The organism is Pseudescherichia sp. (genome assembly GCF_031979925.1).
Lineage (GTDB): Bacteria > Pseudomonadota > Gammaproteobacteria > Enterobacterales > Enterobacteriaceae > Pseudescherichia.
The window spans coordinates 1-56,321 of the sequence record NZ_DALZFB010000002.1 but is presented as its reverse complement, the minus strand read 5'-3'; the positions used below and the strand labels follow the sequence as shown (position 1 = coordinate 56,321).

Here is a 56,321-nt window from a genome sequence, read left to right as displayed (position 1 = left end):
CGCTCAGGACGCGCGCGCCCTGCGCATCAATCAACGTTAGCTGTGGACAGCGTTGAGGGTTGGCATACACCTCCCCTTCCGTGCCGTGCATCAGCAGCCCACGTCCGCCGATATCGCCGAAGAACTTCGCCACCCGGGTGACGTACTCGGGGTGAGAGACGCTGGAGAGACGCAGGGCGGCATCTTCCGCAAAAGGAGTCGCCAGTTTGGCCAGGGTGTGGGCGCTGTTACGCACCCCCATGCGCCAGCGCATATCCAGCTGCTTCTCCAGCGGCGGACAGAGCGCGCTAACGGGTACGTATACCGGATTGCGCCCCTCCAGCTTCGCCTGCGCCTGACCGGCGGTCAGTGTCGGCTCAATGCCCAGCAGGGTAAAAATGGTTTCCGAGATGACACGATCGCGATCTTCGCTCACGCCGTGCACCAGTACCGGAAAACCCAGCCGCTGGAGCAGCATCGCCAGCAGCGGAGTTAGGTTCGCCTGCCTGCGCGCACCGTTATAGGTGGGAATAACGATAGGCATCGGCTTCGCCACCGGCGGGGTCAGCCGCATGGTCTGGGCCTGCATCGCCTCGTAGAAGCCCAGCATCTCCGCTTCGCCTTCGCCTTTGATACGCAGGGCGATCAGGATCCCGCCCATCTCCAGATCGTCCACCTCGCCGTTGAGCATGTGGGTGTACAGCGCCCGTGCGGTATCAAAATCCAGATCGCGGGCATGATTTTTACCGCGCCCAACCTCTTTAATGATTTTGCGGAAATCCATAGCTAACTCCTTGCGTCATAGGTGAGGATCAGCGTCGCCGACGACGATTCTGTTTTGGTTTACTTTTTACTATAACGTCAGGCACGTCCGGTTGGGAAATAGGAAAAACAGGCAGCGCATCGAGCAGCCGTTTCCCATAGCCTTTGGAGAGCAGCCGTCGGTCGTAGATCACCACTTCGCCCCGGCAGCTGTGGCTACGGATCAGCCGCCCCACCTGCTGGATAAGGTTGAAGGAGGCGCTCGGCAGGCTCTGGACTTCAAAGGGGTAGCGGTTAAGGCTCTTCAGCCACTCGCCCTCGGTGATCACCACCGGGCTGTCGATGGGCGGAAAGGCAATTTTATGGATATGTACCTGGGTCAGATAGTCCCCTTTGAGATCCAACCCCTCGGCAAAGGACTGCAACCCCACCAGCACGCTGCACCCCCCCTCGTCGATGCGTTTGCGGTGCAGCTCCACCAGCCGGTAACGAGGTTGATCCCCCTGCACCAGCAGCATCAGGCGCAGATCGGTCACGTAGGTCAGGAACAGCTGCATTGCGCGGTTGCTGGCAAACAGCACCAGCATGCCGGGGTGCGCTTTTTTCTCGACCTGCTCGCGGAAGTAGGCCGCCATCTCGGCGATATGCTTCTCTTCGTGCTCCATCAGCGGCTCGTAGCGCATCTGCGGGATTACCAGCTGGCCCTGCTCAATGTGGTTAAAGGGCGAGTCGAGCGTCACAAAACGATCCCCGGCTTTCTCCTTCAGGCCGCTCATCTCCTGTAACCGGGAGAAGCTGTTGAGGGAGCGTAAGGTGGCCGAGGTAACGACGATATGCGGCACGCTGCGCCACAGCAGCTTCTCAAGCTGGTCGCTGACACGGATGCCGACGCAGTGGAAGAAGAGGTGCATCTGCCCCTCAACCAGCTCCCGGGTGGCCCACTTGGTCACCGGCGCGCCCGATGCCTGAGCCATCGAGGCCAGCCGCCACAGCTTACTCTGGCTCTCAAACATGCCCAGGGCGCGGTTCATCTGCAAAATAACCCGGTGCAGGCGGACAATATCGTGCTGGCCGGTCTTTTCACTAAGATCGTTTAAGAACAGCTCCGCCAGCCCGCGCAGCATCTCGGTCAGCTTCGCCAGCCGCAGGCAGATCTCCATCACCTCGTCAGGCAACTCGCCCATGGCAAAGCGATGCTCCGCTTCCGTACCTGCGGGCATGTAAAGCCCGAGGATAGCGTTCAGCGAGGCGATAAGCTCATACAGCTCTTCACAGTGGGCGTTGAGCCGCTCCGGCAGCGCCAGCGGCGGCGTGGTCTTCGGGCGAAACTGCTCCATGCAGGTCGCCACCAGCTTAGTGAAGAGATCGAGCTGGAGCCGATACCAGGGGGCGGTGATCTCGGCGCTCATCTCCAGCGCGTCGCGGGCGACGTCCGGCAGATGGTGGCCCTCGTCGAGCACCAGCAGCAGGTTTTTCGGCTCCGGCAGCACCGCCTCGGACTCCATTGCCGCCATGACTAAGGCGTGGTTTGCCACCACCACCTCGACCTCCTGCACCTCCCGGCGGGCGACAAAAAACGGGCACTCGCGGTAGTAGTGACAGTTGCGGTTCAGGCAGCTGGCCTTGTCGGTGCTGAGCCGCCGCCAGAGGCCATCTTCAATGTTCTGATCGGTGTGATCGCGCAGGCCGTCCCAGCGGTAGCTGTCGAGATCGGCCTTGAGTTTGGCGCAGCGCTGCTGCTCCTCTTTGCTGTTGGGTGTCAGCTCGTCGTCGAGAAAGGCCAACAGATCCTGCTGAGTCGCCTCGCTGCTGGCCAGCGCGGTTAAGTTTCGCGGGCAGACGTAGCGTCCGCGGCCAAAGGCAGCGGTAAAGCGCAGGTCGGGGATGATCTTCTTCAGCAGCGGGAGATCCTTGCTGAAGATCTGATCCTGCAACGCCACGTTGGCGGTGCTGATCACCAGCGTCTTCTGCTCTTCGCGCGCGATGGCGATGCCGGGAATGAGATAGGAGAGGGTTTTACCAACGCCGGTGGGTGCCTCAATGGCCAGATGCCGTCCCTCTTCCCCGGCCAGGGTTTTGGCGACGTCAGCGATCATCTGCCGCTGCGGTGCGCGCGGGACAAAGTCGGGGATCTGTTGCTGTAGCGCCTTATACCAGGCGGCAATCTGCGCTTTCAGCGCGGCGGAAAGAGCCATCGGGAGACCTGAAATACTGTATAAACAGCCACTATTGTCTCACGATCGTTGGCAGGCCGCAAAAGAAAAGCCCGGCTTTGCGGCCGGGCTTCAGGATTATTACTGCGATGCCGCTGGCTTACGCGGACGGCGATGACGCGCCTGCTCCCCGGCGGGTTTCGCATCGCCGCTGCGGCGCGGCTGACTTGATTTCGGCGCGCCGCCTTCGCTGCGACCTTCGCTACGGCGCGGCTGCTGCTGACCACGGCCACCGCCCTGCCCGCGTCCACCGCCGCCGCCACGCTGCTGGCGACCGTTCTGGATCGGCTCGGCTTTGATCGACGGGTCCGGCTCGTAGCCCGCCAGCGCAATGCGCGGGATCTCTTTTTTCAGCAGGCGCTCAATGTCCCGCAGTAGCTTGTGCTCGTCGACGCAGACCAGCGACAGCGCCTCGCCGGTGGCCGCTGCTCGGCCGGTACGACCAATGCGGTGCACATAGTCTTCCGGCACGTTCGGCAGCTCGTAGTTAACCACGTGCGGCAGCTCTTCAATATCCAGGCCTCGGGCAGCAATGTCGGTTGCTACCAGCACGCGGATGTCGCCAGATTTAAAATCGGCCAGCGCCCGGGTACGTGCCCCCTGGCTCTTGTTACCATGGATGGCGGCGCTGCGGATGCCGTCTTTATTCAGCTGCTCGGCCAGGTGGTTTGCGCCGTGCTTGGTGCGGGTAAAGACCAGCACCTGCTGCCAGTTGCCTTCGCCAATCATCTGCGACAGCAGCTCGCGCTTGCGTTTTTTATCAACAAAGTGAACATGCTGGGTCACCTGCTCGGAGGCGGTGTTGCGGCGCGCCACTTCGATCTCCAGCGGGTTGTGCAGCAGCTTCTCCGCCAGGGTTTTGATCTCATCCGAGAAGGTGGCGGAGAAGAGCAGGTTCTGACGCTTAGCCGGCAGCTTAGCCAGCACGCGGCGAATGTCATGGATAAAGCCCATGTCCAGCATGCGGTCAGCTTCGTCCAGCACCAGGATCTCAATGCCGTCCAGCTTCACGGCGTTCTGGTGCTCCAGATCCAGCAGACGGCCTGGAGTAGCCACCAACACGTCAACGCCGCCGCGCAGCTTCATCATCTGTGGGTTAATGCTCACGCCGCCGAAAACCACCAGCGAGCGCACGTTAAGGTACTGGCTGTACTCCCGCACGTTCTCGCCTACCTGAGCCGCCAGCTCGCGGGTCGGGGTGAGGATCAGCGCACGTACCGGGCGACGCCCCTTCGCATGGGGTTCGCTGGTAATCAGGCGCTGCAACAGCGGCAGGGTAAAGCCCGCGGTTTTACCGGTACCGGTCTGGGCGCTGGCCATCAGGTCGCGCCCCTGCAGTACGGCGGGGATCGCCTGCTGCTGAATAGGGGTAGGTTCGCGGTAGCCCTGCTCGGCAACGGCGCGCAGGATCTCAGGGTGTAAACCCAGTGCTTCAAAAGACATAACAACTCCGAACCGCCCCGACCGTTGCAGGTGTAGTTTTCAGGGAGATAGGTAACGAAACAGATGACAAAAACCACAATGTCATGAAGGGGCGGAGTGTAACAGCTTTTGTGATGCGGCGCATAAAATATCCCGCGTCCATGCATTAACAAAATAATTCTCCGGCTGCGTAGACATGCTCAAAAAACCAGCATAGTATTAATCAATCGATTGATTAATTTTTTGCGACGCTATGAATACGATCCCGACCACAACGAAAGGTGAAAACGCGAAGCGTCAGCTGATTGCCGCCGCACTGGCTCAGTTTGGTGAATACGGCTTGCATGCCACCACCCGCGATATTGCCGCGCAGGCCGGGCAGAATATTGCCGCAATCCCCTACTACTTCGGCTCAAAGGAGGATCTCTATCTCGCCTGCGCTGACTGGATCGCCGACTTTATTGGCAGTGAGTTTCAGCCGATGGTAGAGGCCGCCGCCGCGCTGCTTAGTGCGCCCGTGCCGGATCGGGACGCGATTCGCCAGCTGATCCTTACCGCCTGCGGCAATATGATCCAGCTCCTGACCCAGGACGATACGCTGAGCCTGAGCAAATTTATCTCCCGGGAACAGCTCTCCCCCACCGCGGCCTATCAGCGGGTTCACGATCGCGTCATCGCACCCATGCACACCCACCTGACCGAGCTTATTGCCGCCTATACCGGACGCGATCCCGCTGATACAGAAACTATTTTGCATACCCATGCCCTGCTGGGCGAAGTGCTCGCCTTCCGTTTGGGCCGGGAGACCATTTTGCTGCGCACCGGCTGGACACAGTTTGATGAGCACAGCGTCGCGCAGATTAATGAAGTTATCGCCTGTCATCTTGATCTGATCCTGCATGGACTAACGCAAAGGAGCCTGAAGCCATGAAAAAACCCGTCGTCGCCCTGCTGGCGGTGGTTGTTGTGCTCGCTGCCGCCGTCGGCGGCTGGCTGTGGTATCAAAGCCAGCAGGATCGCGCTCTGACCCTCTACGGCAACGTCGATATTCGTACGGTTAATATGAGCTTTCGCGTGGGTGGTCGCCTGGTATCTCTTGCCGTTGATGAAGGGGACGCGATAAAAGCCGGGCAAATATTAGGGACGCTGGACAAAGCACCCTATGAAAACGCGCTGATGCAGGCCAACGCCAGCGTCGCCGTTGCCCAGGCGCAGTACGACTTGATGCAGGCGGGCTATCGCGACGAGGAGATCGCCCAGACCGAGGCGGCGGTACGGCAGGCCAAAGCGGCGTATGACTACGCGCAAAACTTCTACGCCCGTCAGCAGGGACTGTGGAAAAGCCGCACCATTTCCGCCAACGATCTGGAGAATGCCCGCTCGTCCCGGGATCAGGCTCGGGCGACGCTAAAATCCGCCGAGGATAAGCTGAGCCAATACCGCACCGGCAACCGCCCGCAGGATATCGCCCAGGCGAAGGCCAGCCTCGAACAGGCTCAGGCCCAGCTGGCGCAGGCCCAACTGGATCTGCATGATACCACCCTGGTGGCCCCCGCCGACGGCACGCTGATGACCCGCGCCGTCGAGCCGGGCAGCATGCTCAGCGCGGGCAGCACCGTGATGACCCTGTCGCTCACCCGCCCGGTATGGGTGCGCGCCTATATTGATGAACCTAACCTGGGCCAGGCGAAACCCGGCAGCGAACTGCTGCTCTATACCGACGGCCGCCCGGACAGGCCGTATCACGGCAAAATAGGCTTCGTCTCGCCCACCGCCGAATTCACGCCAAAAACCGTCGAAACGCCGGATCTGCGTACCGATCTGGTCTACCGCCTGCGCATCATTGTGACTGACGCCGACGACGCCCTGCGCCAGGGAATGCCGGTCACCGTCCAGTTTAACGATGGACAGGACAATGCGCGATAACGCGATCAGGCTTGATGGCCTGGTAAAGCGCTTTGCCGGCATGGAGAAGCCCGCCGTCGCGCCGCTGAGCTGCACCATCCAGAGCGGATATGTGACCGGGCTGGTCGGCCCCGACGGGGCGGGTAAAACCACGCTGATGCGCATGCTTGCCGGGCTGCTGAAGCCCGACGCGGGCGCTGCTCGCGTGCTGGGTCTCGATCCCATTCACGACGACCGCGCCCTGCATGCCTCGCTGGGCTATATGCCGCAGAAGTTCGGCCTGTACGAGGATCTCACGGTGATGGAGAACCTGAACCTGTATGCCGATCTGCGCAGCGTCGTGGGTGAAACACGGCAGAAAACATTTGCCCGGCTGCTGGAATTTACCGCCCTGGGTCCCTTTACCGATCGGCTGGCGGGCAAGCTCTCCGGCGGGATGAAGCAGAAGCTGGGCCTGGCCTGTACCCTGGTGGGCGAACCGAAAGTGCTGCTGCTGGATGAGCCCGGCGTCGGCGTGGATCCGATCTCCCGTCGTGAGCTGTGGCAGATGGTGCACGAGCTGGCGGGCGAAGGGATGCTGATCCTCTGGAGCACCTCCTATCTTGATGAAGCCGAGCAGTGCCGCGACGTGCTGCTGCTCAACGAGGGGGAGTTGCTGTATCAGGGTCAGCCTACAACGTTAACCCAGAGCATGGTTGGGCGCAGCTTTCTGCTGCACAGCACCCAGGAGTCTAATCGTCGGCTGCTGCGGCGCGTGTTGAGGCTGCCGCAGGTGAGCGACGGGATGATCCAGGGCCGCTCGGTGCGTCTGATCCTTAAAAAGGGGGCCAGCGCAGAGGATATCCGCAGCGCTGAAGGGATACCGGAGATTGAGATAGTCGAAACCACGCCGCGCTTTGAAGATGCGTTTATCGATCTGCTCGGCGGGGCGGGAACCCAGGAGTCACCTCTCGGGGCGATCCTGCATACCGTGGAAGGCTCATCGGAGGAGACGGTGATTGAGGCAAAATCGCTGACCAAAAAATTCGGCGACTTTGCGGCGACGGACAACGTTGATTTTACCGTCAAGCGCGGGGAGATCTTCGGCCTGCTGGGGCCAAACGGCGCGGGGAAATCCACTACGTTTAAAATGATGTGCGGCCTGCTGGTGCCTACCTCTGGTAAAGCGCTGGTGCTGGGCATGGATCTGAAGGTCAGCTCCGGCAAGGCGCGCCAGCGTTTAGGCTATATGGCGCAGAAATTCTCTCTCTACGGCAATCTCACCGTGGAGCAGAACCTGCGCTTTTTCTCCGGGGTCTACGGTCTGCGCGGCCGGGCGCAGAACGAGAAGATTGCTCGCATGAGCGAGGCGTTCAGCCTGACCAGCATCGCCTCGCACGCCACCGATGCCCTGCCGCTGGGCTTCAAGCAGCGACTGGCGCTGGCCTGCTCGCTGATGCACGAGCCAGATATCCTGTTTCTCGACGAGCCGACCTCCGGCGTCGATCCCCTTACCCGTCGCGAGTTCTGGCTGCATATCAACAGCATGGTTGAGAAAGGCGTTACCGTGATGGTTACTACCCACTTTATGGATGAGGCGGAATATTGCGACCGTATCGGGCTGGTCTATCGCGGGAAGCTGATCGCCCACGGTACGCCGGACGATCTGAAAGCCCAGGCCGCGGACGCGGAACAGGCGGACCCGACGATGGAGCAGGCGTTTATTCGGCTGATCAACGACTGGGATAAGGAGCATGCCGATGAGCCATAGCGCAGTGTCATGGCGGCGGGTGCGCGCCCTCTGCGTCAAAGAGACGCGGCAGATTGTGCGCGATCCCAGCAGCTGGCTGATTGCGGTGCTGATCCCTCTCCTGCTGCTATTTATCTTCGGCTACGGGATCAACCTCGACTCCAGCCGCCTGCGGGTGGGGATTTTGCTGGAGCAGCGCAGCGAAGAGGCGCTGGATTTCGCCCACGCCATGACCGGCTCGCCCTATATCGATGCCACCATCAGCGATAGTCGTCAGGAGCTTATCCAGAAGATGCAGGCCGGGCGCATTCGCGGCCTGGTGGTGATCCCGGTGGATTTCGCCGCCAATATGGCACGTCCGGGGGTCGATGCCCCTATTCAGGTCATTACCGACGGCAGCGAGCCAAACACCGCCAACTTTGTGCAGGGCTACGCGGAGGGGATCTGGCAGCTGTGGCAGATGCAGCGGGCGGAAGATCGGGGCGAAAAGTTTGAGCCGCTGATCGATGTCCAGACCCGCTACTGGTTTAACCCTGCCGCTATCAGCCAGCACTTTATTATCCCCGGCGCTGTGACCATCATCATGACGGTGATCGGGGCCATCCTCACCTCGCTGGTGATCGCCCGTGAGTGGGAGCGCGGCACCATGGAGGCCCTGCTCTCGACGGAGGTGACCCGCGTTGAGCTGCTGCTCTGCAAGCTGATCCCCTACTACTTCCTCGGCATGCTGGCGATGCTGCTCTGCATGCTGGTCTCGGTGTTTATTCTCGGCGTGCCCTACCGCGGCTCGCTGATCCTGCTGTTTCTTATTAGCAGCCTGTTTTTGCTCAGCACCCTCGGGATGGGGCTGCTTATCTCTACCGTGACCCGCAACCAGTTTAACGCCGCCCAAGTGGCGCTCAACGCCGCGTTTCTGCCGTCGATTATGCTGTCGGGCTTTATCTTTCAGATCGACAGCATGCCCGCGGTGATCCGCGCGGTGACCTGGATCATTCCGGCACGCTATTTTGTCAGCACGCTGCAAAGCCTGTTTCTGGCGGGAAATATTCCGGTGGTGCTGATTGTGAATACGCTGTTTTTGCTGGCGTCGGCGGTGATGTTTATCGGCTTAACGTGGCTGAAAACCAAACGGCGACTGGATTGATGCTTATGCCGATGTGGTTACCTTGTAGGCCCGGTAAGCGTAGCGCCACCGGGCGTTTATCTGTTGACTTCGTCATGCCGGGCGGCACTGCGTTTGCCCGGCCTACAGGATGCATCGGCGGGAAAAGAGGATAACAATATGTTTCACCGCTTATGGACGCTGATCCGCAAAGAGCTGCAATCCCTGCTGCGGGAGCCGCAGACCCGCGCGATCCTGATTGTGCCGGTACTGATCCAGGTGCTGCTGTTCCCTTTTGCCGCCACCCTTGAAGTGACCAACGCCACTATCGCTATCTATAACGAAGACAACGGCAGACATGCGGTAGAGCTGACCCAGCGCTTTGCCCGCGCCAAAGCCTTTACCCACGTTCTGCTGCTGAGAAGCCCGCAAGAGATTCAGCCCACCCTCGATACGCAAAAGGCGCTGCTGCTGGTCCGTTTCCCGGCGGATTTCTCGCGCAACCTCGATACTTTCCAGACCGCGCCGATGCAGCTGATCCTCGACGGTCGTAACTCTAACAGCGCGCAGATTGCCGCCAACTATCTTCAGCAGGTGGTAAAGGAGTATCAGCAGGAGCTGATGGTGGGAAAAGCGAAGCCTAACAACAGCGAGCTGGTGGTGCGGAACTGGTATAACCCCAATCTCGACTACAAATGGTTCGTGGTGCCGTCACTGATCGCCATGATCACCACCATCGGCGTGATGATTGTCACCTCGCTGTCGGTGGCCCGCGAACGGGAACAGGGCACCCTCGATCAGCTGCTGGTGTCGCCCCTCGCCACCTGGCAGATTTTCATCGGCAAAGCGGTTCCGGCCCTGATCGTCGCCACCTTCCAGGCCAGCATCGTGCTGGGGATCGGCATCTGGGCCTACCAGATCCCCTTCGCCGGTTCGCTGCTGCTATTCTACTTCACGATGCTGATCTACGGCCTGTCGCTGGTGGGCTTTGGCCTGCTGATCTCCGCGCTCTGTGCCACGCAGCAGCAGGCGTTTATCGGCGTGTTTGTCTTTATGATGCCGGCGATCCTGCTCTCCGGCTACGTGTCGCCGGTGGAGAACATGCCGGTCTGGCTACAACATTTGACGTGGGTGAACCCGATTCGGCATTTCACCGATATCACCAAGCAGATCTATCTGAAGGACGCGAGTCTGGATATTGTCTGGGGAAGCCTGTGGCCGCTGCTGGTTATCGCGGCCACGACCGGATCAGTGGCCTACGCGATGTTCCGGCGGAACGTTGCGTAGCTTATTATCTTTTGCCAGCAGCGACACAATCGCCGGGCCAGCAAGGATCGCCAGACCTACCGGGGCCAGCAGCAGGTCGTTATGCACCACACGGGAGAGCAGCCATAGGGCAATGATAGAGGTGCCGAAGTACCAGGAGGTAGTCAGCTCCTCGAGAAAATCCCCTACTTCACGCCAGAGTCCGTCATGATGACGCTGCAGGACCAGCATCAGCAATACCGTAACGCCATAAACCACGCACAGGCTTAAGCCGACGCGCACCAGCGCCCCGCTCATCCAGCCCATTACCAGCGCCGCTACGACAATAAAATGCGACATAATCTGCCAGCAACCGAGGCCGGTTGCCACGCGAATACGCTGTTGCCACTTCATGGATTCTCTCCTGAAGAATTTTATCTGTTGTTGAGATTACCGGACTTTACGGAAAAATCCGTAAGGCCGCATCTTTTTGTGACAGATACTACACTTTATTTCCAACAGGACAGCGTCACTGGCGGGATACAAGATGACAGAACAGAATCGGCCATTCTCTTTAAAAGTACTTACGATCAACACACACAAGGGTTTCACCGCGTTTAACAAACGCTTTATTTTACCGGAGTTACGCGACGCGGTTCGTACCGTCGGCGCGGATATCGTCTGTCTGCAAGAGGTGATGGGCGCGCACGAGGTGCATCCGTTGCATGTGGAAAATTGGCCCGATACCACCCACTATGAATTTCTGGCCGATACGATGTGGAGCGATTTCGCTTACGGTCGTAACGCCGTCTATCCTGAAGGTCATCATGGCAACGCGGTGCTCTCCCGCTATCCGATAGTGCACTATGAGAACCGTGACGTCTCCGTTGACGGCAGCGAGAAACGCGGCCTGCTCTACTGCCGCATTGTACCGCCGCAGACTAACCGCCCGATCCACGTTATCTGCGTCCATCTCGGGTTACGCGAGTCGCACCGTCAGGCCCAGCTCACTATGCTGGCCGAGTGGGTTAACTCCTTCCCGGAAGGGGAGCCAGTACTGGTGGCGGGCGACTTTAACGACTGGCGGGTCAAAGCGAACTACCCGCTGAAAAAGCAGGCGGGACTGGAGGAGATCTTTACCCGCGCGAAGGGCCGCCCGGCGCGTACGTTTCCGGTCAGCCTGCCGCTGCTGCGTCTTGACCGTATCTATGTTAAGAATGCCAATGCCAGCGCCCCTACGGCGTTGCCGCTGCGTAACTGGCGTCATTTGTCTGACCATGCCCCACTAAGCGCGGAGATTCATCTATGAAATGCGGATGGCGAGAAGGAAACCGCATCCAGCTGCTGGAGAACGGTGACGAATACTACCCGGCTGTGTTCAAAGCCATTGAGCAGGCACAGCGTAAAGTGATCCTGGAAACCTTTATCTGGTTTGACGACGACGTGGGCCGCCAGCTCCATGCTGTGCTGCTGCGTACCGCCCAGCGCGGAGTGAATATCGAAGTGCTGCTGGACGGCTACGGCTCCCCCGATCTCAGCGATGAGTTCGTCGGCCAGCTTACCGCCGCCGGGGTAGTGTTCCGCTACTACGATCCGCGCCCGCCGCTGTTTGGCATGCGCACCAACGTTTTCCGCCGGATGCACCGTAAGATTGTAGTGATCGATAGCACCGTGGCGTTTGTCGGCGGCATTAACTACTCCGCCGAGCATATGAGCGACTACGGCCCGGAAGCCAAGCAGGACTACGCCGTGCGCGTAGAAGGTCCGGTGGTAGAGGATATCCTCCAGTTCGAACTCGAGAACCTGCCGGAGCACGCCCAGACCCGCCGCTGGTGGCAGCAACGTCGTCGTCATCAGGCACCGGATAATCGGCAGCCCGGCGAGGCGCAGGCGCTGTTTGTCTGGCGAGATAATGACGATCACCGGGACGACATTGAGCGTCACTATCTGAAGATGCTGGCGAACGCCAAACGTGAAGTCATTATCGCCAACGCCTACTTCTTCCCTGGCTATCGCCTGCTGCATGCGATGCGCAATGCCGCCCGCCGTGGCGTAACGGTAAAGCTGATTGTTCAGGGCGAGCCGGATATGCCCATCGTGAAGGTGGGTGCGCGTCTGCTCTATAACTATTTAGTGAAGGGCGGCGTGCAGGTGTATGAGTACCGCCGCCGCCCGCTGCACGGCAAGGTAGCGGTAATGGACGATCACTGGGCCACCGTCGGCTCCAGTAACCTCGATCCTCTCAGCCTGTCGCTTAACCTGGAAGCTAACCTGATTATCCACGATCGCAGCTTTAACCAGACCCTGCGCGACAACCTGAACGGCATCCTGCAGCATGACTGCGTGCGGGTGGATGAGACCATGGTGCCAAGACGCACATGGTGGAACCTGGCAAAAAGCGTAGTGGTGTTCCACTTCCTGCGTAAATTCCCGGCCATGGTGGGCTGGCTGCCAGCTCATACGCCTAAGCTTTCGCTCGTAAAGCCTCCGGTACAGCCGGAGATGGAGACTCAGGATCGCGTCGATACGGAAAGCAGAGAGGTTAATCCCTGATGAGCAAATCACATCCGCGCTGGCGGCTGGCGAAAAAGATCCTGACCTGGGTCTTCTTTATTGCCGTAACGGTGCTGCTGGTGGTCTATGCCCGTACGGTGGACTGGGGCGACGTCTGGAACGTTATCCGTAACTATAACCGCACACCGCTGCTGATCTCCGCTGCGCTGGTGGTGGTGAGCTACCTGCTTTATGGCTGCTATGATCTGCTGGCCCGCGCCTATTGCGGGCATAAACTGGCGGCACGCCAGGTGATGCTGGTGTCGTTTGTCTGCTACGCCTTTAACCTGACCCTCAGTACGTGGGTGGGCGGGATTGGCATGCGCTATCGCCTCTACTCCCGCCTCGGCCTGCCCAGCAGCACCATCACCCGCATCTTCTCGTTAAGCATTACCACCAACTGGCTGGGCTACATCCTGCTGGGCGGGATCATCTTTACCTTCGGCATCGTTCAGCTGCCCTCGCACTGGTATATCGACGAAGGTACGCTGCGCATCGTTGGTGTAGTGCTGCTGCTGATGATCGCCGCCTACCTCTGGTTCTGCGCCTTTGCAAAACGCCGCCATATGACGGTGAAGGGCCAGAAGCTGGTGCTGCCCTCGTTTAAGTTTGCGCTGGCACAGATGGTGATCTCCAGCGCTAACTGGATGGCGATGGGGGCGATTATCTGGCTGCTGCTGGGCCAGGAGGTGAACTACTTCTTCGTGCTGGGCGTGCTGCTGGTGAGCAGTATCGCCGGGGTGATCGTCCATATCCCGGCGGGGATCGGCGTGCTGGAGGCGGTGTTTATCGCTCTGCTGGCGGGTGAGCACGTCTCGCACGGCAAGATCATCGCCGCCCTGCTCGCCTATCGCGTGCTCTACTACTTCCTGCCGCTGATGCTGGCGCTGGTCTGTTATCTGGTGCTGGAAAGCCGGGCGAAAAAGCTGCGGGCGAAGAACGAGAGAGCAATGCAGAAATAGAGGAACATTATCCCCGGTGGCGCTGACGCTTACCGGGGCTACAGTTTTGTAGGCCGGGCAAACATCGTGCCGCCCGGCGTTTACCTTATCTGCGGTTGCCAAAAATCCGCAGCAGCATCAGGAACAGGTTGATAAAGTCCAGATAGAGCGTCAGCGCCCCGAGGATAGCGTATTTACGCAGGTTGCCGGTGTCGCTGACGTCAATCTGCTCGCCGATATTTTTCAGCTTCTGCGTGTCATAGGCCGTCAGGCCAACGAAAACAATCACCCCGATATAGGTTACTATCCACATCAGCGTCTCGCTCTTCAGCCAGAAGTTGACCAGCGAGGCCAGCACAATGCCAATCAACGCCATAAACAGCATATTGCCGAAGCCGCTCAGGTCGCGCTTAGTGGTGTAGCCGTAGAGGCTCATCGCCCCAAACATGCCGCCGGTCACCACAAAGGTGCTGGCGATGGACGAGTAGGTATAGACCACAAAGATGCTGGCAAGGGTCAAACCGGTCAGCGCCGAGTAGAGCATAAACAGCGTGGTAGCCATCGCCGCGCTGAGCTTATGCACCAGCCCGGAGAGCACGAACACCAGCGCCAGTTGGGCAATGATCAGGCCAAAGAAGGTGATTTTGCTGGAGAAGACAAACATCATCACCGCAGGGGTATTGGCCGCGAACCAGGCGATAAACGCCGTCAGGAACAGTCCGCAGGTCATCCAACCGTAGACCTGGGCCATGTAGGTTTGCAGCCCGCCGCGGGCCTGGACAATTGAATCGGATCGTGGGAATCGGTCCATGATTAACTCCTGTTAAGTGAACACGCTTCTAAGGGTAACACATCCTCAGGAAAGCGGCTTACCAGCGCTTAGCCGCCTGCTGGTCGCTCTCCCGCGCCTCGACCCAACGATCGCCCTCCTCCGTCGCCTCTCGCTTCCAGAAGGGGGCGCGGGTCTTCAGGTAGTCCATAATGTACTCTCCGGCGGCAAAAGCGCTACCGCGATGGACGCTGGTGACGCCAACGAAGACAATCTCATCCCCTGGCCACAGCTCGCCAATGCGATGGATCACCGTGACGCGGCCCAGTGGCCAGCGATCGCGGGCCTGCTGAACGATATCCACCAGCGTTTTTTCGGTCATGCCAGGATAGTGCTCCAGGGTCAGGGCGCGCACGCTGTCACCGAGATTATGATTGCGCACCTTGCCGGTGAAGGTGACCACCGCCCCCTCTTCGTCGCGTTCCGCCAGCCAGGTATACTCCTCGCCGACGCTAAAAGGCTCGAGTCCTACGCGAATGCGGGTGTCACTCATCTTAGCCTCCCGTGACCGGTGGGAAGAGTGCGACTTCGTCGCCGTTCACCACCGGATGGTCAAAGCTCACCAGCGTCTGGTTGACTGCCGCCAGCAGGCGGCCCTCCTCCAGCGCCAGCGCCCAACGGTCACCCCTGGCGGCCAGCTGTTGACGCAGCGCTTCCACGCTAGGGAACTCGCTCTCCAGCGTCAGGCTATCGCAGCCCACCAGCTCCCGCACCTGGGCAAAAAAGAGAACTCTAATCATCGTTATCCGCCCTGAAATCACCGGATTTGCCACCGCTCTTCGCCAGCAGGCGAACCGGGCCAATCACCATATCTTTCTGCACCGCTTTACACATGTCATAGATAGTCAGCGCCGCCACCGAAGCCGCCGTTAGCGCCTCCATCTCGACGCCAGTCTTGCCGGTCAGGCGGCACAGGGTAGTAATGCGCACCCGACTCTGTTCCGGCTGCGCCTCCAGATTCACTTCAACCTTGCTAAGCATCAGTGGATGGCACAGGGGGATCAGCTCCCAGGTGCGCTTCGCTGCCTGGATACCGGCAATACGCGCGGTCGCAAAGACGTCGCCCTTATGGTGACTGCCGTCGATAATCATCGCCAGCGTCTCAGGGAGCATGGTGACAAAGGCTTCCGCCTGCGCTTCACGCACGGTCTCGGCTTTTGCTGAGACATCGACCATGTGCGCCTCACCGGCAGCGTTAATGTGGGTCAGTTGAGACATAGCTTATTTCTTCAAATGGGGGTGAAAATTGCACGGACGGGTACGCGCATCGAGCTGCGGCGCAATAATATTCTCCCATGCGGTACGGCAGGCTTTGGTTGAGCCAGGCATGGCAAAAATCAGCGTGTCGTTAGCGATACCGGCCACCGCGCGGGACTGGAGCGTGGCGGTGCCAATCTCCTCGAAGGAGAGCATGCGGAACACCTCACCAAAGCCTTCAACCTCGCGATCGAAGAGCGGCAGCAGCGCCTCCGGGGTCTGGTCACCGGTGGTAAAGCCGGTGCCGCCGTTGATCACGATAACCTGCACTTCATCACTGGCGATCCACGCTGAGACCTGAGCGCGAATGGCGTAGCGGTTCTCCTTGACGATGGCTTTCGCCACCACCTGATGACCCGCTTCGTGAGCTGCATCGCGCAGGAAGTGGCCGGAGGTATCCTCCTCTTCGCCGCGACGGCTGGAAACGGTCAGCACGGCAATGCGTGCCGGGACAAACTCTGCGCTGGCCTGACTCATAAACTGCCTCCTTGTAAGGTTTATCCGCCGATATAGGAAAGATTTTGCGTGATGCCGGTATTGCCCTGATGGAGAAAGTGGGTCTGCTTCTTGTGCGTCAGCGCCTCAGCGATGCGCGCTTCCAGCTCCGCCTGCTGGGCATCTTCCGCCAGAAGATCGCGCAGGCTCACGCCGCCGTCGCCGAACAGGCAGAGATGCAGCTTGCCCACCGACGAGACGCGCAGCCGGTTGCAGCTGGCGCAGAAGTCTTTCTCATAGGGCATGATCAGGCCGATTTCACCGCTGTAGTCCGGGTGGCAGAAGACCTGCGCCGGGCCGTCGCTGCGGCCGCGCAGCTTCTGGATCCAGCCGCGACGCAGCAGCTCATCGCGCAGCACCATGCCGGAGAGGTGATGCTTGCGGAACAGATCGCTCCCCTCGCCGGTCTCCATTAGCTCGATAAAGCGCAGTTGAATGGGACGAGACTGGATCCACGCCAGGAAGGTATCAAGCTGGTGATGGTTGACGTCGCGCATCAGCACGGTGTTGACCTTGACCTTTTCAAAGCCCGCCTCGAAAGCGGCATCAATGCCCTGCATCACCTGGTGAAACTTATCCTGCCCGGTGATGGCATGGAACTGCCGGGCATCGAGGCTGTCGATGCTGACGTTGATGGCGGTCAGCCCGGCTTCACGCCAGCTGGCCACGTCCCGCGCCAGGCGATAGCCGTTGGTGGTCACCGCCAGCTGGCGGATAGCGGCGTTCTCCCGCACTGCGGCGATGATCTCGGTAAAGTCGCGGCGCAGCGAGGGCTCCCCGCCGGTCAGCCGCACCTTCTCCGTGCCGAGCGCGGAGAACGCACGGGTCACCCGCCGAATTTCATCGAGGGTCAGAAAGCTTTTGTTGGTGACCCCGCCCGGCTTGTAGCCATCGGGCAGGCAGTAGGTGCAACGAAAATTGCACACGTCGGTAATAGACAGACGCAGGTAATAGAACTTACGCGCGAATGCATCGGTAAGCTGTGAGGCCATGTACACCTTTCCAAATACGGGAGATGCAGTCATTTCTTCCTGCACCCTGGTGGCAACTGCCACGGCCAAAGCACCGTATCCTTAAGACGTAGGCGCAGAGGCTAGAGTGTGTTAACGCTATAGATAGCGATAGTAGCGCGATAAAGTGACTTTCGCCATCCTCGCCTATCGCTATATAAAATTATATATAGCGGCTTAATCATGCATTTTCATTACAGAATACGTGAAAATCAGCCTCTTGCCTTGATATGCATCATTTTCACCCGCCTGGGGCATCGTCTTTTAGTGGTATTTACGTTAACGTAGCGCAGTTTTTTAGCCATTAAGGAAAAGCTATGCGTAGTCGTACGCTTGCGGATCTTGATCGGGTTGTCGCCCTCGGCGGCGGACACGGTCTGGGTCGCGTTATGTCCTCGCTGGGATCGCTGGGTTCAAGGCTGACGGGGATCGTCACCACCACCGACAACGGCGGGTCAACCGGGCGTATTCGTCGCGCCGAGGGCGGCATCGCCTGGGGCGATATGCGTAACTGTTTAAACCAGTTAATCACTGAGCAGAGCGTCGCTTCGGCGATGTTTGAGTATCGTTTTACAGGTAATGGCGAGCTTTCGGGCCATAACCTCGGAAATCTGATGTTAAAGGCGCTGGACCACCTTAGCGTAAGGCCTCTGGAAGCGATCAATTTAATTCGCAACCTGTTGAAGGTCGATGCGTTTTTGATCCCGATGTCGGAGCAGCCGGTAGATCTGATGGCTATCGACAGCGAGGGACACACGGTCTACGGCGAGGTCAACGTCGATGGGCTGACTACCCCCATTCAGGAGCTGATGCTCTTCCCCTCCGTGCCCGCTACCCGGGAAGCGACAGACGCCATTGCCGAATCGGATCTTATTCTGATTGGCCCCGGCAGCTTTTACACCAGCCTAATGCCGTTGGTGCTGCTTGGCGATCTTGCCCAGGCGCTGCGCCGCACCCCAGCCCCGGTGGTCTATATCGACAACTTAGGCAAGGAGCTGAGCGCCGAGGCGGCACGAATGAATCTGGCCGCTAAGCTGGCTCTGTTAGAGCAGCGCGTAGGCAAGCGGATCGTGGACGCCGTCGTGGTGGGGCCAGAGGCGGAGACGGCGGATCTCAGCGACCGCATCGTGGTCCAGGAGGCGCTGGAGGCCAGCGACGTTCCCCATCATCACGATCGTCACCTGCTGCGTGCCGCGCTGGAGCAGGCGGTACAGCGGCTGGGCTAAGTTTTTTACATCCTCGGACTTTTCTGAAGATCTTAAGGTTCCCTTAACCCTCTTCTGTGAGCATACGCAACATACTCTTTTCTGGAAGTAATGTATGCGTATGTTCCCGTTCTACAGGCCTGCCCTAGGGCGCATGACCTTTACCATCCTGTTTTCGTTCTATATTGCCGTCGTGCTGAATCTCGTCTTTTATCGTCAGGCCTGGACGTTGCTGGCGGTACATTCGCCGTGGTCGCTGGCAGTATTTTTATCGATGCCGATCGTTACCTTCTGCGTGATCAATATCCTGACCACCCTGGCGTCGTTTATCTGGCTGGATCGGCTGCTGATCTGCCTGTTTATCCTGCTCTGCGCGGCGACCCAGTACTTTATCTGGACCTACGGCGTGATTATCGACCGTACCATGATCGCCAATATTCTTGATACCACCCCAGCCGAAAGCTTTGCTTTACTCACGCCCCAGCTGCTGCTGACGATTGGGATCTCCGGGGTGCTGATGGCCATGCTGGCCTGCTGGCTGCGGATTAAAAAACACCCTTCCGGCTGGCGTAGCCTGCTGTTGCGGGGGGCGAATATTCTCGTGTCGGTCGCCGTGCTGCTGGTGGTAGCGCTCTTTTTCTATAAAGATTACGCCTCGCTGTTTCGCAATAATCGTGAACTGGTGAAATCTCTGGGACCCTCTAACAGCATTACCGCCGTCTACTCTTACTATAAGCACCATCGTATGGATAACCTGCCGCTGGTGAAGTTAGGCGAAGACGCCGCGCTGGTGCCGCAGATGCATCAGGGCGCGAAAAAGAATTTAACTATTCTGGTGGTGGGTGAAACCTCACGAGCAGAGGATTTCTCTCTCTCCGGCTACGGGCGCGACACCAATCCACGGCTTAAGCAGGATAACGTAGTCTACTTCCCACAGACCAGCTCCTGCGGCACGGTGACGGCGGTCTCCGTTCCCTGCATGTTCTCTGGGATGGCGCGCAAGAACTACGACGAGCAGCTGGCCCACCATCGGGAAGGCCTGCTGGATATTATCCAGCGCGCGGGTATTCAGGTACTGTGGAACGAGAACGACGGCGGCTGCAAAGGGGCCTGCGACCGGGTTCCTCATCAGGACGTGACGGCGCTGAACCTGGTGGATGACTGCACGGCGGGTGAGTGCCGGGACGATATTCTCTTCCATGATTTGGCGCAGTATATCGATAAGCTACAAGGCGACGGACTGATCGTCCTGCATACCATCGGCAGCCACGGCCCGACCTATTACGAACGCTATCCGCCGCAGTTCAGGAAATTTACCCCGACCTGCGATACCAACGAAATCCAGACCTGTTCGCAAGAACAGCTTAAAAACACTTACGATAATACGGTACTGTACGTCGACTATGTCGTCGATAAAGCGATAAAACTGCTGCAGGCGCAGCAGGATAAATTTACCACCAGCCTGGTCTACCTCTCCGATCACGGGGAGTCTTTAGGTGAAAATGGCGTCTATCTGCATGGCCTGCCCTACGCCATCGCGCCGGAGTCGCAGAAACATGTGCCGATGCTGATCTGGCTATCGCAGGATTTTCAGCAGCGTTATCGGGTGAGTGAAGCATGTCTGCAAAAACGCGCCGCCAGCGAGGCTTTTTCGCAGGACAATCTGTTTTCAACCATGCTGGGTATTACGGGCGTACAGACCCAGGTTTATCATCCAGCCGATGATATTTTGGCCGCGTGCAGGGAGTCATAGTGAATGAAAATATTAATCGTAGAAGATGATACCCTACTGTTGCAGGGACTCATTCTCGCAATGCAGTCAGAGGGGTACGCCTGCGACGGCGTGAGCACCAGCCGGGAGGCGATGCTCTGTCTGACGTCAGGACACTACAGCCTGATTGTGCTCGATCTGGGGCTGCCGGATGAAGATGGCCTGCATCTGTTGCAGCGGCTGCGGCGGGAGAAGGTCTCCCTGCCGGTGCTGATCCTGACCGCCCGCGATACCGTGGAGGATCGTATCTGCGGGCTGGACGCGGGCGCGGACGACTATCTGATTAAGCCCTTTGCGCTGGAGGAGCTGAACGCCCGCATCCGGGCATTGCTGCGCCGCCATACCAACCAGGGCGATAGCGAAATTATCGTTGACGACCTACGCCTGAACGTTAATACCCGGCAGGTGTGGCTGGCTGGGCACACTATGGATCTGACGCCAAAAGAGTACGCTCTGCTGTCACGCCTGATGCTTAAGGCGGGTAGCCCGGTGCACCGGGAAATTCTCTATAATGACATCTATAACTGGGATAATGAGCCAGCCACCAATACCCTGGAGGTACATATCCACAATTTGCGGGAAAAGATTGGCAAAGATCGTATCCGCACGGTGCGTGGTTTTGGCTATCAGCTGATTAAAATGGAACAGACAACCTGACCCTATGCCAGAGAAGATAAAAAAGGTGCTCTCCCCCAGCCGATGGACGCTCCGCGGACGCCTGTTGTTGACCATTGGGTCAATCCTTGTGGTGTTTCAGCTCATCAGCGTCTTCTGGCTGTGGCATGAGAGCAAGGAGCAGATCCAGCTGCTGGTTGAGAGCGCAATCTATAAGCACAACAACCATGAGCACATTGAGCATGAGGTGCGCGAAGCGGTTGCCAGCCTGCTGGTACCGAGCCTGTTTATTATTGGCATCGCCCTGCTGCTCTGCATGCAGGCGGTGAAGCTCATCATCCGCCCCCTGCACGATCTGCATCGCGAGCTGGAGCTACGCACGCCCGACAATTTGCAGCCCATTGTGCTCGATAATCCGTCTGCAGAGGTAGAAGCGGTCAGTTCGGCCATTAACCAGCTGGTGGCGCGACTGAACCTGACGCTCGATCGCGAGCGGCTCTTTACTGCCGATGTCGCTCACGAGCTGCGTACCCCGCTGGCGGGGCTGCGTCTACACCTGGAGCTGCTGGCAAAAAGCTACCCTTCCGTTGACGTTAGCCGCCTAATCTTACGTATTGACCAGATGACGGAGAGCGTCTCCCAGCTTCTGCAGCTGGCACGCATGGCCCAGTCGTTCTCGGCGGGCAGCTATCAGCAGGTGATGCTGATCCGCGACGTGATGCTGCCGCTACAGGATGAGCTGCACACGATGTTGAGCACTCGCCAGCAGACCCTGGCGCTGCCTGAGCATCGGGAAGACGTGGCGGTACGCGGCGACGCCGTACAGCTCCGCGTGCTGCTAAGAAATCTGGTGGAGAACGCTCACCGCTACAGCCCGGAGAAAAGCGTTATTACCCTCAAGCTTGAGCAGACGCCTGCCCCGGTGTTGGCAGTGGAAGATGAAGGCCCCGGCGTGGACGAGGCGAAAAGCAAAGAGCTGAGCAAAGCCTTTGTGCGGATGGACAGCCGCTACGGGGGCATTGGGCTGGGGCTGAGCATCGTCAGCCGTATCGCCCAGCTGCACGACGGACAGTTTTATCTGCATAACCGCACGCCGAAGCCCGGTGTGCGGGCCTGGGTGCGGTTTCCGCCTGTTGTTTAGGCAGATTGTTTAAGCAAATTGTTTAGGCAGATCAGGACGCTGCAATAAAGAGATCGCGAAGCTGATGGAGGCGATCGCGCAGCTGCGCCGCCTCTTCGAACTCTAGGTTCTGAGCGTGCTGTAGCATTTGCGCCTCCAGTTCGTGGATCTTCTGTTGCAGCGCCTTCGGCGTCAGCGCCATCTCGGACTCGTCCACCACCACCGGTGAGCGGGATTTTCCGCGACCTTTTGCTTTGGTCTTGGCGATGTTCTCGCCCAGCGCCAGAATATCGACCACTTTCTTATTCAGACCCTGCGGCGTAATGCCGTGCTCTTCGTTGTACTGCTGCTGCTTCGCCCGGCGACGCTCGGTTTCACCGATCGCTTTCGCCATCGACGGGGTGATTTTATCCCCATACAGAATAGCCTTACCGTTGACGTTACGCGCCGCACGACCAATGGTCTGGATCAACGAGCGCTCCGAGCGCAGGAAGCCCTCTTTATCTGCGTCGAGGATCGCCACCAGCGAAACCTCAGGCATATCCAGCCCCTCACGCAGGAGGTTGATCCCCACCAGCACGTTGAACTCGCCCAGACGCAGGTCGCGGATAATCTCCATACGTTCGACGGTGTCGATATCCGAGTGCAGGTAGCGCACCTTCTCGCCGTGCTCTTCCAGATACTCGGTCAGGTCCTCGGCCATGCGCTTGGTCAGCGTAGTAACCAGCACGCGCTCGTTAATGGCGACGCGCTTGCGGATCTCCGACAGCAGATCGTCCACCTGCGTGCCCACCGGGCGAACTTCGATAATGGGATCAAGCAGGCCTGTGGGACGCACCACCTGATCGACAATCTCTTCCCCGGACTTCTCCAGCTCGTAGTTGCCCGGCGTCGCCGAGACGTAGATGGTCTGCGGGGCCAGGCCCTCGAACTCTTCAAACTTCATCGGACGGTTGTCCAGCGCCGACGGCAGGCGGAAGCCGTACTCTACCAGCGTCTCTTTACGCGCCCGGTCGCCACGGTACATGCCGCCGATCTGCGGAATAGTGACGTGGGATTCGTCGATCACCAGCAGGCCGTCGGCTGGCAGGTAGTCAAACAGCGTCGGCGGCGCTTCACCCGGACCGCGTCCGGAGAGGTAGCGGGAGTAGTTCTCAATCCCTGAGCAGTAGCCCAGCTCGTTCATCATCTCGAGGTCAAACTGGGTGCGCTGGGTAATACGCTGCTCTTCCAGCAGCTTGTTATTCGCCAGCAACGTCTTGCGCCGGTCCGCCAGCTCTACCTTAATGTCTTCCATCGCCTGCACGATGCGCTCGCGCGGGGTGACGTAGTGGGTTTTGGGGTAGACGGTGTAGCGCTGAATGGTGGATTCAACGTGGCCGGTCAGCGGATCGAACAGCGACAGGCGCTCAACCTCCTCGTCAAACAGCTCAACGCGCAGTGCCACGTCGTCCGACTCCGCCGGGAAGATATCGATCACTTCGCCGCGCACGCGGAAGGTGCCACGCTGGAAAGCCTGATCGTTACGCGTGTACTGTAACTCCGACAGGCGGCGCAGGATATCACGCTGGTTAATGATCATGCCGATAGTCAGGTGCAGCATCATCTTCAGGTAGAGATCGGGGTCGCCGAGGCCGTAGATGGCCGATACCGAGGCCACCACCACGACGTCACGGCGCTCCAGCAGCGCTTTGGTTGCCGAGAGACGCATCTGCTCGATGTGCTCGTTCACCGAGGCATCCTTTTCGATGAAAGTATCGGAGCTGGGCACATATGCTTCTGGCTGGTAGTAGTCGTAGTAAGAGACGAAGTACTCCACGGCGTTGTCCGGGAAAAACTCCTTCATTTCGCCATAGAGCTGTGCCGCCAGGGTTTTATTCGGCGCAAGCACCATCGTCGGTCGCTGGAGATCGGCGATCACGTTGGCAACGGTAAACGTCTTCCCTGAACCGGTTACCCCGAGCAGGGTCTGGTGCGCCAGCCCGTCCTCCAGCCCCTCTTTCAGGCGGCGAATGGCTTCTGGCTGATCGCCAGAGGGACGAAAAGCGGAATTCAGTTTGAATGGTTTACTCATGAATGGCTACCTGATGAAGGAATGAGCGTGCAGGTGAGTAATTTTACTCGCGACAGCGGATTTTGCCAATAATTTATACTGGATAAAAAGCCAGTGGCAGACCAGAATATCTGTGTTACTTAAGGCAATTTCAAGCGCAGTAAGGAAAATTTGCGCCAGGGACAGAATTAAAAACTAAAAAAAATATCTTATCCCCAGAACTTTTTGCGATTTAACATTTGTCAAGTCGGGTGGTGAAAGTTTTGTGTCAGTGGGTGACACTTTTCTTACATCCGTTGCTTTTATCTAACTTATTGAATTTATTATTTTTATACAAAAAGCCGCGTTTCGCATCAATTCATGCCCAGGCCGCGTGCTCTCTCGCTTTGCACGCGTTTTCTAACTCTAATGCACAAGGTTATCCACAGGAATAGTGGATAACTGTCGCCAGCCCGTACCCCCTGTGACTCAGCGAAAACCAGGTTTTGCGAAACGGTGCGCAGGTAAAAAAATTTTCCCACCATTTTTTATCGCATTTGCTTGCGACTGCACCATGAAAAATCAGATTCGCCTGTGACTAGCACTAACAGCGTGCAGAAGCAATCAGGCAGACCGGCGGATTAATTGAATTTAGCGATTTTTCTTCATCCTGCTCCGAAAAACAGAGCATAACTCGCTTCTGGCAAGGCTTTTGCAACATATCTCTTACAGAGCAGGCCAAGCCAGGAGATGAAAAGATGTTGAGCTTACGCGCAGTGAATCACTATTACGGCGATCGACATACGCTATGGAATGTCGATCTCGATCTTATCCCTGGAACCTGCACCTGCGTAATGGGGCTGCCGGGAATGGGAAAAACGACCCTGGTCAACTGTATCTCTGGCTATCTGCCGGTAGAGAGCGGGAGCATCATCTGGCATGAGGCAGGCGCAGCCCCACTCAACCTGTTACAGGTGAGGATGGAGGATCGCCCGGCGATGGGCATCGCCTGCGTGCCGCAGGAGAGGCGGATCTTCTCCCAGCTGACGGTGGAAGAGAACTTACAGGTAGCCTGGATGGCTGTCGGCGAGCCAGGCAGCGCCGTGACGCGGGATATCTACGATCTTTTTCCCGAGCTGTACGCCCTGCGCCAGGTTAAGGGCACAGGCCTGTCGGAGGATAACCAGCATCAGCTGGCGCTGGCCAGGGCGCTGGTGACCCATCCCCGCCTGTTGATACTCGATGAGCCCACCCGGGGGCTGGGCCAGGCCTTTATCCATAAGCTGGGCAACCTTCTGGTGCGCCTGAACCAGGACTTTGGCATCACCATCCTGCTGGCGGAGCAGCACCTGTCGTTTATACGCCGCGTCGCCGACCGCTTCTATCTCCTGCATCGGGGACGCAGCGTGGCCCAGGGGAGCGTTATGCAGCTGGATGATCCGCTGCTTTCCCAGTGGATGACGCCGAACCTAAAGCACTGAGATCGAGCCAGCGGCCGGTTTCACTCTCTGGCGAGGCGTTCTCCAGCCACGGGATCTCCCCAAGAAACGGGGCGGGCAGCATACGCTTAAGCGTTGCCAGATACTCCGCGTGACGGTTGCCCGGCGGCACGACGTCGTTAGCAATCCAGCCCGCCAGCCGCAGTCCCGCCTGCTGCACCGCCTGGGCGGTCAGCACCGCATGGTTGATGCAGCCAAGCTTAACGCCCACCACTAAAATCACCGGCAGCTGCTCCTGGGTGGCCCAGTCGGCAAAGGTCAGGGTCTCCGAGAGCGGAGTAAACCAGCCTCCGGCCCCCTCCACCAGTACCCACTCCGCCTGCGTCTCCAGCCTCCGCAGCCCTGCCGAGAGCGTTTCAGATTCGATAGGCTGCCCGAGCGCGGCGCTGACGATGTGTGGCGAGGTCGGCTCGGCAAAGGTATAGGGATTCACAGCCTCGTAGCTCAGGGCCAGCGTACTGTTGAGCTGTAGCGCCAGCGCGTCGCTGTTGCGCAGCCCCTCCGACGTCATCTCGCTGCCGGAGGCGACCGGCTTGTAGCCTGCGATCTGCCATCCGGCTTGCGCGGCGGCCTGCAGCAGCGCACAGCTGGCGACCGTTTTACCGACTTCCGTATCCGTGCCGGTGACAAAATAGCGTTCAGTCACGTTCAATGACTCCCCAAAAAAGTGAATAGGTCAGCAGGCATTTGCCCTGCCTCTGCGGCCACGCCAGCTGCAGGCGCTGAAGCTGGCCGCGGGTCAGAGGCTGGTTGTGCCTGCCAGCGTGCAGGTGCGTCGCGCCGATGCCCTTTAGCGAGCGCATAGCCGAGAGAGCGTCGTCAAAGGCGAGCGTGATATGCTCCACGCCGCAGCGACCTCGCCAGGCGCTAACGGTGTCGGCCAGCGCCTCCTCCGCTAAAAATCGGTTGGCGTGGGAACGGTTGTCCACCGCCTGCCAGGCCTGATTCAGCTCCGGCAGCGATCCGCCCGCCAGGGTGGTGAAGGCCACCGCCCCGCCAGGACGCACGACGCGATGCAGCTCGCCCAGCGCCTGACCTAAATCATTGCACCACTGCACCGCGAGGTTGCTCCAGGCGAGATCGAACCGGGCCTCGGCCAGAGGCAACGCTTCAATATCCGCCGCAATATAGTGCTGGGCGGCCTGCTGGCTCTGGGCCTGCCTGAGCATCGGCAGGGAGAGATCGAGGGCGGTCACCTCCGCGCCGGCGTCGCGCCAGTAGCGACTCATGCTGCCCGGCCCGCAGCCCGCGTCCAGCACGCTAGCCGGGTTGCGTTCGCCCAGCTTCGCCAGCAGCAGATCGGCGCTCTGGCGCTGCAGCTGGGCATGGCTGTCGTAGCTCTGCGCCGCCCGGCCAAAGGCCGCCGCTACTGCGCGCTTATTCACCAGGCTCATGCAGCACCTCCAGCAGACGATCGATATCCTCCGGCTGGTGGGCCGCCGTCAGGGTCAGGCGCAGGCGCGCGGTGCCTGCCGGAACGGTGGGCGGGCGAATGGCCGTCACCCAGCACCCTTGGTGCCGCAGGCGATCTGCCAGGCTCAGCGCCCGGCTGTTATCGCCAACGATCAGCGGCTGGATGGCGCTTTGTGAAGCGGTAATGCGCACCGGGAGCGACTCTGCACCGTGACGAAAACGCTGAACCAGCCCGGCGAGCGCCGCCCGGCGTTGATCGCCCTCCTCTCCCCGGATCACGCCCAGCGCGGCGCTGAGGGCCACGGCCTGAGCGGGAGGCATGGAGGTGCTGTAGATCAGGTGGCGAGCAAACTGTTCGAAGTAGGTGGCAACCGCCTCGCTGCACAGCACTGCCGCGCCGCTGACGCCGAAGCCTTTGCCAAAGGTGACTACCAGCAGCTCGGGCTTTACGCCCTGCTGCTGGCAGCTGCCGCGCCCTTCGCTGCCGGTGACGGCGACGCCGTGGGCATCATCCACCAGCAGCCAGGCCCCGGCGCTGCGTGCCTGCTCAGCGATGGCTGCCAGCGGCGCGCTGTCGCCATCCATGCTAAAAACCCCCTCGGTCACCACCAGCTGCTGGCCGTTGCAGGGTTTCTCCAGCAGCGTGGCGAGCTGGTCAACGTCGTTGTGGGCGAAGCGCCGCAGCTGGGCCGGACTGAGGCTGGCAGCCTCCAGCAGCGAGGCGTGACTGAGCTTATCCGCCACGATGCGATCCTCTTTGCCAGTCAGGGCGGCAATCACCGCCTGGTTGGCGGCAAAGCCGGAGATGAACAGCAGCGCACGAGGGTAGCCCAGCCAGTCGGCCAGCTCGCTCTCCAGCGCATAGTGCGCCCGGGTATAGCCGCTGACGTGCCCGGAGCCGCCGCTGCCTACGCCGTACTGCTCCGCGCCCTGCTGCCATGCGTGAACGATGGCCGGATGCTGGCTTAAGCCGAGATAGTCATTGCTGGAGAAGTTGCAGTAGCGGCTGTCGCCTACCGTCAGCCAGCGCCCCGCACCCTGCTCAACCACCCGGCGCGTACGCAGGGCGTCGGCGGCCCGCCGGGTCGCTAACGCGGCATCGATGCGCTGCTGCCAGCTCATAGCGCCGCCGCGTTGTAGAACTGGTCGGTGTCGGCGTTAAAGATCTGCTGCTCCAGCTGCTGCTGTTGCTCGTTATCCCCGGTCATCACGTCGGTCTGCTGCGGGTTCAGCCCAAGCTTGCGGAACAGCTGGACGTCTTTGTCCTCTTCAGGATTAGGCGTGGTTAACAGCTTGCAGCCGTAGAAGATGGAGTTGGCCCCGGCCATAAAGCACATTGCCTGGGTCTGCTCGTTCATCTGCTCGCGACCGGCAGAGAGACGCACGAAGGAGGTCGGCATCATGATGCGTGCCACCGCAATGGTGCGGATAAAATCGAAAGCGTCAACGTCGTCGTTATCCGCCAGCGGGGTGCCCTTCACCTTCACCAGCATGTTGATTGGCACGCTCTCCGGCGGCGTCGGCAGGTTCGCCAGCTGCAACAGCAGACCCGCGCGATCCTTAACCGTTTCGCCCAGGCCGACGATGCCGCCCGAGCAGACCTTGATCCCCGCATCGCGCACTTTGTCCAGCGTGTCGAGACGCTCCTGATAGGTACGGGTGGTGATGATGTTGCCGTAGAACTCCGGGGAGGTGTCGAGGTTATGGTTGTAGTAGTCCAGACCCGCCGACGCCAGCCGCTGGGCCTGGGTTTCGTCAAGAGTGCCCAGGGTCATGCAGGCTTCGAGGCCCATCGCTTTTACGCCCTGCACCATCTGCTCCAGATAGGGCATATCACGCTCGTGCGGGTTCTTCCACGCCGCCCCCATGCAGAAGCGGGTCGATCCGGCATTTTTAGCCTTGCGGGCCGAGTCCAGCACCTGCTCCACCTCCATCAGGCGCTCCGTCTCAAGTCCAGTTTTGTAGCGCGAGCTTTGCGGGCAGTATTTGCAATCTTCCGGGCAGGCCCCGGTTTTGATCGACAGCAGGGTGCTGACCTGAACCTGGCGCGGGTCAAAGTGCTGGCGATGGATGGTCTGTGCTTCAAACAGCAGATCGAGGAGCGGTTTTTCAAACAGCTCGGTAACTTGCGACATTGTCCAGCGTGCGTGGTGAGCCATGGGGGCTTCTCCAAAAGGTGTATTTAGTTCATGTTTGGGTTATGATCGTAAACCTAAATGTTTTTAATTTGGTTTACAAGTCGATTATGACCCCGGACGATCTCGCCTTTGACCGACGCCATATCTGGCACCCTTACACCTCCATGACCTCCCCGCTGCCGGTTTATCCAGTGGACTCTGCGCGTGGCTGCGAGCTTCAGCTTGCCTCCGGCGAGCAGCTGGTTGACGGCATGTCGTCGTGGTGGGCGGCCATTCACGGCTATAACCACCCTCACCTCAATGCGGCGATGAAAACGCAGATCGATGCGATGTCGCATGTGATGTTTGGCGGCATTACTCATGCTCCGGCGGTCGCGCTCTGCCGCAAGCTGGTGGCGATGACCCCCGAGTCGCTGGAGTGCGTCTTTCTGGCCGACTCTGGATCGGTAGCGGTAGAGGTCTCGATGAAGATGGCTCTGCAATACTGGCAGGCGAAGGGCGAGCCGCGCCGTCGCTTCCTGACCTTCCGCCGGGGTTACCACGGCGATACCTTTGGCGCGATGTCGGCCTGCGATCCGGACAACTCCATGCACAGCCTGTGGGCGGGCTACCTGCCGGATAACCTCTTTGCCCCCGCACCGGAGAGCCGCTTTGACGGCGAGTGGGACGAGCGGGATATCGTGGGCTTCGCCCGCCTGATGGCCGCCCATCGCCATGAGATCGCCGCCGTTATTCTGGAACCGATCGTGCAGGGTGCGGGCGGTATGCGCCTCTACCATCCTGAGGTGCTTAAGCGTATCCGCCGGATGTGCGACCGGGAGGGGATCCTGCTGATCGCCGACGAGATCGCCACCGGCTTTGGCCGCACCGGCAAACTCTTTGCCTGCGAGCATGCGGACATTACACCGGACATCCTCTGCCTGGGCAAAGCCCTGACCGGCGGGACGATGACCCTGTCGGCGACGCTCACCACCCGGGAGGTGGCCGAGACGATCAGCAACGGCGAAGCGGGCTGCTTTATGCATGGCCCAACCTTTATGGGTAACCCACTGGCCTGTGCGGTAGCGAATGCCAGCCTTGAGCTGCTGGAGCGCGGCGAGTGGCAGGTGCAGGTGGCCGCCATTGAGGCGCAGCTGAAGCGCGAGCTGGCGCCGGCCAGGGCCGCAGAGACGGTGGCCGACGTGCGGGTGCTGGGCGCTATCGGCGTAGTCGAAACCCACCAGCCGGTGAATATGGCTGTGCTACAACGCTTCTTTGTCGAGCAGGGCGTCTGGATCCGTCCCTTTGGCCGGCTGATCTACCTGATGCCGCCCTACGTCATCTCGCCTGAACAGCTCAGCACGCTGACGAGCGCGGTGCTGGCGGCGGTGGCCCATCCCGCACATTTTGCGCCCTGAGATCGAACGGACTATCCTAGCCTAAGGGTGATAACTCACAGAGGAGCCATGATGAGACTGATCAGCCAGGATATTCGCGAAGGCGAAAAGCTACACAATCGCCATGTTTTTAACGGCATGGGCTACGAGGGCGACAATATTTCGCCGCATCTGGCGTGGGATGAGGTGCCGCCGGGCTGCAAGAGCTTTGCCGTCACCTGCTACGATCCCGATGCACCCACCGGCTCTGGCTGGTGGCACTGGGTGGTGGTGAATCTGCCAGCCGATACCCGCGTGCTGCCGCAGGGATCCGGCTCGTCGCTGGTTGCCCTGCCGGAGGGGGCATTCGAGACGCGGACAGATTTTGGCAAGGCCGGGTACGGCGGCGCGGCCCCGCCAAAGGGCAAGACCCATCGCTACATCTTTACCGTTCACGCGCTGGACGTCGAGAAGCTGGACGTTGATGAAGACGCCAGCGGGGCGATGGTTGGGTTTAATATCCACGTCCACTCTCTCGATCGCGCATCGATCACCGCCCTTTATAGCTAATCGACACGATATTGAAGCCGATTTACACAATCGGCTTCCCGTTTCGCTCAACTTAGTATAAAAAAGCAGGCTTCATAGCAACTTATTTAACTGTTAAGCCTGGAGTACCTCTTGAACACATTTTCGGTTTCCCGCCTGACGCTGGCCCTGGCTTTTGGCGTGACGCTGACAGCCTGCAGCTCAACGCCGCCGGATCAGCTTCCCTCCACGCAGGCCGCCCCTGGTACCGCGGCGCGCCCGGTGCTGTCCGCTAACGAAGCGCAGAACTTTGTCCCTGCTCGCTACTTCGCTTCGATGGATCAGAATGCGGCTCCGTGGAGCCCGTCGGCTATTCGTCTGCCTGCGCAGCCAAACTTCGTAGTCGGCCCGGCGGGCACGGCTGGCGTGACGCACACTACCCTCCAGGCGGCGGTAGATGCAGCCATCAACAAGCACACCAGCGAGCGCCAGTACATTGCCGTTCTGCCGGGTGAGTATGAAGGGACAGTATTTGTTCCTGCTGCGCCGGGTAGCCTGACCATTTACGGTACGGGCGACAAAGCGGCAGAGGTGAAGATTGGTCTGGCCGTGGACTCCGAAATGGATAGCAACAGCTGGCGTCGTCTGGTTAACCCAGGCGGAAAATATATGCCAGGCAAACCGGCGTGGTATATGTTCGACGCCTGCCAGCGTAAAGGCAGCGCCAGCGTTGGCGTGATGTGCTCGGCAGTCTTCTGGTCGCAGAATAACGGCCTGCAATTGCAGAACCTGACCATCGAGAACAACCTCGGCGACAGCGTTGATGCTGGCAACCATCAGGCCGTGGCCCTGCGCAGCGACGGTGACAAGGTACAGATCAACAACGTCAATATCCTTGGCCGCCAGAATACCTTCTTCGTGACCAACAGCGGCGTGGATAATACCCTGCGTAACGATCGCCAGACTCGTACCCTGGTGACCAACAGCTACGTTGAGGGCGATGTGGATATCGTCGCAGGCCGTGGCGCGGTGGTGTTTGATAACACCGATTTCCGCGTGGTGAACTCCCGCACCCAGCAGGAAGCCTACGTCTTCGCCCCGGCGACGCTCTCTAATATCTATTACGGTTTCCTCGCGACCAACAGCCGCTTTATCGCCTCCGGTGACGGCGTGGCCCAGCTCGGGCGTTCCATGGACGTAGATCAGGCGACCAACGGCCAGGTGGTCATCCGCGACAGCGTGATCAACGAAGGCTTTAATATGGCGAAACCCTGGGGCGATGCCGCCGTCTCCAAACGTCCGTACTCCGGCAACACCGGCGCGGTGGATGACAAAGGCAACGTGACGCGTGAACTGAACGATACCAGCTTCAACCGCATGTGGGAGTTCAACAACCGCGGCGTAGGCAGCCAGGTCGTCGCCGCTCCGAAGCAGTAACCCGCCTTAATGCCCGGCAGCGCGACATCTGCCGGGCCTATTCTGTCCTAACATCTTTTTCCGCATCTCTTTTAGGTATTGCACATCGTGTAACATCGCTCTAGAATATTACACGTCATGTAACAGGGAAAGGATCATGATTAAGTCATTCAAACATAAGGGGTTGAAACATCTTTTTGAAAAAGGAATTGTTTCCGGCATTCCAGCACAAGATGCTGAGAGGATTAATGACCGTCTACAGGCTATTGATATGGCAAAAGAGATCGGCGAACTAAACCGTCAGATCTATAAGCTGCATCCGTTAAAAGGAGAGCGCGAGGGTTACTGGTCAATCACAGTACGGGCAAACTGGCGTATCACTTTTCAATTTATTAACGGGGATGCTTACATTTTGAATTATGAGGATTATCACTAATGAGACAGTTTAAAATTTCCCATCCGGGCGAAATTATCGCCAGAGAGTTAGAGGATATGGGCATTAGTGGTCGCCGCTTTGCACTTAATATCGGCGTAACTCCGGCTACGGTATCGCGTTTTCTTGCCGGTAAAACCGCTATTACCCCCTCGCTGGCAATTCGGATTGCAGCCGCACTGGGCAGTACACCTGAATTCTGGTTGCGCCTGCAAAGCGCTTACGATCTTCGGCAGCTCGAAAATCAGATCGATACATCCAAAATCGTTCTGTATGGCGATAAAAACGAAGACTCGGTAATAACCCCAAACCATTAAGGCAGCATTTCCAAAACGCCACATTTGCTATCGTTTTACCTGTTGGCTATGGTGATAGAGGATATCCCTTCGCAGGCGTGAGGCCAACCATGAGCTCAGCGTTTGAACACGATGTCGTCCGCAACCTAATCTGCCGCCAGGCGCGCTACCCTGATATTGCTACGCCCGAAGACTGGTACAGGGCACTCGCCTTTACCGTCCGGGACCGCATGCTGGCGCGCTGGACCGCCTCCCTGAAAAACTATGCTCATCATCAGGTGAAGGTGGTCTGCTACCTCTCCGCAGAGTTTCTGATTGGCCCCCAGCTTGGCGCTAATCTGCTAAGCCTTGATTTAGAGGGCGAAGCGCGGGACGCCATGCGCACCCTGGGTCAGGATCTCGATACGCTGCTGGAGGTAGAAGAGGAGCCAGGGCTAGGCAACGGCGGGCTTGGCCGTCTGGCGGCCTGCTATCTTGACTCCCTCGCCACGCTGGAGATCCCGGCCATTGGCTACGGTATCCGCTATGAGTTCGGCATTTTCGATCAGGAGATCGTTGACGGCTGGCAGGTGGAGCGTACCGACAAGTGGTTGCGGATGGGGACCCCCTGGGAGATAGCCCGCCCCGACGTCTGCTTCTGCGTTAATTTTGGCGGTTCCACCCAGATGCAGACCGATGAGCGCGGGCGGCTGCGGGTGCAGTGGACCCCGGCGCGGCAGGTAAAAGGCGTGGCCTATGACGTCCCGGTTCAGGGCTACCGGGTCAACACCTGCAACGTGCTGCGGCTCTGGAAGAGCGAGGCGGTTGAGACCTTCGATCTCGACGATTTTAACGCCGGTGATTACTACCAGGCGGTGGAGGAGAAAGTGGTCTCAGAGACCCTATCTAAGATCCTCTATCCCAACGACGAGCCGGAAGCGGGTAAACGCCTGCGCCTCGCCCAACAGTACTTTTTTGTCTCCTGCTCCCTACAGGATATGCTGCGCCTGATGGATGTCAGCCACACGCCGGTTCAGCGCTTTGCCGATCGCTTTGCTGCCCAGCTCAATGATACCCATCCCTCGATTGCCGTTGCAGAGCTGATGCGCCTGCTGGTGGATGAGCGCCTGCTGCCGTGGGAGGACGCCTGGATCATCACCCGGCGCACCTTCGCCTACACCAACCACACCCTGCTGCCCGAGGCGCTGGAGACCTGGGACCTGCCGCTGATGCAGAGCATGCTCCCGCGGCTGGTAGAGATTATCTTTGAGATCAACAAGCGGCTGCTGGAGGATGTCCGGCGTGCCTACCCCGATGACGAGGCGCGGGTGGTGCGCATGTCGCTGATCGATGAGAACGGCAGCAAGCGCGTGCGCATGGCCAATCTCGCCACGGTAGGTAGCCACCGGATCAACGGCGTGGCGGCCCTGCACTCGGATCTGCTCCGGGAGACCATTCTTCGCGACTTCGCTGAGATGTTTCCCGAACGTTTTCTTAACGTCACCAACGGCGTCACGCCCCGGCGTTTTTTAATGATGAGCAACCCAAGCCTGGCCGAGCTGATAGATAAGACTATCGGCCTTGCCTGGCGCACGGATCTCACCCGCCTTGAAGCGTTGACGACTCATGCCGACGACCCAGCGTTCCGCAAAGCCTGGCGCACCATCAAGCGGGAGAACAAAGCGGTGCTGGCGGATCGCATCCAACAGCGGTTAGGGATCGCGGTATCGCCGGATATGCTGTTTGATATTCAGGTTAAGCGCATCCATGAATACAAACGCCAGCACCTTAACGTGCTCTATATCATCAGTCTCTACCGGCGGCTGTGCCGGGATCCGACTGTAAAGATCGCTCCGCGCTGCTTTATCTTTGGCGGCAAGGCCGCACCTGGCTACACAATGGCGAAGCTGATGATCCGCCTGATTACCGGCGTGGCGGAAGTGGTCAATCACGATCCGGCGATTAATCATCGGATTAAGGTCGTGTTCTGGCCCGATTTTAACGTGCAGAATGCCCAGGCGATCTATCCGGCGGCGGATCTCTCCGAGCAGATCTCGCTGGCAGGAAAAGAGGCCTCGGGCACCGGCAACATGAAGTTTATGATGAACGGCGCACTGACCATCGGTACGCTCGACGGGGCCAACGTCGAAATTCGTCAGCAGGCGGGAGAGGAGAACTTTTTCCTCTTCGGCATGAACGCCGGGCAGGTGCAGGCGCTGAAGAGCAAAGAGTATCAGCCTGCAGGCTATGCAGAGGAGAATGTGGATCTGCGCGACGCGCTGGAGCAGATTGACCAGGGTCGCTTCTCGCGCGGCGACAGAGAGATGTTCCGTCCCCTGCTCGACAACCTGCTGTATGACGATCCCTTCCTCGTGCTGGCAGATTTTGCTGACTATGCCGCCTGCCAGCAGCGGGTCAACGACGCCTGGCATGATGAAGAGCAGTGGACGCGGATGTCGATTCTTAACACCGCCCGTTCGGGGATGTTTTCTGCGGATCGGGCGATTAAAGAGTACTGCGAGCAGATCTGGCAGGCGACCCCGGAGGATATCGACCTCACCGATTTTGAAGATTTGTAGGCCGGGCAAGGCGAAGCCGCCGCCCGGCGTTACGGAAATGCTCACCCATTTCCGGATTTTTTATGCCTGCTGTTCAGGCGGCTTTCTATTTTCTGGTTACAGGGCGTAATTTAATGTAAGTAACTTAATAATCATAGCATTAATGCGGCCTGCAGGGCCGTTACCTTTTTTGAATAACATCACCTGTCGGCGTTATTATTACCCTGCTATTTATCCATATAAAAAAAGGGGTTTTACATGACGAAGCAGTATACCAATGCGCTTACTTTTGAGCTGCTGGCTCAACTCAATACGCAATCTCATACGCCTGAGCATGAGGGGCAGAATAATGACCTCTAACCGCTCTATATGGGATGGCATACCCGAAGGACTTGATGGCGACCGTACAACAACAGGTTCTTACGCAATAAGTTCTTTACCGTATTTCAGCACTGAGGGAACAGGCGCACTTCGTCATGGCGATAAAACAACGCCCTGCCCCGCCTGCGGTCAGGTCGGTGAACTTATCGGTAATATTCCATTCGTCATTCTTCATGGGCGATGCGCTGCGGGGAATAATGCTGTGGTTACGTGTGGCTGTCCCCCTGGTTCAAATCGGCTAATATCCCCTGCCGGGCCTGTGGGCAGGAGCAGGCCACAAAGTATCAGGATAGTGAGTCAACCCCAGCCCGTACAGCATACGCAGACAGCTAAAGTCCCTCCTCAGACATCCCCCTCACCACAACCTGTAACGGCACCACCTAAAAAGCTCCATATTCCTGTTGATGCGGGTTACTGTATTCTTCCCTATGGCGCAACGGCGAAAAGCTATGAATCCTGGTTATTCAATGACGAACCCGTATCCGGTACAAAAGCCCTCTATCATTCGCTGAATGGCTCAGGGGAATTTAAAGCAGGTTCACTTCTGTTAATTGTCGATCCTGAAAAACAGGATGATAGGCAGATAGCTCATATGAAAGCCGCCAAAGCACGGGTTGATGCGGCACTGGCACCGCTCAGCCACCAGCAGGCCCTGTTTTTGCACAAAAACCGCGATGCACTGGCAATGGCTGCTGCTGCCCTTGATGCATCGGGAACCGGAAGAGATGCAGCAGGGACTATTGCAGAAGCCGCAAAAGGTTATTTTGAGCGCATAGAGCAATTGCTGATACAAATTCAGACAACCTATCAAAACGCCTACATCACCCAGGGCGCGCTTATCGGGGAGGAGTTTTATGTCCAGCGCCGTCAGTTGCTGGCTCAACTCGACAGCGTGTTAAAAGCATTCATGAATAAACGTTTCATATTTAACCAGTATGAGAGTCTCAAAACATCACTGGGACTGTCCACTCGCGCCATTACGCACCAGTGGAACGAAACCGGTGTGGGTGATATTGAGAACTACGCCACGCATATAGAAAAGGCCGCCAAAATTGTTAAGGCGATGGAAGTATTCGGCAGAGTCGGGATCGGCCTTAATGCCCTTAATGCAGCCGGAAAAATCTATGATGCCTGTACGACCGGACGCGAGTGTAAGAAAACTACGTTTACCTCAGTTGGGGAGTTTGCTGGAGGGTTAGGAGGCGCATCTTTGGCTGGTATAGCGATAGAAAAAGGGGCTGCAACCGCTGTTTGTTCACTGCTTTTAGGTGCTGCAACATTTGAAGCCGCAGGGGCTGGGGCATTAGGTTGCAATCTGATTGTCTCTCTTGTTGGTGGCTTCGCCACTGAGAAATATGGTGAGAAAATGGGCGAATCTGCTGGCGAATTGATAATTGATATTAGATAAAAATAGCGCGGTGGATTACCGCCACCGCGTTCTTTCTAAAAAGCAGTTATTTTCATTTCTTACAAAAAGACTATTTAAATCTTTCCTTGAAAAATGACTGCACTCACTATAACCATGAATATTGAATATATATTCAATGCCTATGTCATACATCACAGCCAATAATACAATGACAATAAAAAAGATAAGCACAGGAAGTTTTTTCTTGGGTTTAATTTTAAAAATAAGTTCATTAACAACAACCGATATTGTTGTTACTCCACCGATTAAGGCTATAAGACCCTCTCCTGATAACATCAGTATGCTTTCTTTCTTATCAATATACCTGACATTCAACAATAAAAAGGAAAGATATAAAACCACAGCAATAACCAGTAACAGCAAAGTAATTCGCATTACTTTTCTCACGCCGTCTCTTAATTTTATATTCACAATACCATTCCCATAAAGAAAAAAGCATTGAGACAATATCCGGATTTCTGTAAAACGTTTTCTCTTTAAGTGCGAATGCCGCAGTTTTGTTAAAATACAGTTTACATCATATTTTTATTTCAAGCCCTCACATAAAAAGTAGATATTTTATGCCGCTGTTACAGAGATTGCCCTGGGTACCCGGCATATTATTGAGACTATGAATTAAACGGGTTAAACCATCGACACCATCATGGCCAGCCCTCTGCACAAGAAGGATAATACAAGGCCGGGCAAGGCGAAGCCGCCGCCCGGCGTTACGGTGCTAACAGATTAGTGCGCGTGCACCACTACCCACATCGGTCCCTGCCCAACGGCATAGCGGCCCTTCTCCTCCAGCAGGCCCTGCTCGCCCTGGATCGCGTACAACGCGATATGGTGCGACTTTTGTCCTGCTGCAATCAGATATTTACCGCTGTGGTCGATATTGAAGCCACGCGGCTGGGTTTCGGTGGGCTGGAAGCCCTCTACGGCCAGCACGCTGCCATCTTCCGAGACGCTAAAGATAGTCACGATGCTGGCGGTACGGTCGCAGGTGTAGAGGTGACGCCCGTCTGGCGTAATATGAATGTCTGCCGCCCAACGGGTATCGGCGAAATCAGCAGGCATCATATCCAGGGTCTGTACGCACTCCACCTGGCCGTGAGCGTTGCTGAGCTGCCATACGTCGACCGAGCCGTTAAGCTCGTTTACGCAGTAGGCGTACTGCTGATTCGGATGGAACGCCATATGGCGCGGGCCAGCACCCTCAACGGTGGTTACTTCAGCCGGGGTCTGCGCGGTAAGCTGGCCGTCATCACCAAGGGTAAAGAGGCAGATACGATCCTGCTTCAGCGCCGGGACCCACAGGGTGGCGTTATCCGGAGAGATATTGGCCGAGTGGCACCCTTCCAGACCCTCTACCAGGGTCGTCACCTCACCCGGCAGGCCGTCATTGAGCGGGGTGACGCTGACGCTGCCTGCGTTGTAGGAGGCAGTAAAGATAAAGCGGCCCTGGCGATCGGTGGAGATATGCGTCGGGCTGCCCGACAGCGGCGCTTCGGCGGTAAAGGTCAGCGCGCCATCTTCCGGTGCGATACGGTAGGCCAGCACGCGAAACTCCGGGCGCACGCCGACGTAGAGAAAACGCTTGTCTGGGCTCACCACCATCGGCTGCACCTGGCCCGGCACGTCAACGACCTGCACCAGGGTCAGCGTACCTTCGTCGTTCAGACGCCAGACGTGGATCTGCTGGCTCTCGGGGCTGGCGGTATAAACGGTTTGCTGCATAAGTTCTCCTTGATCGCAAAAGCAGTGAGATAGATAACCACGATAGTCTTTTTTAGCGGCGAATGCTCTATTTAGGCCCGACGTTTTGCCGGGCCATCATGGCGGTGTACCATGGGTAACGAGTTGAATTTCATTCTTTACCTGGAACACGACATGACCTCGCGAGTTATTGCACTGGATTTAGACGGCACGCTGCTGACCCCCACAAAGACCCTGCTCCCCTCTTCGCTGCAAGCGCTCGCGCGTGCCCGGGAAGCCGGCTTTACTCCGATCATTGTGACCGGCCGACACCATGTTGCCATTCATCCTTTTTATCAGGCACTGGCGCTCGATACACCTGCAATTTGCTGTAACGGCACCTATTCGTATGATTATCAGGCAAAAAAGGTCATGGAGGCCGATCCGCTTCCCGTTGCCCAGGCGCTGCAACTTATTGATATGCTCAATGAGCATCAGGTTAACGCCCTGATGTACGTGGATAATGAGATGGTATACGAGACGCCTACCGGACACGTGCTGCGCACCCGTAACTGGGCGCAGTCCCTGCCGCCGGAGCAGCGCCCGGTCTTTACTCAAGTCGATTCGCTGGCACAGACCGCTCGCGAGGTGAACGCCATCTGGAAGTTTGCCCTTACCGATGAGGACAGCGCCAAACTCAACGCCTTTGCCCTTGAGGTAGAGCAGCAGCTTGGTCTGGAGTGCGAGCGCTCCTGGCACGATCAGGTCGATATTGCCCGCCAGGGCAACAGCAAAGGCAGGCGTCTGGCCCAGTGGGTGGCCTCCCAGGGGCTGTCGATGCAAGACGTGGTGGCCTTTGGCGATAACTTCAATGATATTAGTATGCTACAGGCGGCAGGCATCGGCGTCGCGATGGGTAACGCGGCGGATGAGGTGAAGGCCCACGCCGACGTGGTGATTGGCGACAATACCACCGATACCATCGCCGAGTTTATCTACACCCGCCTGCTGTAATCAGGTGGTAATCGAGACGCTCTTGATCTGGGCGTAGAGCCACAGGCCAGGCTTGATGCCCAGCTCATCCCTGGCCCACGGGCTGATCCGTGCCCAGAGCGTGCGGCTGCCCACCTCAAGCTGAACCTCGACCTGACCCTGGTCATCATAGCACTGGGCCACCTTCGCCCGCAGGATATTGCGGATGCTGCTATGAACCGGAGGCTGCAATACCAGCGAGACATCCGAGGCCTGAATACGGATGCGCAGCGCGGTCTGTAGCGGGCTGTCAATTTTATTCACCCACAGATGCTGATCGCCGAGTGCCAGCGCGGTCATGGCATAGTGCGGATGGTGCTCCAGCACGCTTACCTTCAGCACGCTGCTCTGCTGCTCCGGCGGCAGCCACGGGTTCATTACCCGGCTGCCCCAGATCTCCTCCAGATTGCCAAAGGCCTTTACCTCTCCGGCCTCCAGCACCATCACCTTGTCGGCAAGATGCAGGATCTCATCCAGCGAGTGGCTGACGTAGAGCATTGGGATATTGATCTCCCGTGCCAGCCGTTGCAGGTAAGGCAGCAGCTCACGCTTGCGGGGGATATCCAGCGAGGCCAGCGGCTCGTCGAGCAGCAGCAGCTCAGGGGCAGTGAGCAGCGCCCGGCCAATCGCCACCCGCTGTTTCTCACCGCCGGAGAGGCTTCCCGGCAGCCTGTCGAGCAGCGGCTCGATGCCCAGCAGGGCCACCAGCCGGTCGAATTGTCCGGCCATGCTTTTCGCCATGCCGTAGCGCAGGTTGCCGCGCACTTTGTAGTGGGGAAAGAGGCGTGCATCCTGGAAAACGTAGCCAATCCGCCGCTTCTCCGGCGGCAGGCAGATGTTTTTTTCGGTATCGTTCAGCACCCGCTCGTTGAGCACGATGCGCCCCTGCTGCGGGCGCGTCAGGCCGCCGACGGCGTTAATCAGCGAGGTTTTCCCCGCTCCGGAGACGCCAAAGATGGCGGTGATGCCGCTGGCGGGCAAATTCGCCTCGACGCGTAGTCGGTGCGTGCCCAGCGTCTGGGTAAAATCGAGTTCCAGCATGGTCTACCTCCCCGTCCGCTCGCGGCTGATCCGCGCCAGCCACTCAGATACCAGCAGCGAAATCAGCGCCAGCACAATCGAAATCAGGCACAGCCGCGCCGCCGCGCTTTCGCCACCGGGGGTCTGGATCAGAGTGTACATCGCCGACGGTATGGTGCGTGTTTCGCCGGGAATGTTGGAAACAAAGGTGATGGTCGCGCCAAACTCGCCGAGGGAGCGGGCAAAGGCCAGCACCGTCCCGACGATGATCCCCGGCAGGGTCAGCGGCAGCGTAATCGTCATAAAGACCCGCCAGCGCCCGGCCCCGAGGGTGCGCGCCGCCTGCTCAAGCTTAAGGTCAACCCCCTCCAGCGCCAGGCGAATAGCCCGCACCATCAGCGGGAATGACATCACCGCTGCCGCCAGCACCGCACCGCGCCAGCTAAAGGCAAAGGTGAGACCGAACCAGTCGTAGAGCCACTCGCCGATAAAGCCCCGGCGGCCCATCGCAATGAGCAGCAGGTAGCCCACCACCACGGGAGGCAAAACAAGGGGAAGATGTAGCAGACTATCGAGCAGGGCTTTGCCCGGAAAGGTACAGCGTACCAGCAGCCAGGCAAAGAAGATCCCAAAGGGCAAGCTGAAGAGAACAGCCAGGGAGGAGACTTTCAGGCTCAGCAATACCGCCTGCCATTCGGGATCGGTCAATATCATTCGTGCGTCGTAAATCCGTAACGTTTAAAGATTTCAGAAGCCTGCGGGCCTTTCAGATAGTCATAAAACGCGCTAACCGTGGCGTTTTTATGCCCGTCGATAATCGCCAGCGGGTATTCCACTTTTTTATGCGAATCTTCCGGGAAGGTGCCGACCACCTTCACGCCCTTGCTGGCCACAGCGTCCGAGCCGTAGACAATGCCCAGCGGGGCTTCATTGCGCTCTACCAGCGCCAGTGCGCCACGGACGTCCTCTGCCGGGGCAAGCTTCGGCGACAGGGTATCCCATGCGCCCAGCTTCTGTAACGCCTCTTTGGCATAGATGCCCGCCGGGACATGCTCCGGATCGCCCACCGCCAGACGGCCACCCTTCAGCAGGCTGGCCCAGTTTGTTTTATCGTTAATGGCGATCTCGCCCTGGGCGCTCGCTTTTGGCGCAACCACCACCAGGCTGTTGCCGAGCAGCGTTTCACGGCTGGCGGTATCAACCGCTTTCTTCTCTACCGCGTAGTCCATCCACTTCTGATCGGCGGAGATAAAGAGGTCGGCAGGTGCACCCGCCTCAATCTGGCGTGCCAGCGTTGAGGAGGAGGCGAACGATGAGACGACCTTAACTTTTTTCTCTTTCGTATAGGCGGTAGCAATATCCTGCATCGCGTTAGTCAGCGACGCAGCAGCAAATACCGTGATCTTCCCCTCGTCCGCCAGGGCATGGCCCGTGAGTGAGAGGGTTAATGCCGCACCTGCTAAAAAGCGTAATCCCGAACGTGCCATATCTGACTCCTGTGAGTGACGTTATATACTTCGTAATATAACGATAACTCCCGAGTTTTTACAGGGCTTATTTGTACCGCTTAAGCAGTACCCCTGGTAAAACAGATATCGGCAGCGGGTAAAAAAGCTTGAATAGCAAAACGCCCGCTGATGCGGGCGTCTTTAGAAACTAGCGGGACTCTCTGGACCGGTCTTTGTGGCCGATGCCGGAAAAAATGTTGAACACTTCACCGAGGCCGTAGATTGCCCCCAGAATGATGGCCATCACCACGGGTACCATGATCACCGCGAATACCAGACTTTTCAATAACTCTAACATGGTCTACTCCAGATATAGTGAAGTTATCATTCTAACCTGGTCACGCAGAATTACACGTCCCTTTTGTGCGATGCCCTTTGCGCCCGTGACCATTTACGTCACAATACCCCTTTTACAAGGATTGACTATGCAGGCTGAAATCCTCCTTACCCTCCGGCTCCAGCAGCGGCTGTTTGCCGATCCCAGACGTATCACCCTTCTCAAACAGATAGAACAGACCGGGTCCATTAGTCAGGGAGCGAAAAACGCCGGCATCAGCTATAAAAGCGCCTGGGACGCCATCAACGAGATGAACCAGCTCAGCGAGCAATCCCTGGTGGACCGCGCTACCGGTGGCAAGGGCGGCGGCGGCGCGCAGCTTACGCGCTACGGCCAGCGGCTGATTCAGCTCTACGATCTGCTGGCGCAGATCCAACAGAAAGCTTTCGATGTGCTGAGCGACGACGACGCCCTGCCTCTCAACAGCCTGCTGGCGGCCATCTCCCGTTTCTCCTTGCAGACCAGCGCCCGCAACCAGTGGTTCGGCACGGTGACCGGCCGGGATCATACCCAGGTTCAGCAGCACGTCAATATCCTGCTGGCGGACGGCACCACCCGGCTGAAGGCGGCCCTGACCGCCCGCAGCGGCGAACGTCTCGGGCTGGACGAGGGCAAAGAGGTGCTGGTGCTGTTAAAAGCGCCGTGGGTGAACATCACTCAGGATAGCGCTGTTGCCGCCAGTGCCGATAACCAGCTGCCGGGACGCATCAGCCATATTGAGCACGGCGAGGCGCAAAGCGAAGTGCTGATGACCCTGCCGGACGGGCAGACGCTGTGCGCCACCGTCGCGCGGGAGCAGGCGGACCCGCTGACACCAGAGAGCGAAGCGATCGCCTACTTCAACGCCGACCGGATCATCGTCGCTACCCTCTGCTAAGCCGCCGGGTGCGAAGCGCATTGACAATCCCGCCGCCAGCACGTATCTCTGTGCACTACTGCTGCAAAAAATGGGATACGTCATGTCGTTATTGCATATTTCGCAAGGCACGTTTCGTCTTAGCGATACACGCACGCTCGCTATCAGCGACCTTACGCTGCGCGCCGGAGAGAGCTGGGCTTTTGTCGGCACCAACGGCAGCGGCAAATCGGCTCTCGCCAGAGCGCTGGCCGGTGAGCTTACCCTGCTGAAAGGGACGCGGGAGAGCACCTTTACCCGCATCACCCGCCTCTCTTTTGAACAGCTGCAAAAGCTGGTCAGCGATGAGTGGCAGCGGAACAACACCGATCTGCTCAGCCCTGGCGAAGAGGATACCGGCCGCACCACGGCGCAGATTATCCAGGAGGAGGTAAAGGATCCGGCACGCTGCGCCGATCTGGCCGCACGCTTCGGCATTAGCGGCCTGCTCGATCGCCGCTTTAAGTACCTCTCTACCGGCGAGACGCGCAAGACCCTGCTCTGCCAGGCGCTGATGGCCGATCCCGAGCTATTAATCCTCGATGAGCCTTTTGACGGGCTGGACGTGGCCTCCCGCGCCCAGCTGGCGGAGCTGCTGGGTCAGCTGAATGCCCAGGGCATTACTCTCGCACTGGTGCTTAACCGCTTCGATGAGATCCCGGACTTTGTCGCCAATGCCGGGGTACTGGTAGACTGCACCCTGAGCGAGACCGGCGCAAAGCAGGCTCTGCTGGATCAGGCTCTGATTGCCCAGCTGGCGCACAGCGAGACGCTGGCAGGCATGTCCCTGCCGCCGCCAGACGTGCCCCCTGCTCACCACCTGCTGGCAGCGGATGCCCCGCGCATTGTGCTTAACGACGGCGTGGTCTCCTATAACGATCGGCCCATCATTAACCATCTGACCTGGACCGTGAATCCCGGTGAGCACTGGCAGATTATCGGCCCTAACGGGGCGGGCAAATCGACGCTGCTTAACCTGATCACCGGCGATCACCCCCAGGGCTACAGTAACGACCTGACGCTGTTTGGCATCCGCCGGGGCAGCGGCGAGACCATCTGGGATATCAAAAAGCACATCGGCTACGTCAGCAGCAGCCTGCATCTGGAGTACCGGGTCAGCACCACCGTGCGTAACGTGATCCTCTCCGGCTATTTTGACTCGATTGGCATCTACCAGGCGGTGTGGGATAAGCAGCAGAAGCTGGTCCAGGGGTGGCTGGATATTTTGGGTATTGACGCCCGCACCGCCGATGCGCCTTTTCATAGCCTCTCATGGGGGCAGCAGCGGCTGGCATTGATTGTCCGGGCGCTGGTCAAGCACCCTACCCTACTGATCCTCGACGAGCCGTTACAGGGGTTAGATCCGCTCAATCGGCAACTGGTCCGCCGCTTTGTTGACGTGCTGATAGGCCAGGGAGAGACCCAGCTGCTGTTCGTCTCTCACCATGCTCAGGATGCCCCCGCCTGTATTACCCATCGGCTGCATTTTGTACCCGAGGGTGATAGCTACGGCTATCAGATTGACCGTCCGGCCTAAGCCATCAGACTGACACTTTTCAGACCAGGCGCATGATAACGCTTTAATTGTTTGATTTTACAAAATATTTAAAGCGCTTTTTCCCCTGCGCTCTTTTAGTGTAAGCGATTCCACTACTTTCGTTCATGTCACACTTTTTGCATCTCTGTTATGCTATCGTTATTAGATAACATATGGTTAATGGAGCCAAATATGCGAGTTCTGGTTACAGGTGGTAGCGGTTACATTGGCAGTCATACCTGCGTACAGCTGTTACAAAGCGGTCACGACGTCGTTATTCTCGACAACCTCTGCAACAGTAAGCAAAGCGTATTGCCGGTGATTACCCGTCTGGGTGGCAAAGCCGCTACCTTTATTGAGGGCGATATCCGTAACGAAGCGCTGCTCACCGAAGTGCTGCGCGATCACGCGATTGATACGGTGATCCACTTTGCTGGCCTCAAGGCCGTTGGCGAATCCGTGGCCAAACCGCTGGAGTATTACGATAATAACGTTAATGGCACCCTGCGGCTGATCGCTGCCATGCGCGCGGCTAACGTCAAAAACCTTATCTTTAGCTCATCGGCAACCGTCTACGGCGACCAGCCGAAGATCCCGTATGTGGAGAGCTTCCCGACCGGTACGCCGCAAAGCCCCTACGGCAAGAGCAAGCTGATGGTGGAGCAGATCCTCACCGATCTGCAAAAAGCCGATCCGGCGTGGAGCATCGCTCTGCTGCGCTACTTCAACCCGGTTGGCGCGCATCCGTCGGGTGATATGGGTGAAGATCCGCAGGGCATCCCGAATAACCTGATGCCCTACATCGCCCAGGTAGCGGTAGGCCGTCGCGAGTCGCTGGCTATCTTTGGCAACGACTACCCAACTGAAGACGGCACCGGCGTGCGCGACTATATCCACGTGATGGATCTGGCCGACGGCCACGTTGCCGCTATGCAGACGCTGGCAGGTAAAGCCGGGGTGCATATCTATAACCTTGGTGCAGGCGTTGGCAGCAGCGTGCTGGACGTAGTAAACGCCTTCAGCAAAGCCTGCGGCAAACCGATTAGCTACCACTTTGCCCCGCGCCGCGAAGGCGATCTGCCCGCCTACTGGGCCGACGCCAGCCGCGCCGACAAAGAGCTGAACTGGCGCGTAACCCGCTCTCTTGATGAGATGGCGCAGGACACCTGGCGCTGGCAGTCCCGTCACCCGCAGGGCTATGCGGATTAAGGAGGATCCTATGACACAGTTTAACCCGGTCGACCACCCTCATCGCCGTTACAATCCGCTGACCGGTCAGTGGGTTCTGGTTTCACCCCATCGCGCTAAGCGTCCGTGGCAGGGCGCGCAGGAGACTCCGTCCCAACAGACGCTGCCGGCACACGATCCGGACTGTTTCCTTTGCCCTGGCAATACCCGCGTCACCGGCGATAAAAACCCGGACTACACCGGCACCTTCGTGTTCACTAACGACTTTGCCGCCCTGATGAGCGATACGCCAGACGCACCGGAGAGCGATGATCCCCTGATGCGCTGCCAGAGCGCCCGCGGCGTTAGCCGGGTGATTTGCTTCTCGCCGGATCACAGCAAAACCCTGCCGGAGCTGAGCCTCCCGGCGCTGGAAGAGGTCGTCCAGACCTGGCAGGCGCAGACCGCCGAACTGGGTGAGACCTACCCGTGGGTGCAGGTGTTTGAGAATAAAGGTGCGGCGATGGGCTGCTCTAATCCACATCCCCACGGCCAGGTATGGGCCAATAGCTTCCTGCCTAATGAGATTGAGCGGGAAGATCGCCTGCAGCGGGACTATTTTGCCGCCAACGGTTCGCCGATGCTGCTGGACTATGTGAAGCGCGAGCAGGCCGACGGCAGCCGTACCGTAGTAGAGACCGAGCACTGGCTGGCGGTGGTGCCCTACTGGGCAGCATGGCCGTTTGAGACGCTGCTGCTGCCGAAAGCCCCAGTGCTGCGCATTACCGATCTCAGCGACGACCAGCGCAGCGACCTCGCTCTGGCCCTAAAAAAATTAACCAGCCGCTATGACAACCTGTTCCAGTGCTCCTTCCCCTACTCCATGGGCTGGCACGGGGCACCGTTTAACGGCGCAGAGAATTCACACTGGCAGTTGCACGCCCACTTCTATCCGCCGCTGCTGCGCTCCGCGACGGTACGCAAGTTTATGGTCGGCTACGAGATGCTGGCGGAGACCCAGCGCGACCTCACGGCGGAACAGGCCGCCGAGCGCCTGCGGGCGGTCAGTGATATCCATTTTCGTGAATCAGGAGTTTAACCATGAGTCTGAAAGAAAAAACGCAATCTCTGTTTGCTGAGAAATTCGGCTACCCTGCCACGCATACGTTTCAGGCTCCGGGCCGCGTCAACCTGATTGGCGAACATACCGACTATAACGACGGCTTCGTGCTGCCGTGCGCCATCGACTACCAGACGGTAATCAGCGCCGCGCCGCGTACGGATCGTACCGTGCGCGTTATCGCCGCCGACTACAAAAACCAGACCGATGAATTCTCTCTCGATGCGCCGATCCTCGCCCATGACAACCAGCAGTGGTCAAACTATGTTCGCGGCGTGGTGAAGCATCTGCTCAACCGCGACAAGAGCTTTGGCGGCGCGGATCTGGTGATCAGCGGTAATGTGCCGCAGGGGGCAGGCCTAAGCTCGTCGGCCTCGCTGGAAGTTGCCGTGGGTACGGTCTTCCAACAGCTCTATCACCTGCCGCTGGACGGGGCGCAGATAGCCCTCAACGGCCAGGAGGCGGAGAACCAGTTCGTGGGCTGCAACTGCGGCATCATGGATCAGCTGATCTCTGCCCTGGGCAAAAAAGATCATGCCTTGCTGCTAGACTGCCGCACGCTGGGCACCCGCGCGGTCTCCATGCCGCAGGGCGTGGCGGTGATCATCATCAACAGCAACTTTAAACGTACCCTGGTAGGCAGCGAGTACAATACCCGCCGCGAGCAGTGTGAAACCGGCGCGCGTTTCTTCCAGCAGCCTGCCCTGCGCGACGTCTCCCTGGAGCAGTTCAACGCCGTGGCTGATGAGCTGGATCCGCTCGTCGCCAAGCGTGTGCGCCACGTGCTGACCGAGAACCAGCGCACCGTAGAAGCGGCCGATGCGCTGGAGAGAGGCGATCTGCAGCGGATGGGTGAGCTGATGGCGGCGTCCCATGCCTCTATGCGCGATGATTTCGAGATCACCGTGCCGCAGATCGACACCCTGGTGGAGATTGTTAAAGAGACCATTGGCGATAAAGGCGGCGTGCGTATGACCGGCGGCGGCTTCGGCGGCTGCATCGTGGCGCTGGTGCCGGAAGATCTGGTTTCCCAGGTTCAGGAGGCCGTGGCGGCGCAGTATGAAGCCAAAACCGGCATCAAAGAGACCTTCTACGTCTGTAAAGCATCAGAGGGGGCCGGACAGTGCTAAACGAAACCCCTGCGCTGGCCCCGGACGGGCTGGCATACCGTTTAATCACCCTGCGCAACGGCGCGGGGATGGTAGTTACCCTAATGGACTGGGGCGCGACCCTGCTCTCTGCCCGCGTACCGATGCCGGACGGCTCGGTGCGTGAAACGCTGCTGGGCTGCAATACCCCGCAGCGCTACGTGGAGCAGACCGCCTATCTGGGTGCATCGGTGGGCCGCTACGCCAACCGCATCGCTAAAAGCCGCTTTACTCTCGACGGGCAGAGCTACGCGCTGCTGCCGAGCCAGGGTGAAAACCAGCTCCACGGCGGGCCGGAAGGCTTTGATAAGCGCCGCTGGCGCATCGTGCGTAAGAATGACAACGAAGCGCTGCTGAGCCTGACCTCCCCCGACGGCGACCAGGGCTTCCCTGGCAATCTCAGCGCCAGCGCCCTCTTCCGTCTGACGGAGGATAATCGCATCTCGATCGAGTATCGCGCCACCGTGGATAAACCCTGTCCGGTAAACCTGACCAACCACGCCTACTTTAACCTTAACGGCGTACAGTCGGACGTGCGCGATCATCAGCTTCAGCTGCTGGCCGATGCGTATCTGCCGGTGGATGAAACCGGGATCCCGTATCAGGCGCTGAAGACGGTTGAAGGCACTAGCTTTGACTTCCGCCAGCCGAAAACCATCGCGGATGATTTCCTTCAGGACGACGATCAGCGGAAGGTGAAGGGGTACGATCACGCTTTCCTGCTCCAGACAAAGGGCGATGCCAGCCAGCCTGCGGCGCACCTCTGGTCGGGGGACAGGAAGCTTCAGATGAGCGTCTACACCACCGCTCCGGCGCTGCAGTTCTACTCCGGCAACTATCTGGAAGGCACACCTGCCCGCGAGCAGGGCGAATACAGCGCGTATCAGGGGCTGGCCCTGGAGAGCGAGTTTCTGCCGGATAGCCCGAACCACCCGGAGTATCCGCAGCCTGACGCTATCCTCCGCCCCGGCGCAGAATACGTGAGCGTCACCGAGTATCAGTTTATTCCGCAATAACCGTACAGCCCCGTTTTAACGGGGCTTTTTTTGTCCATCCTGCTGAAATAAGCACCGTTTACGGACAAAATCCTAACCCCGATTTCACAAGTACCTTACACTGCGCCACTATTTTCGCTATGGTAATGGTTATGCGTTGCCGCTGGCGTCGCCTCGGCAATATAATGAGAATTGTTATCATTCAATCAGGTTTATTAAGGAGAGAGTATGGCTGTTACTAAGCTCGTTCTGGTTCGTCATGGCGAAAGCCAGTGGAACAACGAAAACCGCTTCACCGGCTGGTACGATGTTGACCTGTCTGAGAAAGGCGTGAGCGAAGCAAAATCAGCAGGTAAGCTGCTGAAAGAAGAAGGCTTCAGCTTTGATTTTGCCTACACTTCCGTGCTGAAACGCGCCATCCACACCCTGTGGAACGTCCTTGATGAACTCGATCAGGCCTGGCTGCCGGTAGAGAAGTCCTGGAAACTGAACGAGCGTCACTACGGTGCGCTGCAGGGTCTGAACAAAGCCGAAACCGCTGAGAAGTACGGTGACGAGCAGGTTAAGCAGTGGCGTCGCGGCTTCGCGGTGACCCCACCGGCGCTGACCAAAGACGACGAGCGTTTCCCGGGCCACGATCCGCGTTACGCATCACTGACCGAGCAGGAGCTGCCGCTGACCGAGAGCCTGGCGCTGACCATCGATCGCGTTATTCCTTACTGGAATGAAACCATTCTGCCGCGCCTGAAAAGCGGCGAGCGCGTGATCATTGCCGCTCACGGCAACTCCCTGCGTGCGCTGGTGAAGTACCTGGACGACATGGGTGAAGATGAGATCCTTGAGCTGAACATTCCGACCGGCGTACCGCTGGTGTATGAGTTCGACGAAAACTTCAAGCCGATCAAACACTACTATCTGGGTAACGCTGACGAAATCGCTGCAAAAGCGGCGGCGGTAGCAAACCAGGGTAAAGCGAAGTAATTTAAAAATGCCCGGCGGCACGCTGCTGCCGGGCACTGTTCTCAACCGCGACGCGCTTTCACCGCGTTAGCCAGCTGACGCAGAATCGTGTCGGTATCTTCCCAGCCAATACAGGCATCCGTCACGCTCTTGCCATAGACCAGCGGCTCGCCGCTCTCCAGGCTCTGGTTGCCCTCTACCAGATGGCTCTCAATCATCACGCCAATCACCGCTTTCTCGCCGCCGGCAATCTGCTGACAGACGTCCTCACCCACGGTCATCTGCTTTTTAAACTGCTTGCTGGAGTTGGCATGGCTGAAGTCAATCATCACCTGCGCTGCCAGTCCGGCTTTTTCCAGCCCCTGCTTAACCTCCGCAACGTGCTTCGCGCTGTAGTTCGGCTCTTTGCCGCCGCGCAGGATGATATGGCAGTCGCCGTTGCCGCTGGTGTTCACAATCGCCGAGTGGCCCCACTTAGTGACGGAGAGGAAGCAGTGCGGCGCGCCAGCAGCGTTGATAGCATCAATCGCCACCTTGATGGTGCCATCGGTACCATTTTTGAAGCCTACCGGACAGGAAAGCCCGGATGCCAGCTCGCGGTGCACCTGAGACTCGGTCGTGCGCGCGCCAATTGCGCCCCAGCTCATCAGGTCAGCAACGTACTGCGGGGTGATCATATCGAGGAACTCCCCCGCCGCGGGCAGGCCGCTGTCGTTGATCTCCAGCAGCAGCTTGCGGGCGATGCGCAGGCCGTCGTTGATCTGGAAGCTGTTATCCATATGCGGATCGTTAATCAGCCCCTTCCAGCCCACGGTGGTGCGTGGCTTTTCAAAATAGACGCGCATGACGATCTCAAGCTCGCCCTTCAGCTCTTCACGCAGGGTCAGCAGGCGTGCGGCATACTCTTTGGCCGCTGCCGGATCGTGAATTGAGCAGGGCCCAATCACCACCAGCAGACGATCGTCACTGCCTTTGAGGATTTTATGGATAGCCTTACGGGCATGAGAAACCGTGTTGGCCGCGGTCTCTGTCGCCGGAAATTTTTCCAGCAGCGCCACTGGGGGTAACAGTTCGTTAATCTCTTTAATGCGTAAATCGTCGTTCTGATAATTCATGATCGTTCCAGCGTTTGCCATACTTAGGTCTGTGAATGCAATCCCTCCAATCTAACGGCTCCGTCAGGAAGTGTAAACGCACTTTTACACTCAATACGGAATATTCTTGAAAAGTGATAAAAAAGGGTTAGTGGCTAGCGAACACGGGCAACGTGGCTAAACTTTTTACCTGTAACCACTTTGTTTTTATTTTTTATCCAGATTCCATTCTGCCTTTTTGGTGGGATTCGGCATCTTTCACTACTGAGCGAATATTCCGTTTCGCATCTGCACTGTTGGATATCGCTATCCAATGTAATGACGAGAACAGGAGCACGATTATGAAAATGAATAAACTGGCCACAATTTTACTCACGACTACTTTGACTCTTGCTAGCGGTGCAGCATTCGCAGCAGCAAACGGTGCAGCGAATGCCGCTGCAGATGCTGGCGCGGTAGCACCGGGCGCTAAAGAAAATCTGCCGCCGAACAATGTTAGCAATGACAACATTAATACCGGCAATACCAACGCAGCAACCGGCTCTACCGGCACTAACACGACGGGTACTACCGGTACTGCAACCGGTGGTGCTACCGGTACCTCTAGCGGCGGCATGCTGCACTCCAACGGTGGGGCATCTACCAGCGCCGACGGTCAGCATATGGATAAAGACGACATCCATAAAAACAGCATGTGTAAAGATGGACGCTGCCCGGACGTGAATAAAAAAGTGGAAACCGGCGACGGTATGAATAACGACGTGGATACCAAAACCGACGGTACTTCCCAGTAATATCGTTGATGCGTGACATGAGGAGAGCTTAGGCTCTCCTTATTTTTTTGTGGCGAGGAAATTAAAATCTGCAATGATGTAAGTCGCTGAGAATACATTAAATGGAATGACACTCATGGCGCATCACCATTCACATGCTCCCGCTTCTGAACACCATGACGGCAATGCCCGTCGCCTGCTGCTAGCCTTTAGCGTCACCGCCCTGTTTATGGTGGTCGAGGTTGTTGGTGGCCTGCTCTCTGGCTCGCTGGCCCTGCTGGCCGACGCGGGTCATATGCTTACCGATGCCGCCGCCCTGCTCTTCGCTCTGCTGGCCGTGCGTTTTGCCCGTCGTCCGCCGAGCGGGCAACGCACCTTCGGCTGGCTACGGCTCACCACCCTGGCGGCGTTTGTTAACGCCCTGGCGCTGGTCGTCATCACCTTTTGGATCGTCTGGGAAGCGATTGTGCGCTTCTACCATCCCCAGCCGGTGGCGGGCTTTGCCATGCTGAGCATTGCCGTGGCAGGCCTGGTGGCTAATATCGTTTCATTCTGGATCCTGCATCGCGGCAGCGAAGAGAAGAATTTAAACGTGCGAGCGGCAGCGCTGCATGTCCTGGGCGATCTGCTTGGCTCCGTGGGAGCCATTATTGCTGCGCTGCTGATCCTGTGGACAGGCTGGACGCCAGTCGATCCGATCCTGTCGGTGCTGGTCTCCTGCCTGGTGCTGCGCAGCGCCTGGAAGCTGCTTAAAGAGAGCGTAAATGAACTGCTGGAGGGAGCACCGGTGTCGCTGGATATCGCCGCGCTGCGCCGCCATCTACGCCGTGATATTCCGGAGGTGCGTGACGTGCACCATGTGCACGTCTGGACGGTGGGAGAGAAGTCGGTAATGACGCTTCACGTACAGGTGATCCCCCCGCACGATCATGATGCACTGCTGGAGCGTATCCAGCACTTTCTGATCCATCACTATGCGATCTCACACGTGACGATTCAGATGGAGTACCGCCCCTGTAACGGGCCGGAGTGCAATCTCAATACCCTGCCCTCCGGCCACGCTCACCATCATCACCATTAGCCTGTCAGCGCGCGTGAGCCGCGTTCCCGCGCGCTATTAATCCACATCCGGCTGCCGTTCAGCGCAATAAAGGTGAGGATCAGGTACTCCAGCGACATGGCGTAGACGCCCTGTAGGGCAAAGATCACCACGCTAATCACGTTAACCACGACCCACAGCAGCCAGTTTTCGACATATTTACGGGTCATCAACACCATTGCCACGATCGACAGCACCATCAGGCAGGAGTCCCAGAACGGGAATGCATCGGGCTGTAGCTCAGGCATCGCCACGCTTAAGCCGAGCGCCTGCATAATGGAGACCGCAATACGGGTCAGGAAAGTGAATACCGGATCGATAAACAGGGTCATCAGGCCAATTGCCAGGGCGCAGATAACCAGCCAGACTATCGCCTTACCACGGGGCAGCCAGCGGATTTGCAGTACGGCCTCGTTCTGCGTCGTTTGTCGCGACCATGCATACCAGCCATAGATGTTAGCCGCAAAGAAGAAGAGCTGCAGCAGCAGGCTAGCATAGAGCTGGATCTGGAAAAAGATCACCGCAAACAGCGTCACGTTAATTAAGCCAAAAGCGTAGTTACTGATCTTCTCCAGGCTGGCGAGCCAGATGCATAGCAGCCCGGCAAGGGTCCCTACCGCTTCGATCCAGGAGAGATCGTAGCCGCCATGCCCCAACGGAATGTGAACCAGGATATTCTGCGTACTAAAAAAATCCATTTTTGCCCCGCGTATCAAAAAGTGAAATTGTCTTAACAATCATAGCTGTTATTGGCTCGCGCGTACTCAGCGTAGCGTCGCGGCAAAATCCAGCATCCGGTTAAGCGGCAGCAGCGCCCCCTCACGCAGTTTTGCATCTACCTGGATCTCATGCATTGACCCACCCTTCTCCAGCCCCTCAGCGATAGCCTGAAGGCCGTTCATGGCCATCCACGGGCAGTGCGCACAGCTGCGGCAGGTTGCTCCCTCTCCGGCGGTAGGCGCTTCCAGCAGCTCTTTCTCCGGCACCGCCTGCTGCATTTTGTAAAAGATCCCGCGATCGGTGGCGACAATAAGCTGCGGGTGCGGCAGCGTTTTGGCCGCATTGATCAGCTGGCTGGTGGAGCCAACGGCATCCGCCATATCCACCACCGCCTGCGGCGACTCCGGGTGAACGAGAACGGCGGCGTTGGGATAGAGGGCTTTCATACGTGCCAGCGCCTGGGTTTTGAACTCGTCATGGACGATGCATGCCCCTTGCCAGCAGAGGATGTCTGCCCCGGTCTGCTTTTGCACGTAGCTGCCGAGATGGCGATCCGGTGCCCAGATGATCTTCTCTCCGAGGCTATCCAGATGCTCAATCAGCTCGACGGCGATGCTGGAGGTGACTACCCAGTCTGCGCGGGCCTTAACGGCGGCGGAGGTGTTGGCGTAGACCACGACGGTGCGGTCCGGGTGCGCATCGCAGAAGGCGCTGAACTCTTCAATGGGGCAGCCCAGATCGAGGGAGCACTCTGCGTCCAGGGTAGGCATCAGAATGGTTTTTTCCGGACTGAGGATCTTGGCGGTCTCGCCCATAAAGCGCACCCCCGCCACCAGCAGCGTAGACGCAGGATGTTTGGCCCCAAAGCGCGCCATCTCCAGCGAATCGGAGATGCATCCCCCGGTCTCCTCGGCAAGCTGCTGGATCTCCGGATCGGTATAGTAGTGGGCCACCATGACCGCATCGCGTTCTTTCAGCAGCCTTTTGATCTTTTCGCGATAAAACGCTTTTTCGTCGAGGCTCAGCGGGCGCGGCTTAGGCGGGAAGGGGTAGATCGCGGTTTCAGGATCGAACATTACGCTCATCATGCTTTCTCGTTTTGCTGACTTAACAATAATGCCCGCACCTGTTGCGTCTGACCAAGGATGAGGCATTTGTGTTTTATATACTAAACAAGATAGCGGATCGCAGAGGAAAAGTCACAATAAATAGGCGTGAGATGGCTATGTCGGGCGGCGCTTCGCTTGCCCGACCTACACAACTATGGAGACGATGATAAACCGTAGGCCGGGTAAGCTCAGCGCCACCCGGCGTCATATCGCAGATAGCAAAAAAGCGCCTTTAGGGCGCTTTTTTGCATTGGTGGGTCGTGCAGGATGACTCGGCTTCGCCTCGCCCTTCGGGCCGTTGCTAAAGCAACGTTATCCTTCACATTCAACATCTATTCTTTATGTTGAAATTGGTGGGTCGTGCAGGATTCGAACCTGCGACCAATTGATTAAAAGTCAACTGCTCTACCAACTGAGCTAACGACCCCTTGGGGCTTACAACCCGCAAACCTGAAGCCTGCGTAAAAGATGGTGGGTCGTGCAGGATTCGAACCTGCGACCAATTGATTAAAAGTCAACT

The 56,321-nt window shown here is 58.2% G+C and carries 54 protein-coding genes, 1 tRNA gene and 1 riboswitch (1 of these 56 running past the window's edge); of the genes, 30 read left to right on the top strand and 25 right to left on the bottom strand.

Translation table 11 applies throughout. From position 1 onward, the window contains the following. The 3 genes from ybiB to rhlE form a co-directional block, all read right to left on the bottom strand. Positions 1–763 carry the 5' portion of a DNA-binding protein YbiB gene (ybiB, locus tag RTM13_RS03645; RefSeq protein ID WP_312210222.1) on the bottom strand. The gene continues 203 nt to the left of window position 1, outside the view, so 763 of the gene's 966 nt are visible here — the first part of the coding sequence; its start codon is at positions 761–763; the stop codon falls past the left edge of the window. Between the two features lie 28 nt (positions 764–791). Beyond that, positions 792–2,936 carry an ATP-dependent DNA helicase DinG gene (dinG, locus tag RTM13_RS03640; RefSeq protein ID WP_312210221.1) on the bottom strand — a complete coding sequence of 715 codons (2,145 nt, stop codon included), beginning with the start codon at positions 2,934–2,936 and terminating at the stop codon, positions 792–794. A gap of 99 nt (positions 2,937–3,035) precedes the next feature. Beyond that, positions 3,036–4,397 (bottom strand): ATP-dependent RNA helicase RhlE, encoded by a 1,362-nt coding sequence (rhlE, locus tag RTM13_RS03635; protein ID WP_312210220.1) that lies wholly within the window; start codon positions 4,395–4,397, stop codon positions 3,036–3,038. Between the two features lie 232 nt (positions 4,398–4,629). Here rhlE and cecR point away from each other — a divergent pair, with 232 nt between their 5' ends. From cecR to RTM13_RS03610, 5 genes are all read left to right on the top strand, one after another. Further along, positions 4,630–5,307 carry a transcriptional regulator CecR gene (cecR, locus tag RTM13_RS03630; RefSeq protein WP_312210218.1) on the top strand — a complete coding sequence of 226 codons (678 nt, stop codon included), beginning with the start codon at positions 4,630–4,632 and terminating at the stop codon, positions 5,305–5,307. Continuing rightward, the gene (gene hlyD, locus RTM13_RS03625) at positions 5,304–6,302 is read left to right on the top strand and encodes a secretion protein HlyD (protein WP_312210217.1); all 999 of its coding nucleotides are present in this window, start codon (positions 5,304–5,306) and stop codon (positions 6,300–6,302) included. Before cecR ends, hlyD begins: the two co-directional genes overlap by 4 nt. Further along, a complete protein-coding gene (locus tag RTM13_RS03620; RefSeq protein WP_312210215.1) occupies positions 6,292–8,031 on the top strand; it encodes an ATP-binding cassette domain-containing protein in 1,740 nt (579 codons plus the stop codon). The genes hlyD and RTM13_RS03620 overlap by 11 nt, the downstream gene beginning before the upstream one ends. After that, the gene (locus RTM13_RS03615) at positions 8,021–9,154 is read left to right on the top strand and encodes an ABC transporter permease (RefSeq protein ID WP_312210214.1); all 1,134 of its coding nucleotides are present in this window, start codon (positions 8,021–8,023) and stop codon (positions 9,152–9,154) included. Before RTM13_RS03620 ends, RTM13_RS03615 begins: the two co-directional genes overlap by 11 nt. Positions 9,155–9,292: 138 nt before the next feature. Beyond that, positions 9,293–10,399, top strand: coding sequence for an ABC transporter permease (locus RTM13_RS03610; protein WP_312210212.1), 1,107 nt, complete (start codon positions 9,293–9,295; stop codon positions 10,397–10,399). Here RTM13_RS03610 and RTM13_RS03605 read toward each other — a convergent pair. Then, positions 10,361–10,771 carry a YbhQ family protein gene (locus RTM13_RS03605; RefSeq protein ID WP_312210210.1) on the bottom strand — a complete coding sequence of 137 codons (411 nt, stop codon included), beginning with the start codon at positions 10,769–10,771 and terminating at the stop codon, positions 10,361–10,363. The genes RTM13_RS03610 and RTM13_RS03605 overlap by 39 nt on opposite strands. Before the next feature lie 133 nt (positions 10,772–10,904). Between RTM13_RS03605 and RTM13_RS03600 the strand changes: the two genes are divergently transcribed. Genes RTM13_RS03600 through RTM13_RS03590 form a run of 3 tightly spaced genes read left to right on the top strand, consistent with a single transcriptional unit; the run spans position 10,905 to position 13,872 of the window. After that, positions 10,905–11,666, top strand: coding sequence for an endonuclease/exonuclease/phosphatase family protein (locus RTM13_RS03600; protein ID WP_312210208.1), 762 nt, complete (start codon positions 10,905–10,907; stop codon positions 11,664–11,666). Continuing rightward, a complete protein-coding gene (clsB, locus tag RTM13_RS03595; RefSeq protein WP_312210206.1) occupies positions 11,663–12,910 on the top strand; it encodes a cardiolipin synthase ClsB in 1,248 nt (415 codons plus the stop codon). Before RTM13_RS03600 ends, clsB begins: the two co-directional genes overlap by 4 nt. Continuing rightward, positions 12,910–13,872, top strand: coding sequence for a YbhN family protein (locus tag RTM13_RS03590; RefSeq protein WP_312210204.1), 963 nt, complete (start codon positions 12,910–12,912; stop codon positions 13,870–13,872). Before clsB ends, RTM13_RS03590 begins: the two co-directional genes overlap by 1 nt. 85 nt (positions 13,873–13,957) lie before the next feature. Here the strand turns inward: RTM13_RS03590 and RTM13_RS03585 are convergent, their stop codons facing one another. From RTM13_RS03585 to moaA, 6 genes are all read right to left on the bottom strand, one after another. Then, positions 13,958–14,662 (bottom strand): Bax inhibitor-1/YccA family protein, encoded by a 705-nt coding sequence (locus RTM13_RS03585; protein ID WP_312210202.1) that lies wholly within the window; start codon positions 14,660–14,662, stop codon positions 13,958–13,960. A 58-nt stretch (positions 14,663–14,720) separates the two neighbouring features. Next, entirely contained in the window at positions 14,721–15,173 is a 453-nt protein-coding gene (moaE, locus tag RTM13_RS03580; RefSeq protein WP_312210200.1) for a molybdopterin synthase catalytic subunit MoaE, read from the bottom strand. A gap of 1 nt (position 15,174) precedes the next feature. Next, complete coding sequence (gene moaD, locus RTM13_RS03575) at positions 15,175–15,420, bottom strand: molybdopterin synthase sulfur carrier subunit (RefSeq protein WP_312210198.1); 246 nt, start codon at positions 15,418–15,420, stop codon at positions 15,175–15,177. Continuing rightward, complete coding sequence (gene moaC, locus RTM13_RS03570) at positions 15,413–15,898, bottom strand: cyclic pyranopterin monophosphate synthase MoaC (protein ID WP_042392252.1); 486 nt, start codon at positions 15,896–15,898, stop codon at positions 15,413–15,415. The genes moaD and moaC overlap by 8 nt, the downstream gene beginning before the upstream one ends. A gap of 3 nt (positions 15,899–15,901) precedes the next feature. Then, positions 15,902–16,414 carry a molybdenum cofactor biosynthesis protein B gene (gene moaB, locus RTM13_RS03565; RefSeq protein ID WP_312210197.1) on the bottom strand — a complete coding sequence of 171 codons (513 nt, stop codon included), beginning with the start codon at positions 16,412–16,414 and terminating at the stop codon, positions 15,902–15,904. A gap of 20 nt (positions 16,415–16,434) precedes the next feature. After that, a complete protein-coding gene (gene moaA / locus RTM13_RS03560; RefSeq protein ID WP_312210195.1) occupies positions 16,435–17,424 on the bottom strand; it encodes a GTP 3',8-cyclase MoaA in 990 nt (329 codons plus the stop codon). Then, a riboswitch (molybdenum cofactor riboswitch) is annotated at positions 17,412–17,545 on the bottom strand. It overlaps the preceding gene by 13 nt. A gap of 214 nt (positions 17,546–17,759) precedes the next feature. On the opposite strand from moaA, the gene yvcK reads away from it, so the two are divergent. The 4 genes from yvcK (at position 17,760) to pmrB (ending at position 22,174) form a co-directional block, all read left to right on the top strand. Next, on the top strand, positions 17,760–18,668 hold the full coding sequence (gene yvcK / locus RTM13_RS03555) for a uridine diphosphate-N-acetylglucosamine-binding protein YvcK (protein ID WP_312210193.1): 909 nt from the start codon (positions 17,760–17,762) through the stop codon (positions 18,666–18,668). Positions 18,669–18,762: 94 nt separating this feature from the next. Further along, positions 18,763–20,400: a phosphoethanolamine transferase EptA gene (gene eptA / locus RTM13_RS03550; RefSeq protein ID WP_312210191.1), complete on the top strand. Its 1,638-nt coding sequence runs from the start codon at positions 18,763–18,765 to the stop codon at positions 20,398–20,400. 3 nt (positions 20,401–20,403) lie between these two features. Next, positions 20,404–21,075: a two-component system response regulator PmrA gene (pmrA, locus tag RTM13_RS03545; protein WP_312210190.1), complete on the top strand. Its 672-nt coding sequence runs from the start codon at positions 20,404–20,406 to the stop codon at positions 21,073–21,075. Between the two features lie 4 nt (positions 21,076–21,079). Continuing rightward, complete coding sequence (gene pmrB / locus RTM13_RS03540; protein ID WP_312210188.1) at positions 21,080–22,174, top strand: two-component system sensor histidine kinase PmrB; 1,095 nt, start codon at positions 21,080–21,082, stop codon at positions 22,172–22,174. 31 nt (positions 22,175–22,205) lie between these two features. On the opposite strand, the gene uvrB is transcribed toward pmrB, so the two are convergent. Continuing rightward, positions 22,206–24,227 carry an excinuclease ABC subunit UvrB gene (gene uvrB / locus RTM13_RS03535; protein WP_312210186.1) on the bottom strand — a complete coding sequence of 674 codons (2,022 nt, stop codon included), beginning with the start codon at positions 24,225–24,227 and terminating at the stop codon, positions 22,206–22,208. Positions 24,228–24,943: 716 nt separating this feature from the next. Between uvrB and RTM13_RS03530 the strand changes: the two genes are divergently transcribed. Beyond that, positions 24,944–25,666: an ATP-binding cassette domain-containing protein gene (locus RTM13_RS03530; protein WP_312210185.1), complete on the top strand. Its 723-nt coding sequence runs from the start codon at positions 24,944–24,946 to the stop codon at positions 25,664–25,666. On the opposite strand, the gene bioD is transcribed toward RTM13_RS03530, so the two are convergent. Genes bioD through bioB form a run of 4 tightly spaced genes read right to left on the bottom strand, consistent with a single transcriptional unit; the run spans position 25,608 to position 29,256 of the window. After that, positions 25,608–26,330, bottom strand: coding sequence for a dethiobiotin synthase (gene bioD / locus RTM13_RS03525; RefSeq protein WP_312210183.1), 723 nt, complete (start codon positions 26,328–26,330; stop codon positions 25,608–25,610). The two genes, RTM13_RS03530 and bioD, sit on opposite strands and share 59 nt — an antisense overlap. Beyond that, positions 26,323–27,078, bottom strand: a complete 756-nt coding sequence (gene bioC / locus RTM13_RS03520) for a malonyl-ACP O-methyltransferase BioC (RefSeq protein ID WP_312210181.1) — start codon at positions 27,076–27,078, stop codon at positions 26,323–26,325. Before bioC ends, bioD begins: the two co-directional genes overlap by 8 nt. Beyond that, positions 27,062–28,219, bottom strand: coding sequence for an 8-amino-7-oxononanoate synthase (bioF, locus tag RTM13_RS03515; RefSeq protein ID WP_312210179.1), 1,158 nt, complete (start codon positions 28,217–28,219; stop codon positions 27,062–27,064). The genes bioC and bioF overlap by 17 nt, the downstream gene beginning before the upstream one ends. Further along, a complete protein-coding gene (gene bioB / locus RTM13_RS03510; protein WP_312210178.1) occupies positions 28,216–29,256 on the bottom strand; it encodes a biotin synthase BioB in 1,041 nt (346 codons plus the stop codon). Before bioB ends, bioF begins: the two co-directional genes overlap by 4 nt. Before the next feature lie 86 nt (positions 29,257–29,342). Between bioB and bioA the strand changes: the two genes are divergently transcribed. The 7 genes from bioA (at position 29,343) to RTM13_RS03475 (ending at position 37,589) form a co-directional block, all read left to right on the top strand. Then, positions 29,343–30,632 carry an adenosylmethionine--8-amino-7-oxononanoate transaminase gene (bioA, locus tag RTM13_RS03505; RefSeq protein WP_409456027.1) on the top strand — a complete coding sequence of 430 codons (1,290 nt, stop codon included), beginning with the start codon at positions 29,343–29,345 and terminating at the stop codon, positions 30,630–30,632. Between the two features lie 51 nt (positions 30,633–30,683). Then, on the top strand, positions 30,684–31,160 hold the full coding sequence (locus RTM13_RS03500) for a kinase inhibitor (RefSeq protein ID WP_312211000.1): 477 nt from the start codon (positions 30,684–30,686) through the stop codon (positions 31,158–31,160). 111 nt (positions 31,161–31,271) lie between these two features. Next, positions 31,272–32,555, top strand: a complete 1,284-nt coding sequence (locus RTM13_RS03495) for a putative acyl-CoA thioester hydrolase (protein WP_312210176.1) — start codon at positions 31,272–31,274, stop codon at positions 32,553–32,555. A gap of 136 nt (positions 32,556–32,691) precedes the next feature. Then, positions 32,692–32,970, top strand: a complete 279-nt coding sequence (locus RTM13_RS03490) for a type II toxin-antitoxin system RelE/ParE family toxin (RefSeq protein ID WP_312210175.1) — start codon at positions 32,692–32,694, stop codon at positions 32,968–32,970. Further along, positions 32,970–33,284, top strand: coding sequence for a HigA family addiction module antitoxin (locus tag RTM13_RS03485; protein WP_312210173.1), 315 nt, complete (start codon positions 32,970–32,972; stop codon positions 33,282–33,284). Before RTM13_RS03490 ends, RTM13_RS03485 begins: the two co-directional genes overlap by 1 nt. Before the next feature lie 89 nt (positions 33,285–33,373). Next, the gene (locus RTM13_RS03480; protein WP_312210172.1) at positions 33,374–35,821 is read left to right on the top strand and encodes a glycogen/starch/alpha-glucan phosphorylase; all 2,448 of its coding nucleotides are present in this window, start codon (positions 33,374–33,376) and stop codon (positions 35,819–35,821) included. 652 nt (positions 35,822–36,473) lie between these two features. Further along, positions 36,474–37,589: a PAAR domain-containing protein gene (locus tag RTM13_RS03475; protein ID WP_312210171.1), complete on the top strand. Its 1,116-nt coding sequence runs from the start codon at positions 36,474–36,476 to the stop codon at positions 37,587–37,589. A 15-nt stretch (positions 37,590–37,604) separates the two neighbouring features. On the opposite strand, the gene RTM13_RS03470 is transcribed toward RTM13_RS03475, so the two are convergent. Beyond that, on the bottom strand, positions 37,605–38,021 hold the full coding sequence (locus RTM13_RS03470) for a hypothetical protein (RefSeq protein WP_312210170.1): 417 nt from the start codon (positions 38,019–38,021) through the stop codon (positions 37,605–37,607). A gap of 312 nt (positions 38,022–38,333) precedes the next feature. Further along, entirely contained in the window at positions 38,334–39,329 is a 996-nt protein-coding gene (gene pgl, locus RTM13_RS03465; protein ID WP_312210168.1) for a 6-phosphogluconolactonase, read from the bottom strand. A gap of 153 nt (positions 39,330–39,482) precedes the next feature. Between pgl and RTM13_RS03460 the strand changes: the two genes are divergently transcribed. Continuing rightward, positions 39,483–40,301, top strand: a complete 819-nt coding sequence (locus RTM13_RS03460; RefSeq protein WP_312210167.1) for a pyridoxal phosphatase — start codon at positions 39,483–39,485, stop codon at positions 40,299–40,301. Here RTM13_RS03460 and modC read toward each other — a convergent pair whose 3' ends face one another. From modC to RTM13_RS03440, 4 genes are all read right to left on the bottom strand, one after another. Next, the gene (gene modC, locus RTM13_RS03455; protein ID WP_312210165.1) at positions 40,302–41,360 is read right to left on the bottom strand and encodes a molybdenum ABC transporter ATP-binding protein ModC; all 1,059 of its coding nucleotides are present in this window, start codon (positions 41,358–41,360) and stop codon (positions 40,302–40,304) included. A gap of 3 nt (positions 41,361–41,363) precedes the next feature. After that, positions 41,364–42,053 (bottom strand): molybdate ABC transporter permease subunit, encoded by a 690-nt coding sequence (gene modB / locus RTM13_RS03450; RefSeq protein WP_312210163.1) that lies wholly within the window; start codon positions 42,051–42,053, stop codon positions 41,364–41,366. Next, positions 42,050–42,826, bottom strand: coding sequence for a molybdate ABC transporter substrate-binding protein (gene modA, locus RTM13_RS03445; protein ID WP_312210161.1), 777 nt, complete (start codon positions 42,824–42,826; stop codon positions 42,050–42,052). The genes modB and modA overlap by 4 nt, the downstream gene beginning before the upstream one ends. A gap of 169 nt (positions 42,827–42,995) precedes the next feature. Beyond that, positions 42,996–43,145 carry an AcrZ family multidrug efflux pump-associated protein gene (locus RTM13_RS03440; protein WP_042392206.1) on the bottom strand — a complete coding sequence of 50 codons (150 nt, stop codon included), beginning with the start codon at positions 43,143–43,145 and terminating at the stop codon, positions 42,996–42,998. Between the two features lie 127 nt (positions 43,146–43,272). Between RTM13_RS03440 and modE the strand changes: the two genes are divergently transcribed. The 7 genes from modE to gpmA all read left to right on the top strand — a co-directional run bounded on the left by modE (position 43,273) and on the right by gpmA (position 51,027). Beyond that, complete coding sequence (gene modE, locus RTM13_RS03435; protein ID WP_312210158.1) at positions 43,273–44,061, top strand: molybdenum-dependent transcriptional regulator; 789 nt, start codon at positions 43,273–43,275, stop codon at positions 44,059–44,061. Between the two features lie 82 nt (positions 44,062–44,143). After that, positions 44,144–45,616 (top strand): molybdate ABC transporter ATP-binding protein ModF, encoded by a 1,473-nt coding sequence (modF, locus tag RTM13_RS03430; protein ID WP_312210156.1) that lies wholly within the window; start codon positions 44,144–44,146, stop codon positions 45,614–45,616. A gap of 192 nt (positions 45,617–45,808) precedes the next feature. Further along, positions 45,809–46,825 (top strand): UDP-glucose 4-epimerase GalE, encoded by a 1,017-nt coding sequence (gene galE / locus RTM13_RS03425; RefSeq protein WP_312210154.1) that lies wholly within the window; start codon positions 45,809–45,811, stop codon positions 46,823–46,825. A 10-nt stretch (positions 46,826–46,835) separates the two neighbouring features. After that, positions 46,836–47,882 (top strand): galactose-1-phosphate uridylyltransferase, encoded by a 1,047-nt coding sequence (galT, locus tag RTM13_RS03420; RefSeq protein ID WP_312210152.1) that lies wholly within the window; start codon positions 46,836–46,838, stop codon positions 47,880–47,882. Positions 47,883–47,884: 2 nt separating this feature from the next. Beyond that, positions 47,885–49,033 carry a galactokinase gene (galK, locus tag RTM13_RS03415; protein WP_312210151.1) on the top strand — a complete coding sequence of 383 codons (1,149 nt, stop codon included), beginning with the start codon at positions 47,885–47,887 and terminating at the stop codon, positions 49,031–49,033. Continuing rightward, positions 49,027–50,067: a galactose-1-epimerase gene (galM, locus tag RTM13_RS03410; RefSeq protein ID WP_312210149.1), complete on the top strand. Its 1,041-nt coding sequence runs from the start codon at positions 49,027–49,029 to the stop codon at positions 50,065–50,067. The genes galK and galM overlap by 7 nt, the downstream gene beginning before the upstream one ends. Positions 50,068–50,274: 207 nt before the next feature. Further along, positions 50,275–51,027, top strand: coding sequence for a 2,3-diphosphoglycerate-dependent phosphoglycerate mutase (gene gpmA, locus RTM13_RS03405; protein WP_042392192.1), 753 nt, complete (start codon positions 50,275–50,277; stop codon positions 51,025–51,027). Positions 51,028–51,068: 41 nt separating this feature from the next. Here gpmA and aroG read toward each other — a convergent pair whose 3' ends face one another. Then, a complete protein-coding gene (gene aroG, locus RTM13_RS03400) occupies positions 51,069–52,121 on the bottom strand; it encodes a 3-deoxy-7-phosphoheptulonate synthase AroG (RefSeq protein WP_312210147.1) in 1,053 nt (350 codons plus the stop codon). A 320-nt stretch (positions 52,122–52,441) separates the two neighbouring features. On the opposite strand from aroG, the gene RTM13_RS03395 reads away from it, so the two are divergent. Further along, on the top strand, positions 52,442–52,894 hold the full coding sequence (locus tag RTM13_RS03395) for a protein YbgS (RefSeq protein ID WP_312210145.1): 453 nt from the start codon (positions 52,442–52,444) through the stop codon (positions 52,892–52,894). A 115-nt stretch (positions 52,895–53,009) separates the two neighbouring features. Then, positions 53,010–53,954, top strand: coding sequence for a CDF family zinc transporter ZitB (gene zitB / locus RTM13_RS03390; RefSeq protein ID WP_312210144.1), 945 nt, complete (start codon positions 53,010–53,012; stop codon positions 53,952–53,954). Here the strand turns inward: zitB and pnuC are convergent. From pnuC to RTM13_RS03375, 3 genes are all read right to left on the bottom strand, one after another. After that, positions 53,951–54,670 carry a nicotinamide riboside transporter PnuC gene (gene pnuC, locus RTM13_RS03385; protein WP_312210143.1) on the bottom strand — a complete coding sequence of 240 codons (720 nt, stop codon included), beginning with the start codon at positions 54,668–54,670 and terminating at the stop codon, positions 53,951–53,953. The genes zitB and pnuC overlap by 4 nt on opposite strands. Positions 54,671–54,736: 66 nt before the next feature. Continuing rightward, positions 54,737–55,777, bottom strand: coding sequence for a quinolinate synthase NadA (gene nadA / locus RTM13_RS03380; RefSeq protein WP_312210998.1), 1,041 nt, complete (start codon positions 55,775–55,777; stop codon positions 54,737–54,739). Between the two features lie 375 nt (positions 55,778–56,152). Continuing rightward, positions 56,153–56,228: transfer RNA gene (locus RTM13_RS03375), tRNA-Lys, on the bottom strand. Positions 56,229–56,321 lie beyond the last annotated feature (93 nt).

What these genes read in the sequence shown, in the direction of transcription:
- dinG (WP_312210221.1), bottom strand. Translation starts at nt 2,936, where the DNA reads ATGGCTCTTTCCGCCGCGCTGAAAGCGCAGATTGCCGCCTGGTATAAG.
- rhlE (WP_312210220.1), bottom strand. Translation starts at nt 4,397, where the DNA reads ATGTCTTTTGAAGCACTGGGTTTACACCCTGAGATCCTGCGCGCCGTT.
- cecR (WP_312210218.1), top strand. Translation starts at nt 4,630, where the DNA reads ATGAATACGATCCCGACCACAACGAAAGGTGAAAACGCGAAGCGTCAG.
- hlyD (WP_312210217.1), top strand. Translation starts at nt 5,304, where the DNA reads ATGAAAAAACCCGTCGTCGCCCTGCTGGCGGTGGTTGTTGTGCTCGCT.
- RTM13_RS03620 (WP_312210215.1), top strand. Translation starts at nt 6,292, where the DNA reads ATGCGCGATAACGCGATCAGGCTTGATGGCCTGGTAAAGCGCTTTGCC.
- RTM13_RS03615 (WP_312210214.1), top strand. Translation starts at nt 8,021, where the DNA reads ATGAGCCATAGCGCAGTGTCATGGCGGCGGGTGCGCGCCCTCTGCGTC.
- RTM13_RS03610 (WP_312210212.1), top strand. Translation starts at nt 9,293, where the DNA reads ATGTTTCACCGCTTATGGACGCTGATCCGCAAAGAGCTGCAATCCCTG.
- RTM13_RS03605 (WP_312210210.1), bottom strand. Translation starts at nt 10,771, where the DNA reads ATGAAGTGGCAACAGCGTATTCGCGTGGCAACCGGCCTCGGTTGCTGG.
- RTM13_RS03600 (WP_312210208.1), top strand. Translation starts at nt 10,905, where the DNA reads ATGACAGAACAGAATCGGCCATTCTCTTTAAAAGTACTTACGATCAAC.
- clsB (WP_312210206.1), top strand. Translation starts at nt 11,663, where the DNA reads ATGAAATGCGGATGGCGAGAAGGAAACCGCATCCAGCTGCTGGAGAAC.
- RTM13_RS03590 (WP_312210204.1), top strand. Translation starts at nt 12,910, where the DNA reads ATGAGCAAATCACATCCGCGCTGGCGGCTGGCGAAAAAGATCCTGACC.
- RTM13_RS03585 (WP_312210202.1), bottom strand. Translation starts at nt 14,662, where the DNA reads ATGGACCGATTCCCACGATCCGATTCAATTGTCCAGGCCCGCGGCGGG.
- moaE (WP_312210200.1), bottom strand. Translation starts at nt 15,173, where the DNA reads ATGAGTGACACCCGCATTCGCGTAGGACTCGAGCCTTTTAGCGTCGGC.
- moaD (WP_312210198.1), bottom strand. Translation starts at nt 15,420, where the DNA reads ATGATTAGAGTTCTCTTTTTTGCCCAGGTGCGGGAGCTGGTGGGCTGC.
- moaC (WP_042392252.1), bottom strand. Translation starts at nt 15,898, where the DNA reads ATGTCTCAACTGACCCACATTAACGCTGCCGGTGAGGCGCACATGGTC.
- moaB (WP_312210197.1), bottom strand. Translation starts at nt 16,414, where the DNA reads ATGAGTCAGGCCAGCGCAGAGTTTGTCCCGGCACGCATTGCCGTGCTG.
- moaA (WP_312210195.1), bottom strand. Translation starts at nt 17,424, where the DNA reads ATGGCCTCACAGCTTACCGATGCATTCGCGCGTAAGTTCTATTACCTG.
- yvcK (WP_312210193.1), top strand. Translation starts at nt 17,760, where the DNA reads ATGCGTAGTCGTACGCTTGCGGATCTTGATCGGGTTGTCGCCCTCGGC.
- eptA (WP_312210191.1), top strand. Translation starts at nt 18,763, where the DNA reads ATGCGTATGTTCCCGTTCTACAGGCCTGCCCTAGGGCGCATGACCTTT.
- pmrA (WP_312210190.1), top strand. Translation starts at nt 20,404, where the DNA reads ATGAAAATATTAATCGTAGAAGATGATACCCTACTGTTGCAGGGACTC.
- pmrB (WP_312210188.1), top strand. Translation starts at nt 21,080, where the DNA reads ATGCCAGAGAAGATAAAAAAGGTGCTCTCCCCCAGCCGATGGACGCTC.
- uvrB (WP_312210186.1), bottom strand. Translation starts at nt 24,227, where the DNA reads ATGAGTAAACCATTCAAACTGAATTCCGCTTTTCGTCCCTCTGGCGAT.
- RTM13_RS03530 (WP_312210185.1), top strand. Translation starts at nt 24,944, where the DNA reads ATGTTGAGCTTACGCGCAGTGAATCACTATTACGGCGATCGACATACG.
- bioC (WP_312210181.1), bottom strand. Translation starts at nt 27,078, where the DNA reads ATGAGCCTGGTGAATAAGCGCGCAGTAGCGGCGGCCTTTGGCCGGGCG.
- bioF (WP_312210179.1), bottom strand. Translation starts at nt 28,219, where the DNA reads ATGAGCTGGCAGCAGCGCATCGATGCCGCGTTAGCGACCCGGCGGGCC.
- bioB (WP_312210178.1), bottom strand. Translation starts at nt 29,256, where the DNA reads ATGGCTCACCACGCACGCTGGACAATGTCGCAAGTTACCGAGCTGTTT.
- bioA (WP_409456027.1), top strand. Translation starts at nt 29,343, where the DNA reads ATGACCCCGGACGATCTCGCCTTTGACCGACGCCATATCTGGCACCCT.
- RTM13_RS03500 (WP_312211000.1), top strand. Translation starts at nt 30,684, where the DNA reads ATGAGACTGATCAGCCAGGATATTCGCGAAGGCGAAAAGCTACACAAT.
- RTM13_RS03490 (WP_312210175.1), top strand. Translation starts at nt 32,692, where the DNA reads ATGATTAAGTCATTCAAACATAAGGGGTTGAAACATCTTTTTGAAAAA.
- RTM13_RS03485 (WP_312210173.1), top strand. Translation starts at nt 32,970, where the DNA reads ATGAGACAGTTTAAAATTTCCCATCCGGGCGAAATTATCGCCAGAGAG.
- RTM13_RS03480 (WP_312210172.1), top strand. Translation starts at nt 33,374, where the DNA reads ATGAGCTCAGCGTTTGAACACGATGTCGTCCGCAACCTAATCTGCCGC.
- pgl (WP_312210168.1), bottom strand. Translation starts at nt 39,329, where the DNA reads ATGCAGCAAACCGTTTATACCGCCAGCCCCGAGAGCCAGCAGATCCAC.
- RTM13_RS03460 (WP_312210167.1), top strand. Translation starts at nt 39,483, where the DNA reads ATGACCTCGCGAGTTATTGCACTGGATTTAGACGGCACGCTGCTGACC.
- modC (WP_312210165.1), bottom strand. Translation starts at nt 41,360, where the DNA reads ATGCTGGAACTCGATTTTACCCAGACGCTGGGCACGCACCGACTACGC.
- modB (WP_312210163.1), bottom strand. Translation starts at nt 42,053, where the DNA reads ATGATATTGACCGATCCCGAATGGCAGGCGGTATTGCTGAGCCTGAAA.
- modA (WP_312210161.1), bottom strand. Translation starts at nt 42,826, where the DNA reads ATGGCACGTTCGGGATTACGCTTTTTAGCAGGTGCGGCATTAACCCTC.
- RTM13_RS03440 (WP_042392206.1), bottom strand. Translation starts at nt 43,145, where the DNA reads ATGTTAGAGTTATTGAAAAGTCTGGTATTCGCGGTGATCATGGTACCC.
- modE (WP_312210158.1), top strand. Translation starts at nt 43,273, where the DNA reads ATGCAGGCTGAAATCCTCCTTACCCTCCGGCTCCAGCAGCGGCTGTTT.
- modF (WP_312210156.1), top strand. Translation starts at nt 44,144, where the DNA reads ATGTCGTTATTGCATATTTCGCAAGGCACGTTTCGTCTTAGCGATACA.
- galE (WP_312210154.1), top strand. Translation starts at nt 45,809, where the DNA reads ATGCGAGTTCTGGTTACAGGTGGTAGCGGTTACATTGGCAGTCATACC.
- galT (WP_312210152.1), top strand. Translation starts at nt 46,836, where the DNA reads ATGACACAGTTTAACCCGGTCGACCACCCTCATCGCCGTTACAATCCG.
- galK (WP_312210151.1), top strand. Translation starts at nt 47,885, where the DNA reads ATGAGTCTGAAAGAAAAAACGCAATCTCTGTTTGCTGAGAAATTCGGC.
- gpmA (WP_042392192.1), top strand. Translation starts at nt 50,275, where the DNA reads ATGGCTGTTACTAAGCTCGTTCTGGTTCGTCATGGCGAAAGCCAGTGG.
- aroG (WP_312210147.1), bottom strand. Translation starts at nt 52,121, where the DNA reads ATGAATTATCAGAACGACGATTTACGCATTAAAGAGATTAACGAACTG.
- RTM13_RS03395 (WP_312210145.1), top strand. Translation starts at nt 52,442, where the DNA reads ATGAAAATGAATAAACTGGCCACAATTTTACTCACGACTACTTTGACT.
- zitB (WP_312210144.1), top strand. Translation starts at nt 53,010, where the DNA reads ATGGCGCATCACCATTCACATGCTCCCGCTTCTGAACACCATGACGGC.
- pnuC (WP_312210143.1), bottom strand. Translation starts at nt 54,670, where the DNA reads ATGGATTTTTTTAGTACGCAGAATATCCTGGTTCACATTCCGTTGGGG.
- nadA (WP_312210998.1), bottom strand. Translation starts at nt 55,777, where the DNA reads ATGAGCGTAATGTTCGATCCTGAAACCGCGATCTACCCCTTCCCGCCT.